Source organism: Pseudomonas sp. YY-1 (assembly GCF_002843095.1).
Classification (GTDB): Bacteria; Pseudomonadota; Gammaproteobacteria; order Pseudomonadales; family Pseudomonadaceae; genus Aquipseudomonas; species Aquipseudomonas sediminis_A.
Genome location: NZ_PJLX01000006.1, coordinates 228,400 through 286,070, shown reverse-complemented (window position 1 = coordinate 286,070; position 57,671 = coordinate 228,400). Strand labels below are relative to the sequence as shown.

At 62.9% G+C, this 57,671-nt stretch carries 49 protein-coding genes (2 of these 49 only partly in view); 32 read left to right on the top strand and 17 right to left on the bottom strand.

Annotated features, from left to right (window positions below):
* From CXP40_RS11370 to glnE, 14 genes are all read right to left on the bottom strand, one after another.
* Positions 1-748, bottom strand: partial view of a glycosyltransferase gene (locus tag CXP40_RS11370; RefSeq protein ID WP_106733786.1) — the 5' portion only. It extends 203 nt beyond the left edge of the window; the window shows 748 of its 951 coding nt (coding positions 1-748); it begins with the start codon at positions 746-748; the stop codon falls past the left edge of the window.
* A 112-nt stretch (positions 749-860) separates the two neighbouring features.
* Complete coding sequence (locus tag CXP40_RS11365; RefSeq protein ID WP_106733785.1) at positions 861-1,895, bottom strand: hypothetical protein; 1,035 nt, start codon at positions 1,893-1,895, stop codon at positions 861-863.
* A complete protein-coding gene (locus CXP40_RS11360) occupies positions 1,892-3,025 on the bottom strand; it encodes a glycosyltransferase (protein WP_106733784.1) in 1,134 nt (377 codons plus the stop codon). Before CXP40_RS11360 ends, CXP40_RS11365 begins: the two co-directional genes overlap by 4 nt.
* On the bottom strand, positions 3,012-4,766 hold the full coding sequence (locus CXP40_RS11355) for a carbamoyltransferase (protein WP_106733783.1): 1,755 nt from the start codon (positions 4,764-4,766) through the stop codon (positions 3,012-3,014). Before CXP40_RS11355 ends, CXP40_RS11360 begins: the two co-directional genes overlap by 14 nt.
* A gap of 11 nt (positions 4,767-4,777) precedes the next feature.
* Positions 4,778-6,223 (bottom strand): lipopolysaccharide kinase InaA family protein, encoded by a 1,446-nt coding sequence (locus CXP40_RS11350; protein ID WP_106733782.1) that lies wholly within the window; start codon positions 6,221-6,223, stop codon positions 4,778-4,780.
* Positions 6,223-6,966 (bottom strand): lipopolysaccharide kinase InaA family protein, encoded by a 744-nt coding sequence (locus CXP40_RS11345; RefSeq protein ID WP_106733781.1) that lies wholly within the window; start codon positions 6,964-6,966, stop codon positions 6,223-6,225. The genes CXP40_RS11350 and CXP40_RS11345 overlap by 1 nt, the downstream gene beginning before the upstream one ends.
* Positions 6,963-7,697: a lipopolysaccharide kinase InaA family protein gene (locus tag CXP40_RS11340; protein ID WP_106733780.1), complete on the bottom strand. Its 735-nt coding sequence runs from the start codon at positions 7,695-7,697 to the stop codon at positions 6,963-6,965. The genes CXP40_RS11345 and CXP40_RS11340 overlap by 4 nt, the downstream gene beginning before the upstream one ends.
* Positions 7,694-8,659 (bottom strand): glycosyltransferase family 9 protein, encoded by a 966-nt coding sequence (locus CXP40_RS11335; RefSeq protein ID WP_106733779.1) that lies wholly within the window; start codon positions 8,657-8,659, stop codon positions 7,694-7,696. Before CXP40_RS11335 ends, CXP40_RS11340 begins: the two co-directional genes overlap by 4 nt.
* Positions 8,660-9,466 (bottom strand): lipopolysaccharide core heptose(I) kinase RfaP, encoded by an 807-nt coding sequence (gene rfaP / locus CXP40_RS11330; RefSeq protein ID WP_106733778.1) that lies wholly within the window; start codon positions 9,464-9,466, stop codon positions 8,660-8,662.
* Complete coding sequence (locus CXP40_RS11325) at positions 9,463-10,587, bottom strand: glycosyltransferase family 4 protein (RefSeq protein ID WP_106733777.1); 1,125 nt, start codon at positions 10,585-10,587, stop codon at positions 9,463-9,465. The genes rfaP and CXP40_RS11325 overlap by 4 nt, the downstream gene beginning before the upstream one ends.
* Positions 10,588-10,596: 9 nt before the next feature.
* Positions 10,597-11,601 carry a lipopolysaccharide heptosyltransferase RfaC gene (gene rfaC, locus CXP40_RS11320; protein ID WP_106733776.1) on the bottom strand — a complete coding sequence of 335 codons (1,005 nt, stop codon included), beginning with the start codon at positions 11,599-11,601 and terminating at the stop codon, positions 10,597-10,599.
* A 1-nt stretch (position 11,602) separates the two neighbouring features.
* The gene (gene waaF, locus CXP40_RS11315) at positions 11,603-12,646 is read right to left on the bottom strand and encodes a lipopolysaccharide heptosyltransferase II (protein ID WP_106733775.1); all 1,044 of its coding nucleotides are present in this window, start codon (positions 12,644-12,646) and stop codon (positions 11,603-11,605) included.
* Between the two features lie 60 nt (positions 12,647-12,706).
* Positions 12,707-13,630: a branched-chain amino acid transaminase gene (locus CXP40_RS11310; protein ID WP_106733774.1), complete on the bottom strand. Its 924-nt coding sequence runs from the start codon at positions 13,628-13,630 to the stop codon at positions 12,707-12,709.
* A 64-nt stretch (positions 13,631-13,694) separates the two neighbouring features.
* Positions 13,695-16,637, bottom strand: coding sequence for a bifunctional [glutamate--ammonia ligase]-adenylyl-L-tyrosine phosphorylase/[glutamate--ammonia-ligase] adenylyltransferase (gene glnE, locus CXP40_RS11305; RefSeq protein WP_106733773.1), 2,943 nt, complete (start codon positions 16,635-16,637; stop codon positions 13,695-13,697).
* Positions 16,638-16,908: 271 nt separating this feature from the next.
* On the opposite strand from glnE, the gene aceE reads away from it, so the two are divergent.
* The 3 genes from aceE (at position 16,909) to aceF (ending at position 21,919) form a co-directional block, all read left to right on the top strand.
* Positions 16,909-19,554, top strand: coding sequence for a pyruvate dehydrogenase (acetyl-transferring), homodimeric type (aceE, locus tag CXP40_RS11300; protein ID WP_106733772.1), 2,646 nt, complete (start codon positions 16,909-16,911; stop codon positions 19,552-19,554).
* 11 nt (positions 19,555-19,565) lie between these two features.
* Positions 19,566-20,048, top strand: a complete 483-nt coding sequence (locus tag CXP40_RS11295) for a biotin/lipoyl-containing protein (protein WP_371916948.1) — start codon at positions 19,566-19,568, stop codon at positions 20,046-20,048.
* The gene (aceF, locus tag CXP40_RS11290; RefSeq protein ID WP_256579280.1) at positions 19,955-21,919 is read left to right on the top strand and encodes a pyruvate dehydrogenase complex dihydrolipoyllysine-residue acetyltransferase; all 1,965 of its coding nucleotides are present in this window, start codon (positions 19,955-19,957) and stop codon (positions 21,917-21,919) included. The genes CXP40_RS11295 and aceF overlap by 94 nt, the downstream gene beginning before the upstream one ends.
* Before the next feature lie 125 nt (positions 21,920-22,044).
* On the opposite strand, the gene CXP40_RS11285 is transcribed toward aceF, so the two are convergent.
* The gene (locus CXP40_RS11285) at positions 22,045-22,551 is read right to left on the bottom strand and encodes a hypothetical protein (RefSeq protein ID WP_106733770.1); all 507 of its coding nucleotides are present in this window, start codon (positions 22,549-22,551) and stop codon (positions 22,045-22,047) included.
* Between the two features lie 165 nt (positions 22,552-22,716).
* On the opposite strand from CXP40_RS11285, the gene CXP40_RS11280 reads away from it, so the two are divergent.
* The 4 genes from CXP40_RS11280 to CXP40_RS11265 all read left to right on the top strand — a co-directional run bounded on the left by CXP40_RS11280 (position 22,717) and on the right by CXP40_RS11265 (position 27,679).
* The gene (locus CXP40_RS11280) at positions 22,717-25,437 is read left to right on the top strand and encodes a bifunctional diguanylate cyclase/phosphodiesterase (RefSeq protein ID WP_106733805.1); all 2,721 of its coding nucleotides are present in this window, start codon (positions 22,717-22,719) and stop codon (positions 25,435-25,437) included.
* A gap of 50 nt (positions 25,438-25,487) precedes the next feature.
* Positions 25,488-26,141, top strand: a complete 654-nt coding sequence (msrA, locus tag CXP40_RS11275) for a peptide-methionine (S)-S-oxide reductase MsrA (protein ID WP_106733769.1) — start codon at positions 25,488-25,490, stop codon at positions 26,139-26,141.
* Positions 26,142-26,157: 16 nt separating this feature from the next.
* The gene (locus tag CXP40_RS11270; protein WP_061238377.1) at positions 26,158-26,355 is read left to right on the top strand and encodes a putative motility protein; all 198 of its coding nucleotides are present in this window, start codon (positions 26,158-26,160) and stop codon (positions 26,353-26,355) included.
* A gap of 70 nt (positions 26,356-26,425) precedes the next feature.
* Positions 26,426-27,679, top strand: a complete 1,254-nt coding sequence (locus CXP40_RS11265) for an HD-GYP domain-containing protein (protein ID WP_106733768.1) — start codon at positions 26,426-26,428, stop codon at positions 27,677-27,679.
* A gap of 78 nt (positions 27,680-27,757) precedes the next feature.
* Here the strand turns inward: CXP40_RS11265 and CXP40_RS11260 are convergent, their stop codons facing one another.
* Positions 27,758-28,606: a 23S rRNA (adenine(2030)-N(6))-methyltransferase RlmJ gene (locus CXP40_RS11260; RefSeq protein ID WP_106733767.1), complete on the bottom strand. Its 849-nt coding sequence runs from the start codon at positions 28,604-28,606 to the stop codon at positions 27,758-27,760.
* Positions 28,607-28,728: 122 nt separating this feature from the next.
* On the opposite strand from CXP40_RS11260, the gene CXP40_RS11255 reads away from it, so the two are divergent.
* From CXP40_RS11255 to CXP40_RS11215, 9 genes are all read left to right on the top strand, one after another.
* Positions 28,729-29,769: a nitronate monooxygenase family protein gene (locus CXP40_RS11255; RefSeq protein ID WP_106733804.1), complete on the top strand. Its 1,041-nt coding sequence runs from the start codon at positions 28,729-28,731 to the stop codon at positions 29,767-29,769.
* A 184-nt stretch (positions 29,770-29,953) separates the two neighbouring features.
* Positions 29,954-31,759, top strand: coding sequence for an acyl-CoA dehydrogenase (locus CXP40_RS11250; RefSeq protein ID WP_106733803.1), 1,806 nt, complete (start codon positions 29,954-29,956; stop codon positions 31,757-31,759).
* Between the two features lie 161 nt (positions 31,760-31,920).
* On the top strand, positions 31,921-33,666 hold the full coding sequence (locus CXP40_RS11245; protein ID WP_099522771.1) for a potassium/proton antiporter: 1,746 nt from the start codon (positions 31,921-31,923) through the stop codon (positions 33,664-33,666).
* A 127-nt stretch (positions 33,667-33,793) separates the two neighbouring features.
* Positions 33,794-37,144 (top strand): mechanosensitive channel MscK, encoded by a 3,351-nt coding sequence (gene mscK, locus CXP40_RS11240; RefSeq protein WP_106733766.1) that lies wholly within the window; start codon positions 33,794-33,796, stop codon positions 37,142-37,144.
* A 16-nt stretch (positions 37,145-37,160) separates the two neighbouring features.
* Positions 37,161-38,624 carry a protein adenylyltransferase SelO gene (gene selO / locus CXP40_RS11235; protein WP_106733765.1) on the top strand — a complete coding sequence of 488 codons (1,464 nt, stop codon included), beginning with the start codon at positions 37,161-37,163 and terminating at the stop codon, positions 38,622-38,624.
* Between the two features lie 282 nt (positions 38,625-38,906).
* Positions 38,907-40,697, top strand: a complete 1,791-nt coding sequence (locus CXP40_RS11230) for an SLC13 family permease (protein WP_099522978.1) — start codon at positions 38,907-38,909, stop codon at positions 40,695-40,697.
* Positions 40,698-40,755: 58 nt separating this feature from the next.
* Positions 40,756-41,190, top strand: a complete 435-nt coding sequence (gene trxC / locus CXP40_RS11225; RefSeq protein WP_106733764.1) for a thioredoxin TrxC — start codon at positions 40,756-40,758, stop codon at positions 41,188-41,190.
* Positions 41,191-41,282: 92 nt separating this feature from the next.
* Positions 41,283-41,726, top strand: a complete 444-nt coding sequence (locus tag CXP40_RS11220) for a YiiD C-terminal domain-containing protein (RefSeq protein WP_106733763.1) — start codon at positions 41,283-41,285, stop codon at positions 41,724-41,726.
* A gap of 122 nt (positions 41,727-41,848) precedes the next feature.
* Positions 41,849-42,646 (top strand): universal stress protein, encoded by a 798-nt coding sequence (locus CXP40_RS11215; RefSeq protein ID WP_106733762.1) that lies wholly within the window; start codon positions 41,849-41,851, stop codon positions 42,644-42,646.
* Positions 42,647-42,689: 43 nt separating this feature from the next.
* Here the strand turns inward: CXP40_RS11215 and CXP40_RS11210 are convergent, their stop codons facing one another.
* The gene (locus tag CXP40_RS11210) at positions 42,690-43,460 is read right to left on the bottom strand and encodes a ParA family protein (protein ID WP_106733761.1); all 771 of its coding nucleotides are present in this window, start codon (positions 43,458-43,460) and stop codon (positions 42,690-42,692) included.
* A 249-nt stretch (positions 43,461-43,709) separates the two neighbouring features.
* On the opposite strand from CXP40_RS11210, the gene CXP40_RS11205 reads away from it, so the two are divergent.
* The 16 genes in view from CXP40_RS11205 to CXP40_RS11130 are tightly spaced (at most 44 nt apart) and all read left to right on the top strand, a layout consistent with a single transcriptional unit that may run on beyond the window.
* Positions 43,710-44,426 carry a beta-ketoacyl synthase chain length factor gene (locus tag CXP40_RS11205; RefSeq protein WP_106733760.1) on the top strand — a complete coding sequence of 239 codons (717 nt, stop codon included), beginning with the start codon at positions 43,710-43,712 and terminating at the stop codon, positions 44,424-44,426.
* A 44-nt stretch (positions 44,427-44,470) separates the two neighbouring features.
* Positions 44,471-45,208 carry a 1-acyl-sn-glycerol-3-phosphate acyltransferase gene (locus tag CXP40_RS11200; RefSeq protein WP_013713774.1) on the top strand — a complete coding sequence of 246 codons (738 nt, stop codon included), beginning with the start codon at positions 44,471-44,473 and terminating at the stop codon, positions 45,206-45,208.
* Positions 45,189-45,449 (top strand): phosphopantetheine-binding protein, encoded by a 261-nt coding sequence (locus CXP40_RS11195; protein WP_013713773.1) that lies wholly within the window; start codon positions 45,189-45,191, stop codon positions 45,447-45,449. Before CXP40_RS11200 ends, CXP40_RS11195 begins: the two co-directional genes overlap by 20 nt.
* Positions 45,450-45,461: 12 nt before the next feature.
* Entirely contained in the window at positions 45,462-45,728 is a 267-nt protein-coding gene (locus CXP40_RS11190) for an acyl carrier protein (protein WP_017363360.1), read from the top strand.
* Between the two features lie 4 nt (positions 45,729-45,732).
* Positions 45,733-46,278 carry a hypothetical protein gene (locus tag CXP40_RS11185; protein ID WP_106733759.1) on the top strand — a complete coding sequence of 182 codons (546 nt, stop codon included), beginning with the start codon at positions 45,733-45,735 and terminating at the stop codon, positions 46,276-46,278.
* A complete protein-coding gene (locus tag CXP40_RS11180) occupies positions 46,275-47,939 on the top strand; it encodes an acyl-CoA synthetase family protein (RefSeq protein ID WP_106733758.1) in 1,665 nt (554 codons plus the stop codon). The genes CXP40_RS11185 and CXP40_RS11180 overlap by 4 nt, the downstream gene beginning before the upstream one ends.
* On the top strand, positions 47,932-48,678 hold the full coding sequence (locus tag CXP40_RS11175; protein ID WP_106733757.1) for a glycosyltransferase family 2 protein: 747 nt from the start codon (positions 47,932-47,934) through the stop codon (positions 48,676-48,678). Before CXP40_RS11180 ends, CXP40_RS11175 begins: the two co-directional genes overlap by 8 nt.
* Complete coding sequence (locus tag CXP40_RS11170; protein ID WP_371916947.1) at positions 48,675-49,622, top strand: glycosyl transferase; 948 nt, start codon at positions 48,675-48,677, stop codon at positions 49,620-49,622. The genes CXP40_RS11175 and CXP40_RS11170 overlap by 4 nt, the downstream gene beginning before the upstream one ends.
* Positions 49,603-51,144, top strand: a complete 1,542-nt coding sequence (gene hutH / locus CXP40_RS11165) for a histidine ammonia-lyase (protein WP_106733755.1) — start codon at positions 49,603-49,605, stop codon at positions 51,142-51,144. The genes CXP40_RS11170 and hutH overlap by 20 nt, the downstream gene beginning before the upstream one ends.
* On the top strand, positions 51,137-51,562 hold the full coding sequence (locus tag CXP40_RS11160) for a thioesterase family protein (protein WP_013713766.1): 426 nt from the start codon (positions 51,137-51,139) through the stop codon (positions 51,560-51,562). The genes hutH and CXP40_RS11160 overlap by 8 nt, the downstream gene beginning before the upstream one ends.
* Positions 51,559-52,161, top strand: a complete 603-nt coding sequence (locus CXP40_RS11155; protein WP_106733754.1) for an outer membrane lipoprotein carrier protein LolA — start codon at positions 51,559-51,561, stop codon at positions 52,159-52,161. Before CXP40_RS11160 ends, CXP40_RS11155 begins: the two co-directional genes overlap by 4 nt.
* On the top strand, positions 52,145-54,472 hold the full coding sequence (locus CXP40_RS11150; RefSeq protein ID WP_106733753.1) for an MMPL family transporter: 2,328 nt from the start codon (positions 52,145-52,147) through the stop codon (positions 54,470-54,472). The genes CXP40_RS11155 and CXP40_RS11150 overlap by 17 nt, the downstream gene beginning before the upstream one ends.
* On the top strand, positions 54,469-55,617 hold the full coding sequence (locus tag CXP40_RS11145) for a sodium:proton antiporter (protein WP_106733752.1): 1,149 nt from the start codon (positions 54,469-54,471) through the stop codon (positions 55,615-55,617). Before CXP40_RS11150 ends, CXP40_RS11145 begins: the two co-directional genes overlap by 4 nt.
* Positions 55,604-56,851, top strand: coding sequence for an NAD(P)/FAD-dependent oxidoreductase (locus tag CXP40_RS11140; protein ID WP_106733751.1), 1,248 nt, complete (start codon positions 55,604-55,606; stop codon positions 56,849-56,851). The genes CXP40_RS11145 and CXP40_RS11140 overlap by 14 nt, the downstream gene beginning before the upstream one ends.
* Before the next feature lie 12 nt (positions 56,852-56,863).
* On the top strand, positions 56,864-57,583 hold the full coding sequence (locus CXP40_RS11135; protein WP_177429653.1) for a class I SAM-dependent methyltransferase: 720 nt from the start codon (positions 56,864-56,866) through the stop codon (positions 57,581-57,583).
* Positions 57,583-57,671, top strand: the 5' portion of a protein-coding gene (locus CXP40_RS11130; RefSeq protein WP_106733750.1) for a hypothetical protein. Its footprint extends 406 nt past the window's final position; 89 of the gene's 495 nt are visible here — the first part of the coding sequence; its start codon is at positions 57,583-57,585; its stop codon lies beyond the right edge, outside the window. Before CXP40_RS11135 ends, CXP40_RS11130 begins: the two co-directional genes overlap by 1 nt.

Genomic DNA, 57,671 nt, shown 5'->3' with positions numbered 1-57,671 from the left:
GAAACAGCACGACGTTCTGCATGTCGACGAATCCGATGGCCGAGCTCTCCAGTTCACCGTGATCATAGGCAAGCAGCACGCAGCCACAGGCCATGGCCTCGAAGTTCTTGATCATGTATTCGCCCATCCCTACATCCGCACTCACGAAGAAGCGAATACGGTTCAGGGTGTCGCAATATTCCTCGCCGGACTTAGTCTTGGTCACGAGCAGATCCTCGTGCCGACCCAGCTCCTCGAGCAGTTCCTTGCGACCGCTGTACGCCACGCTCTTGGTACTACCGACGAAGCCCAGCTCAATGTCGCGCGTTCGGCCTTGATAAGAGAGCAAGGCCTGGTCGTATCCCTTGGGCACGAAACAGGCATCGAAGCCTTCATCTCGCAGGCGCTTGCTGACCTGGGCGCCCGAGCTGATGATGCGAACCCACGGCATACGCCGATAGTGAATGCTGAACTTCCCTGTGTACTTGCAAGGGATGTAGTTCTGGTAGGCATCGTGCTCCAGAATCACCACATTGGGCAGGGTACGAATGAAGCGCCATTGACGCATTTCTTTCTTGAACCGCAGAAAGAAAAGGATCCGGTCATACCTCGAAACATCAACATGCTCGCGGAAGTAACACTTCAGGTTGGCCTGCTCATCGCTGCTCAGCCAACGAGTGTCGCAACTACTGCACGCATCAGCGATACCGTCATACAGCCGATCCAGTATCGCTCGCTGCTCAGCCTGGACCAGGAAAAGAACGTTCACTGACACACCTCGAAAAAAGCTGCTAACAACCTTGATGAGGCCAACGGCTCATGCGGCCTCCCCCTTTAACACATCCGGTCCATCAGCCACTCGGCAAAGAACCTCTAAGTACCTATTCCGAGATATCCAGCAGTTGGGCCAGATGCTGTCTATGTTGCTTGCTCAATACTCGGCTCCACGGCTGCGCACTTATACTTGCGCCTTGAGGAATAGCTTTGCGTCGCAACTCTTCTGCATATCCACGACCACAAGCCTCCGCATAGACGTCGGCATGCATAACCGACGCGTAATACGCCAGCTTGGCATGGGAACGAACCCGAGAAGGTAGAAACAGGCTTCGCACCCTGAAGTTCAGGCGATGCCACCAAGCAGGCCTGGGCTTGCTCTGCGGAACCTCATGAGAGGCCTGAACCAACTCGTCCGAAAACTTTTCTCCGTGCTGCATGAAAAATGCGCCGATGATATGGCGCCAGTAGTTCTTGCCAGAGAAATAGTGCTTGAGCACACCGACAGACTCAGCCGGTCTCCCCAGATGCCTGGCCGCGACGCCCACGGCGAACTGCTCGATGATATGAATGTCAGGAGCCATCGGATGCATTTCGTCGATCAACGCCAGTGTCTTATCCATGATCTTAGAAGCATCCGCCTGGAATCCCAGAACTCCGGAATTGATCAGCAACATGTTCTGATCCACACAATGGCGATCCGCCAGATGAGGCGCCAGCACATCATGCAGCACCTTGCCTTTGTGCTCTTTCCACACACCTTCGATCTCATCCACTAGCCAAGGAGCGTTCGCCAGGCGTTCGAATAGCGTCAACGGCGAGGACGTGAAGAAGGTATCGGTATCGATGAATATGCTCTGATCGGCATACGCCAAAGCATCGCGAATGGCCGCTGCCTTGCGCCGGTGCAGGTATGACGCTGGCCCGGTCCACTCCTTCAATGTGACCGCATCGAGTTCGATCACCTCCACCGGCCAGTCAGTGAACTGGGCTGGCTCGTCGGTGTAAAGCAGAATCCGGGGACACTTTCCCTGCGCGTGATAGTAAGCCGAGAGAATGCTGTATTTGGCCTCCCGGTGATACTCAGGCTTCCCGCCATAGACTAGATAAACCAACTGCCTGGGTGCACGACCGGGCATCATGCCATCTCCTGAATGAGATGGCGCACACTGGGAAGCGACCAGAAATGCACACACGCAATCGCGTCCGTGAAAAAGCGTTGAACCTGGGTCACGCCATCCTGAGCAAAGCCGGACCGGGATGCCTCGATCAGACGAGCGCTCAGCACTGCATCATCCCCAAGGGGGAACAGGGCCTCGGCAACCCCCAACACCTCCGGAGCACCACCAGACTCCGTTGCCAGCACAGCGACCCCTGCCACCATCGCCTCCAGCAGTACCATGCCAAACGGCTCGTGATCGGACGTCAGGGCGAATACATCGAATGCCTTGAAGTAGCGCCGTCCGCTCGGCACCTGGCCGAGAAAACGCACCGACTCGCTGATGCCCAACTCAGCCGCCAAGACCTTGAGCTGCGCCTCCAGGCGGCCACTGCCCATGATCGCCAGTAGGCTATCAATTGGCAGTTGCGGCAACGCCTGGGCGAAACCGCGAATCAGCGTGGCCTGATCCTTGTCCGGATGCAGACGGCCGACGTTGCCAACCACCCAGGCCTCCTGCGGCAGCCTCAGGTGCTCACGGGCAGCCTCGCGGGATACCTGCTCGGCCTGCACGGCCTCGACATCGATACGGTTGTACAGCGTCTCGATACGCTCGGCCGGCCAGTCAGGCAGACAGGCGCGCATGTCGTCACGCACGGCATTGGAGACGCCGAGCAGCGCCAGGCGCTTGCGAAAGAAGTTGGCAAATAGCTGGCGAGAGCGGCGCTTGTAGTCGCCAAAGGCGTGGTGCACGCCAATCACCGGCAGGTTGCTGCCCAGCAGCGCTACGTAGATCGGCTTGAAACGGTGCGCGATGCACAGGGCGAAGTCGCGCGAGGCGGCGATCCGGCGGAAATCGCGGATGGCACCCAGTTTCAGGCCGCGCACCTGGGCGCTGGAGTAATCGAGGAAGATCACCTCATCCGAGGCCGAACCACGCTCGACCTCGGCACTTGGTTTACCGGTCAGGTAGACCGTACACACCTTGTAGGGCGTATCCCTGAACAGCACGGCGTACTGCCGTGCACAATCCATAAAGGGGCCGTCATAGCCATGGCAGAACTGCAGAACCCAGCGCTGCGATTGGCTAGTAGCCTGCTCAGACGCCGTCATACCAATCCTTGCCGTCCTTGACCACGAGCACATCTTCCATAATGAGGTACTGCAGATCCGAGCCGTAGAACATGTTAAGCGCGTCGGTCGGCGAGCAGATCATCGGCTCGCCACGGCGGTTGAGCGAGGTGTTCAGCGAAACACCGTTGCCGGTGAGCTTCTCCAACTCCAGCATCAGGTCATACCAGCGCGGATTGTACTGGCGCTCCAGCACCTGGGCACGCGAGGTGCCGTCTTCATGCACCACTTCGCTGACGCGCTCCTTCCACTCCTCGTTCACCTCGAAGGTGAAGGTCATGAACGGGCTCGGGTGATCCACCTTGAGCATCTTCGCTGCCACGGTGTCGAGCATGGACGGGCAGAAGGGTCTCCAGCGCTCACGGAACTTGATCTGCTCGTTGATGCGGTCGGCCACGCCCGGAATACTCGGGCAGCCGATGATCGAGCGGCCACCCAAGGCGCGCGGGCCGAACTCCATGCGGCCCTGGAACCAGGCTACCGGGTTGCCGTCGACCATGATTTTTGCGATGCGCTCAGCCGTGTTGTCGATACGTTTGAACACCGGCTGGTTCGGGTGCTTGGCGCAGGCAGCGATGACGTCTTCGTTGCTGTACGAAGGGCCGAGGTAGACGTGCTCCATCTTCTCCACCGGCACGCCACGCTGGTGCGAAACGTAGGCGGCAGCGCCGACGGCGGTGCCGGCATCGCCAGAAGCCGGCTGGACGAACAGCTCCTTGACGTCATCGCGGGCGATGATCTTCTGGTTCAGTTTGACGTTCAACGCGCAGCCGCCAGCGAAGGCGATCTTGCCAGTTTCCTTGAGGATGTCGCCCAGGTAGTACTCCATCATCTGCAGCGCCAGCTTCTCGAACAGCGCCTGCATGCTGGCAGCGTAATGGATGTAAGGGTCGTCAGCGATGTCGCCCTCACGCTTCGGCCCGAGCCATTCGATCAGCTTGGGCGAGAAGTAGTAGCCCTTGCCGTTTTCCTTGTAGCGACGGAAACCGATGACGTTGGCGTATTCGGTGTTGATGATCAGCTCGCCGTTCTCGAACTTGGCCAGACGCGAGAAATCGTACTTGGCGGCATCGCCATAGGGCGCCATACCCATGACCTTGAACTCGCCATCGAGCATCTCGAAACCCAGGTACTCGGTGATCGCACCATAGAGGCCGCCGAGCGAATCCGGATCGTAGAATTCCTTGATCTTGTGGATCTTGCCGTTCTCGCCATAGCCGAAGAAGGTCGTGGCGTACTCGCCCTTGCCGTCGATGCCGAGGATCGCGGTCTTCTCCTTGAAGCCCGAGCAGTGATAGGCGCTGGAGGCGTGCGCCAGGTGGTGTTCGACCGGCTCGATCTTGACCTTCTTCAGGTCGAAGCCGAGTTGCACCAGGCACCACTCGATACGCTTCTTGTAGCGCTTGTAACGGCGGTTACCGAACAGGATCGCATCAAGAGCGCGATCCGGCGCGTAGGCGTAGCGTTTGGCGTACTGCCAACGGGCCTTCTCGAAGATGCTGATGGGGGCGAAGGGAATCGCTACCACGTCGACATCTGAGGGTTTGATCCCGGCTTGCTCCAGGCAGAATTTGGCCGACTCGTAGGGCATGCGGTTCTTCGCATGCTTGTCGCGTACGAAGCGCTCCTCTTCCACAGCCGCGATCAGCTTGCCGTCGATATACAGCGCGGCGGACGGATCGTGACTGAGGGCGCCGGACAGGCCGAGAATGGTCAGTGCCACAGGTAAAGCCTCTAATTCGGGCAGGTGCCAGGCACCTGCGGTAAACGTTGGTCGAGCAACTGGTGCAGAGCGGAATCCGCCGGCCAGTTGCGCAGAAAACGGGCGCGGTCGCGGGCATAGGCCCGGGCGAAACTGCGCGTACTGTGATGCTGCCTCATGGCATCCAGGTCGATCAGCGACCAGGCGCCTTGCGCGTCATCCCAGAACAGATTGTGCCCCTTGAAATCACCGTGGCTGATGCGTTCACGCAGCATCGCTGCGAACAATCGATCCAGCGCCAGCAGCTCGGTTTCCGGGGGCGTTGCCTGCTGGTATGCCTCGAAACGCGCGATTATATCCTGAGCGCCACAATAGTCGGTAATCAGGTAGGCGCGACCGCGCAGCCAACACCAGCGTCGTTCGATCACCGCCAGCGGCGTCGGCGTGGTCAAACCGAGCAGTAGCAGGCGATTGCCTTCGCGCCAGCTATGCCAGGCGCGGCTGGGCCGCCAGAAGCGTTTGAGCCAGTGCAGCCAGTTCTTGACGTTGTAACGCTTGACGACCAGAGGCCGACCGTCCACCTCGACACGTGCCACGGTGGCGGCGCCGCCAGTCTTGTAGATGTGCCCGGCCTCGATGCGAGTGTCCAGATCGGCCAGCAGCGGCTGTAGCGCGGGCTCGGCCTCGCGACGCACCACGCGCAGACAGAAAGCGCCGATACTCGCCGCGAACAGGCTGCAATCGCGTGCGATTTTCTTCAGGTAATCACGAAGACGCCAACGCCGCACCTTGGCTATTTCGGCCCGGAGTATCTCCAGCGGCAACGCATGCTCACCGTTGGCCAGCAGGTAGTGGATCAGCAGCTCTTCGAGAAAGGGATCCAGCTCGGCCGGCAGTTGAGCGAAGAACACGCCGAGGTTTTCCAGCACGCGCGCGCGTGACAGCGGCTGCCCTGGCGTCTCCCAGCGCACGCCGCCGCCGTCGATCAGATACACGCGACCTTCATGCCGCAGCAGGTTGTCCAGATGCAGGTCGGCCTGCCACAGGCCCTGAGCATGCATTTGCCCAATCGCACCCAGCGCCTCGGCCAATACCGTCTGCTGCGCATCACTCAGCAACGGCTCGCGAGCTGCCTGGCGCCAGGCCTCCCAGAGGCTATGCGCACCGTCCAGATAGTCAAACAGTAGCCAGCCACCCTGCCCGTCAGTAAAACCCTGCACCAACAATTCAGGCGTGACCAGTCCTTGCCGAGCCATCAGTTCGGCACCTTCCAGCTCACGCAGGAAATGCCGCTGCGCCTTGCTGCCTACCAGCAACTTGGCCACTACCGGACGTCCCTGCCAATGGGCCTGTGCGACATAACGCTGCCCAGGCAACACACGCAGCACACGCTCCAGTAGCAGCGGCTCACCGTTAATCTGCAGCGTCAGCGGCAGCTCGGGGCTGCGCCCAGCCTCGGCCAGTTCACTCAAGCGCATCAGCGCGCCTCCTTGTGACGCTGACGAGCACCGAGCAGGTGCCACCAGGCGTCAACCTCGGTCACGGCGCCCAGGTAGGCTGTCAGTAATTCGCGGACTTCGGCTTCGCTCCAGACCCTGGCGCGGCGCAGCAGCGGCTCCAGATCCTTGATCCGATCACGCCGCCCCAGCAGCAGCGGCCGGGTCTTCTCCAGGTCGATCAGTTGCGCCTCGACGCCAGCACCCTGCTCACGCAGGAAGATGTGCTTGGGATAAAAACAACCGTGTATCTGCCCGGCCTGATGCAGACGTCGCGCCAGTTCGCCACAGGCGCGCAGGATGCCACCGCGACGCAGCGCATCGAGTTCGTTCCAGCAAGGCAGCCAACTATCCAGATCCTGCCAGCCGTCCAATGCACGGGTCAGTAGAACGGCACGCCGCTCGCCCGGAACTCGACGCTCAGAAAAAAAAGCAGCCTGCAGCGCCGGTATGTTCAGCTCGGCATAACGGCGGATATTGCGAAACTCGCGGGCGAAGGTCGGCTCACCGAAGGGATGCAGCAGGCTACGCGTCAGATGGTTGCTTTGGCGCTTAAGATAGAACGCGCGATCGTCCAGCTCAAGACGATACACACTGCTCCAGCCGCCACGCTCGGTATTGGGCTCGTCCACCGCCTCCAGCTTCAGCGCCCACAGCGCATCGAAACTGGCCAGACCGTGACGTTCGAGCAGCGCCCGATCCTCCATTGCAACGAAGTCGTTCATTCGCGCCCCTCGAAGAACTTCAGAATTTGCAGAATACGCTGCTTGTCGCCGCGACTCAGTCGACTGCGCTGGCGATATTGCAGGTAAAAACGCAGCCGCTGCGTGCGCGACAGATGGTACTTGGCGACCTTGTCGAGACAGGCCAGATCCTTGACGATCCGATAGCGCAGTAACGGCCCCCACCAGAAACTGCCGGTCGGACAATCAATAAAGAACAGCTCGGCTTTCTCGTTGACCAGCAGATTGCGCCACTTCAAATCATTGTGAGTGAAGTGATGGTCGTGCAGCGCACGGGTTCCGTCGGCTAGCTGCTGACTGATACGCGCAACCCACTTTGCATCAGCCAAACGAGGGTCACGTCGATTTGCCATCTCCGCCAAGTCGAGCGTCCCTTCGAGTTCACGAGTCACCAGCGCACCCCGTACGAACGCGCCCCCCCTTCGCTCGAGACCGTGGGCGACGATGGGCGCAGTGGGGATACCCCACTTGGCAAACAACTTGAGGTTCTGCCATTCGGCCTTGACCCTGGGACGCCCCAGATAACGCCGCAAACCCTTGCCGGCGCCCCAGTAGCGCTTGACGTAATAACGTACGCCCAGAAGCTCGACACGAATCACTTCGGACAATGGGTCCTTGGTCAGGCGCTCCCCCTTGAGGGCGAATACGGCCTCGAGCGTACCGAACGCCGCGATCAACTGCGGATCCTGCAGATCGTGTCTCCAGGCCGTCATGCCTGTTTACCTTTCCAACTTGGCAAGGCTTGCACGATCCGGCGCAGCGGAATAAACGGACGCCACACCGTTTTGCCTAACCACTTGAAGCTCAGCATCGGATTGATGACGCTATTGAGTTCGTTAAAGCCTGGGCGCCAGGTGAAATCGCTACGACGGCGGGTAATGGTGAACGTGCGCAACCCCATGAGCGAACCAAGGTGGCCGCCTCCCGAATCATTACTGATGACGACGGAGCAGGTACTCAGAAAATCGACAAGCCCTTTCAGATCATTGAATGCGTGCACGCTGTAGCCTGGGTATGCAGCACTCAACATCTGCTGCTCAGAGGGAATGCCGACGAACTCGACCAGCCACCCCCTGGCGACCAGGCGACGTGCCAAACGGCGAAATCCAGAGCATGAAAAGTTCTTGCTGGCATGCGGCGTCGTGGGAAAGATAGCGATGCGTCGCTCCGCATCTGCGGGTTGGGCAGGCATCGCCTGCAGACCTACAACAGGCTGAGCCAGGTCAAGCTCCAGTATTTCCTCGGCATACAGATCTATCCACTGCACCATGCTCTTGCCAGCCTTGGGATCGCGACAGATGACATTGTGCGCCCCCGCAATCTTGCGCCCTTGCAATAAAACAGGCTGTTGCTCGGGCTTGAACCCACGCGGAAGTTTCTTGCCAGCCAAGTAGGCTACGTTGCTCAGCGGGACATCGACCTGCCAGTCGATAGCGCAGATCACCAGATCGTTGCACGCTGCCAGAGCAACCACATCGGGCTTGCCACCCACGACCTCCAGACCTGGCAAATACTCGCGTATCGAGGCCAGCGAAGCGGAAGCCAGGGAGACCCGTGCACCGGCAGCCAGCAAGCGCCAGGCAAGGCGTATGAACAAAGTGGTGTCTCCGAGCGCCGGGCACGGCACAAGCGCGACCTTCAAACCCGGGGCGATCAGTGTCTTGCTCTCCGACATCTACAGTCGATCTCCATAACGCTGCTTACGCTCATACAGTTTCGCTGCCTTGCGCTCCAGCCAAGTGACCAAGGTCGCTTCCTCGCTCAGCACCTGGCGCAGCGGGCGCTGGAAGTAGGTGCACAGAAAGCGCAGCTTGTCGCGGCGAGTCAGACCGATATCCAGCGCCGAAAAATACAGCGCAGCCAGATCCTTGTCGCGCCAGCGACGAGGCACGGCCGCACGCACCTGCGCACGGTGCAGGTCGATCACCGACAGGCGCAAATCGTTGGCCTGGATCGGCCGGTCGGTATGCAGCAGGAAGTGGCAGATGTAGCAGTCGCGATGATTGACCCCGGCGTGGTGCATGGCGCCGGTCATCCGCGCGACTCGCTCGATCAGCGCCCACTTGAGCGCCGGCTTGGGTGGTTGCTGCGCCCAGTTGAGGCTGAGTTGTTCCAGATCGACGGTAGGAGCCAGCTCTTCGGTGACGATGAACGAGTGCTGGCTCGCCGGGTTACTGCCGCGCTCGCCGTAGGCAACAGCGGTCATGGTCGGCACCCCAGCTTTGGTCAGGCGCTGGATCGCCAGCCACTCCTGCGCAGCACCGAGCACCGGAGCCTTGGCCGTGAGCAGGTTCTTGACGATCTCGCCCCAGCCAATGCCACGGTGGATCTTGACGAAGTAACCGCGCCCATCGACTTCGGTGCGCAGGGTGCGGCGGCCTTCCAGCTCGCGGTAGACCTGGCCCTGCAGCGCTTCGACGGCATCGAAAGCATCGCGACCCGCCCACAGGCTCTTGAAGGGTTCGGCAAGAGTCAGCTTCACGCGCGTCTCTCCGCGAGGATCACATCAGCGGCCTTCTTCGGCATCGAGTACAGGTCAGCGCTGTCGGCATAGGCCAGGCCGTTACGACCCCAGAAGCCGCGCTGCTTCGGATCGGCCAGCATGTCGGCCAAGGTACGATTGAGCTGTTCCTGCTCGAAGGGGCTGGGCAGCACACGACCGCAGTCGGCCTCGGCGATGTAATGCGCGTAGCCGCAGACATCGGTGACCAGCACGGGCAGGCCGGACACCAGAGCCTCCAGCAGCACGGTGCCGGTGTTCTCGTTGTAGGCCGGATGGATCAGCAGGTCAGCGCCGAGCAGAAAACGCGGGATGTCGCTGCGGCCCTTGAGGATCTGCACCTGATCGGACAAACCCAGCGCCTTGATCTGCAGCAGGAAGGGCTTGGGATCGTCCTGGCCGATGGCGATCAGCCGCGTACGCTTGCGCAGCTCGCGTGGCAACGCGGCCAGCGCCTTGAGACTGCGATCCAGACCCTTGGTCTTGAAGCCGGAACCAATCTGCACCAGCAGCAGGTCGTTGTCAGCCAGCTTGAACTCGCGACGGAACTCGGCGCGAATGTCGGCGGCATTGGCCGGGGCACGACGATCCTGGGCGATGCCCGGCGGCAGCAGATGGAAGCGCTGCAGCGGGGTTTTGTAGTGTTTGACGAACAGCGGCTGCTGCACCTCGGAGATCATCAGGATCTCGGTCTTCGACTCCGGCGCGAACACAGCGCGCTCGTACTCGGCGAAGTGCTTGTAGCGGCCCCAGCGACGATAGATCGGGTTACGCAGGGTCTGCGCCTTGTCCTCGAAACAGCCGTCGGCAGCGTAATAAACATCCAGGCCCGGCATCTTGTTGAAGCCGATCACCCGGTCGACCGGGTCGCGCTTCAGGTCAGCCTGCAGCCAGGCGCTGAATTTCTCGTTGCGGCGATGGTTGAACAGCGCACGCACCGGTGCCACGCGCACATCGAAGCCGCCGGGGTTTTCCCCTTCCCAGATTGGCGTGTAGACGCGAATGGCATGGCCACGTGCCTGGCATTCCAGGGCAATACGCAGGAAGTCGCGCTGCAGCCCGCCGAAGGGGAAATATTTGTAGAGAACGAAGGCCAGTTGCATAGCCGCTCCTTAAAGGGTGCCGGGAGGCACGAGCAGCAGCGCCTCCAGTTCCAGGCCAACGCGCTCGGCGCCGAGGCCATCGAAGCAAGGCTTGTCACGGTCACCGCTGCCGGCGCCCGGACCACTGGCGCACAGGTGAATCTGGCTACGGCCATAGGCGCCCACCTTGCCGGGCAACGTCGGGCCATACAGCGAAATATTGGGCACATCCAGCGCAGCGGCCAGGTGGCCGAGGCCGGTGTCGACGGAGACGCAGGCGCTGGCACCGGCGATCACCTTGGCCACGCCGGCAAGATTCAGCTTAGGTAGCACGGCGGCATGCGTGAGACCGGCGGCGATGCGTTCGGCACGCGCCTTCTCCGTCTCGTTGCCCCAGGGCAGGCGCACGGCCCAGCCCAGCTCGTCCATGCGCTCGGCCAGCGCACGCCAATCGGCTTCGGGCCAGTGCTTACTGGCCCAGGTGGTGCCATGCAGGAACACCAAGTACGGCTGCGCGGCGGCATCCATCATCGCCGCACGGTTAAGACCGTAGTCACCGGTGCCGGACGGCAGCGTGTAACCGAGCGCCTTGGCGAACAGCTGGCGCACACGCTCCAGCGCATGCTGATCCTTGGCTACCGCGTAACGGCGGTCGTAGAAACGACTGGCCAGCGGCTCACGTGCCGAATCACGATCCAGCCCCGCCACCGGAGCCGACACATAACGCGTCAGCCAGGCACTCTTGAGCAGGCCCTGGGCATCGATCACCAGATCGTAGCGGGTTTCCCGTAGGCGCTGCTTGAAACGCGCCCATTCACCGCTACTCCAGGTGCGCAGCGGATGCTTGCGCCAGCGGCGAATGGCCACCGGAATCACCTGGGACACCGCCGGATGCCAGGCCGGAATTTCGGCGAAGCCTTCTTCCACCACCCAATCGAAACGAATGCCGGGAATAGCACGCGCCGCGTCGGTCAATGCCGGCAGGGTATGCACCACGTCGCCCAGCGATGAGGTCTTGATGATCAGAACCCGCAAATCAGTCGCCCTCGACCAAGGTCGAGGTTTCGCCGACCAGCCGATCCAGCGCCTCGATCACCGGGCGCGGCTTGAGTTCACGCAGGCAGTTGTAGTGACCAAAACGACAGGTTCGATCAAAGCAGGGACTGCACTCCAACCCCAGGCGAACGATCTCGACGCGATCGGCCAGCGGCGGGGTGAAACCTGGCGAGGTGGAGCCGTAGACCGCCACCAGCGGGCGGTTCAGCGCCGCCGCCACATGCATCAGGCCGGAGTCGTTGGACACCACGGCAGTGGCGGCCGACATCAGGTCGATGGCCTCGGCCAGGCTGGTTTGTCCGGACAGGTTGCTGACTTCCTCGCGCAGGCCGGGAATCAGCCGCATGCGAATGTCTTCGCCGCCGGCATGATCATTCTTCGAGCCAAACAGCCAGACCTGCCAACCCTCGCGGATCTTGATCTCGGCCACCTTGGCGTAATGTTCGGCCGGCCAACGCTTGGCCTCACCGAACTCCGCACCTGGGCACAGCGCCAGCACTGGGCGGTCCAACTGCAGACCGAACTTGCTCAGGGCCGCTGCACGGCTGGACTCATCGATCTGCAAACGCGGCTGTGGATAAGGTTGCGGCAACGCAGCACCTGGCTCATAGGCCAGCGCCATGAAGCGCTCGATCATCAACGGATAGCGGTCTTTATCCAGCGTGCGGATATCGTTGAGCAGACCATAACGCATCTCGCCCTTCCAGCCGGTGCGCTTGGGGATGCCGGCGAACCAGGGCACCAAGGCGGACTTGAGCGAGTTAGGCAAGAGGATCGCCTGGTCGTACTGACCGACCAGCGACTTGCCTATGCGCCGACGCGTGGCCAGGTCGAGCACGCCGTGGCCCAGCGGCAGGCTCAGCGCGGCGCGCACCTCGGGCATACGCTCGAGGATCGGCCGGCTCCAGTCCGGCGCCAGCACGTCGATCTCGCACTCGGGGTGACGCTGTTTCAGACACTGGAACAGCGTCTGCGCCATCACCATGTCGCCTACCCAGCTAGGCCCAACGATAAGTATCTTCATATTCTTTCCAGAAACGACCGGGGAGGCTTTCGCCTCCCCGTCGAGCCTTCGAGGAATCGCTTATTTGACCAGCGTACGCCATTCGGAGTGGCCACTGGTCTTGCCGGTGACCAGATCGAAGTAAGCTTTCTGCAGCTTCTCGGTAACCGGGCCACGGCGGCCGGCACCAATCTTGCGACCATCGACTTCACGAATCGGCGTGACTTCAGCGGCAGTACCGGTGAAGAAAGCCTCGTCGGCGATGTACACCTCATCGCGGGTGATGCGCTTCTCGACCACCTTGATGCCATGCTCTTCAGCCAGGGTCAGGATGGTGCTGCGGGTGATGCCGTTGAGGCAGGAGGTCACTTCCGGGGTGTACACCACGCCGTCCTTGACCAGGAAGATGTTCTCGCCCGAACCTTCGGCCACGTAGCCTTCCGGATCCAGCAGCATTGCTTCGTCGGCGCCACCGGATATGGCTTCCTGCAGGGCCAGCATCGAGTTGATGTAGTTGCCGTTGGCCTTGGCACGGGTCATGGCGATGTTGACGTGGTGGCGGGTGTAGGAGCTGGTGCGCACCTTGATGCCGGCCTCCAGCGCTTCCTCGCCCATGTACGCGCCCCAATGCCAGGCAGCGACGATCACGTGCACTTTCAGGCCTGCGGCGCGCAGGCCCATGCCTTCGCTACCGAAGAACACCATCGGGCGCAGGTAGGCGCTTTCCAGGCCGTTCTCACGCACGGCGGCGCGCTGGGCTTCGTTGATCTCTTCCTTGGTGAAAGGGATCTGCATGTTAAAGATGTGCGCGGAGTCGAACAGACGGTCGGTGTGCGCCTGCAGACGGAAGATCGCAGTGCCGTCCGGGGTGTTGTAGGCGCGTACGCCTTCGAACACGCCCATGCCGTAGTGCAGGGTGTGGGTCAGCACATGGGTGTTGGCTTCGCGCCACGGCACCAGTTTGCCGTCGTACCAGATCACGCCATCACGGTCGGACATCGACATCTTGCCTGCTCCTCAAATTCGCTTCACGGTTCGAACAATTAGGTGGGGCCGCAGCCCCCGTCATTCAACTCAGCCCCAGTTCACGCCACAGGCGCATCACAGCGCGGCGCTCATCCTGGAACTGATCCCCCGGCACCACTCCAGGCTGCTTCTGCAGCGCCTGGCGATGAGCGGCCGAGCGATAGATCTTGTAGACCTCGCGCAGCAAGGCGGCATCCTCGGCGCCCATCAAACCCACCCGCTCCAGACCTTCCAGAATGCGGATGTTATCGGTGAACTCGAGTAGCTGCGGGTGTTGCCACGACCAGGCCAGAGCCGCGTATTGCACCATAAATTCGATATCGACGATACCACCGGCATCCTGCTTCAGATCGAAGGAGGACGTGGCCTCGAAGGCATTCGGCGCCGTACCGGCTGCGGTATTTTTGTTGCCAAGGTTGTCACGCATCTTCGCGCGCATCTCGCTGACCTCGACACGCAGCGCCTCGATATCGCGCTGGCGACCGAGCACCTCGGCGCGCACGCGAGCGAATTCGCCAGCCAGGCGCGAACACCCCACCAGCACCCGCGCACGCACCAGTGCCTGATGTTCCCAGGTCCAGGCCTCGGTTTCCTGATAGCGCTTAAAGGCGCCCAGCGAGCTGACCAGCAGCCCGGCTGCGCCCGATGGTCGCAGGCGCATGTCGACCTCATACAACGCACCAGAGGTGGTCTGGGTGGTCAGCAGGTGAATGATGCGCTGGCCCAGGCGGGTAAAGAACTGCGCACCGTCGATGGGCTTGGCACCATCGGTTTCGGCCTGCGGGTCACCGTCATGGATGAACACCAGATCCAGGTCCGAGCCATGGCCGAACTCCAGGCCGCCTACCTTGCCGTAACCGACAATGATGAAATCCGGATCGCACGGCGTGCCATCGGCACGATAAGGACGGCCATGGCGCTGCACCGTATGCTGCCAGGCCAGCGCCAGCACCTGATCGAGAATCGCCTCGGCCAGCCAGGTCAGATAGTCCGACACCTTCATCAAGGGCAGCGTGCCGGCGATTTCTGATGCGGCCACGCGCAGGCTGTGAGCCAGCTTGAAGTGACGCAGCGCCTCCATCTGCTGCTCCAGGTCTTCCTCGGGAATACGGATCAGCCGCTCGCGCAGCTCGACCGCCAGCTCCGGCGCCAGCGGCGGCGAATATAGCCGCCCCTCGTTGAGCAGCTCGTCGAGCAACAGTGGATAGCGGGCAATCTGCTCGGCGATCCACGGGCTACCTGCGCAAAGACTGATCAGCCGCTCCAGCGCCCCCGGGTTTTCGCTCAAAAGCACCAGATAGGCCGAACGCCGTGCGACCTTTTCCACCAGCGGCAGTACCCGCTCCAGCACCAGATCCGGCTTGTCGTGCTCGACGGTCTGCGCCAGCAGGCGCGGAATAAACGCATCCAGACGCTCACGCCCCAGACGCTGCATGGCGCGCACCTGTGGGCCGTTGCGCAAATCGGCGAGCCGCCGACAAGCCGCCACGGCGTCTACGAAGCCGGCCTCCAGCAGTTGCTGCGCAGCCGCCTCTTCGTCCAGCGCACCCTGCCACAGCGGCAGCCACTCGGCGCCGACGCTGGCCTCGCCAGCATCCGATTCGTCTTCATCAGGATCGGCGATCACTTGCTGGAAGTGCCATTCGATGCGGCCACGCCAATGCATCAGGCGCTCGTGAAAGCTCGCCCAATCGGCGAAGCCCATGATCACCGCCACCCGCGCCTGATCCTGCGCATCGGCCGGCAGCATCTGCGTCTGCCGGTCACCGATGCCTTGCAGGGCATGCTCGGTATAACGCAGAAACTCATAACCTTCCTTCATCTCCGCAACCACTGCCGGAGGCAGGTAGCCCTGCCCCTCCAGCGTACCCAGCACCTTGAGCAGCGGGCGCTGCTGCAGACTGAGGTCGCGCCCACCGTGGATCAGCTGGAAGGCCTGAGCGATGAACTCGATCTCACGGATACCGCCGGCACCGAGCTTGATGTTCTCGCTCATGCCCTTGCGCCGCACCTCCTGCTGGATCAGCAGCTTCATCGCGCGCAGCGCTTCGATGGCGGAAAAGTCCAGATAACGGCGATAGACGAAGGGCCGCAGCATTTCCAGCAACTCGGAACCCGCCTTCTGATCGCCCCCCACTACGCGCGCCTTGATCATCGCGTAGCGCTCCCAGTCGCGCCCTTGGTCCTGGTAGTACTGCTCCAGTGCATTGAAGCTGAATACCAGCGCACCGCTGGAGCCATAGGGGCGCAAGCGCATGTCGGTGCGAAAGACGAAACCGTCGACGGTGATCGCATCCAGCGCCTTGATCAGCTTCTGCCCCAGACGAATGAAGAATTCCTGGTTATCCAGCGGGCGCTTGACGCCCTCGGTCTCACCGCCTTCGGGATAGCCGAAGATCAGGTCGATATCCGAAGACAGGTTGAGCTCATGCGCGCCGAGCTTGCCCATGCCGAGGATGACCATGTGCTGCGCCTGACCGGTGCGTCGCCCGACCGGCGTGCCGAACTGCGTGCAGTGGCGCGGATAGAGCCAGTGATAGGCAAGATCGATGCAGGCATCGGCAAGATCGGAGAGGTCGCGGCAGGTCTCCGCCAGCGCCGCCTGGCGACTGAAATCGCGCCAGATGATGCGCAACTGCTGGCGATTACGAAAACGCCGCAGACAACGCCCCAGCGCATCTTCGTCGCCACATTCGGCCAATTGCGCCTCCAACTGCTGACGCAGTTCGCCTGGCGCCAGGCTGCGCTCCAACTCACCTGATTCGGCCAACGCCACGAACATCTGCGGGTCACGCTGAGCCTGCTCGGCAACGAAGTCGCTCAAGGCCGACACCTGCCGCCAGGCATCGCGTCGCTCCTGCGGCCAAGCTGCAACGCGAGCAGCCAGCCCCTCATGCTCGGTAAACGCAGCGTGCAGCGACTGCTCGGCTCGCTCGGCCAGGGGGATCAGAGAAGGGGGCAACTCGACCAGCAACGGCAGGCTCATGGTCTATCCTTTTGGCGGACTGCCGGACGCACGGCGCGAACGCCCGGAGCCCCGCTCCTGCGGGGCACATGCGGCCGGCAGTGCCGCGGATTGTAGTTTTACTACGAAAGAATTGTATCCAGAGGGCTGAATCCGTCGTCGAAATGTAGTAAAACTACATACAGCCGGTCCTACCCCCGGTAAATCCAAGAATTTCAACTCGCCCGCCCAAAAAGCCGGCGAGACTCAACTGGCCTCCGATTCTGGAAGCCTTTCCGCCCTGGAGCAAGCCATGCAAGACCTCGATCCGATCGAAACCCAGGAATGGCTGGACGCCCTTGAATCCGTCCTCGACCGTGAGGGTGAAGACCGTGCCCATTACCTGATGACCCGTCTGGGCGAGCTGGCCACCCGTAGCGGTGCGCAACTGCCCTACGCGATCACCACGCCTTACCGCAACAGCATCCCGGTAACCCATGAAGCTCGCATGCCCGGCGACCTGTTCATGGAACGCCGTATCCGCTCGCTGGTGCGCTGGAACGCCCTGGCCATGGTGATGCGCACCAACCTGGACGACCCGGATCTGGGCGGCCACATTTCCAGCTTCGCCTCCTCCGCGACGCTGTACGACATCGGTTTCAACTACTTCTTCCAGGCCCCGACCGAAGAACACGGCGGCGACCTGGTGTTCTATCAGGGCCACGCCAGCCCCGGCGTCTACGCCCGCGCCTTCATGGAAGGTCGCATCAGCGAAGACCAGATGAAGAACTTCCGCCGCGAAGTGGACGGCAAAGGTCTGTCGTCCTACCCGCACCCCTGGCTGATGCCGGACTTCTGGCAGTTCCCCACCGTTTCCATGGGGCTGGGCCCGATCCAGGCGATCTACCAGGCGCGCTTCATGAAGTACCTGGAAGCGCGCGGCTTCATCCCGGCCGGCAAGCAGAAAGTCTGGTGCTTCATGGGCGACGGCGAGTGCGACGAGCCGGAATCCCTCGGTGCCATCTCCCTGGCCGGCCGCGAGAAGCTGGACAACCTGATCTTCGTCATCAACTGCAACCTGCAGCGCCTCGACGGCCCGGTACGCGGTAACGGCAAGATCATCCAGGAACTCGAAGGCGTATTCCGCGGTGCCCAGTGGAACGTCAACAAAGTGGTCTGGGGTCGCTTCTGGGATCCACTGTTCGCCAAGGACAAGGACGGTGCCCTGCAGCGCCGCATGGACGAAGTGGTCGACGGTGAATACCAGAACTACAAGGCCAAAGACGGCGCCTACGTTCGCGAAAACTTCTTCAACACCCCGGAGCTCAAGGAGATGGTCAAGGATCTCTCCGACGACGAGATCTGGAAGCTCAACCGTGGCGGCCACGACCCGTACAAGGTCTACGCGGCCTACCACCAGGCCGTGAACCACAGCGGCCAGCCGACCGTGATCCTGGCCAAGACAATCAAGGGCTACGGTACCGGCGCCGGTGAAGCGAAGAACACCGCGCACAACACCAAGAAGGTCGATGTCGACAGCCTGCGTCAGTTCCGCGACCGCTTCGATATCCCGGTCAAGGACGAGGAGCTGGAAAACCTGCCCTTCGTCAAGCCGGAGCCAGGCAGCCCCGAGTACAAGTACCTGCACGAGCGCCGCAACGCGCTGGGTGGCTTCGTACCGCAGCGTCGCCAGCAGAGCTTCAGCATCCCGACCCCGCCGCTGGATACCCTCAAGGCCATCCTCGACGGCTCGGGCGACCGCGAAATCTCCACCACCATGGCTTTCGTGCGCATCCTCGCGCAGCTGGTCAAGGACAAGGAACTCGGCCAGCGCATCGTCCCGATCATCCCGGACGAAGCCCGTACCTTCGGTATGGAAGGCATGTTCCGTCAGCTCGGCATCTACTCCTCGGTCGGCCAGCTGTACGAGCCGGTCGATAAAGACCAAGTGATGTTCTACAAAGAGGACAAGAAAGGTCAGATCCTCGAGGAAGGCATCAACGAAGCCGGCGCCATGAGCTCCTTCATCGCCGCTGGTACTTCGTACTCCTGCCACAACCAGCCGATGCTGCCGTTCTACATCTTCTACTCGATGTTCGGCTTCCAGCGTATCGGTGACCTGGCCTGGGCCGCTGGCGACAGCCGCACCCGTGGTTTCCTGATCGGCGGTACCGCCGGCCGTACCACCCTCAACGGTGAAGGCCTGCAGCACGAAGACGGTCACAGCCACATGCTGGCAGCGACCATCCCCAACTGCCGCACCTACGACCCGACCTACGGCTACGAGCTCGCGGTGATCATCCGCGAAGGCATTCGCCAGATGGCCGAAGAGCAGCAGGACATCTTCTACTACATCACCGTGATGAACGAGTCGTACCAGCAGCCGGCCATGCCGCAAGGCGTGGAAGACGGCATCATCAAGGGTATGTACCTGCTCGAGGAAGACAAGAAGGAAGCCGCGCACCACGTGCAACTGCTGGGTTCCGGCACCATCCTGCGTGAAGTCGTCGAGGCGGCGAAGATCCTGCGCGACGAGTTCAACATCGGCGCCGATGTGTGGAGCGTCACCAGCTTCAACGAACTGCGTCGCGACGGCCTGGCCGTGGAGCGCAGCAACCGCCTGCACCCGGGCCAGAAGCCCAAGCAGACCTACATCGAGCAGTGCCTGGGCGGCCGCAAGGGCCCGGTCATCGCTTCTACCGACTACATGAAGCTGTTCGCCGAGCAGGTTCGTCAGTGGGTTCCGAGCAAGGAATACAAGGTCCTGGGCACCGACGGCTTCGGCCGCAGCGACAGCCGCAAGCAGCTGCGCCACTTCTTCGAAGTGGATCGCAACTGGGTCGTGCTGGCCGCCCTGGAAGCCCTGGTAGACCGTGGCGAGATCGAAGCCAAGGTGCTGGCTGACGCCATCGCCAAGTTCGGCATCGATGCCGACAAAGCCAACCCCCTGGACTGCTGAGGAGCGTAGCGATGAGTGAATTGATTCGCGTACCCGACCTCGGCGGTGAAGGCGAGGTGATTGAACTGCTGGTGAAGGTCGGCGACCGTGTCGAAGCCGACCAGAGCGTACTGACCCTGGAGTCCGACAAGGCCTCCATGGAAGTACCCTCGCCCAAAGCCGGCGTGATCAAGGAAATCAAGGTCAAGATCGGTGACCGCCTGAAAGAAGGCGACGAGCTGCTGGTGCTGGAAGTCGAAGGGGCCGCCGAAGCGGCGCCTGCGCCGAAAGCCGAAGCCGCACCTGCCGAAGCGCCGAAAGCCGCCGCTCCGGCGGCGGCTCCTGCCGCTGCCGCGACCAGCAGCAGCGTGCAGGATNGGCGGCTCCTGCCGCTGCCGCGACCAGCAGCAGCGTGCAGGATGTGCACGTGCCGGATATCGGCACCGACGGCAAGGTCAAGGTCATCGAAGTCATGGTCAAGGTGGGTGACACCATCGAAGCCGACCAGTCGCTGATTACCCTGGAGTCCGACAAGGCCTCCATGGAAATCCCTTCGCCGGCTGCCGGCGTGGTGGAAGAAGTGCTGGTCAAGCTGGACGCCGAAGTCGGCACCGGCGACCTGATCCTCAAGCTGCGCACCGCCGGTGGTGCAACCGCCAGCGCTGCACCGGCTCAAGCGGCTGCCCCTGCTGCTGCGCCAGCCGCCGCACCTGCTCCTGCTGCCGCAGCCCCGGCTGCTGCTTCGGTGCAGGACGTGCACGTGCCGGATATCGGCACCGACGGCAAGGTCAAGGTCATCGAAGTCATGGTCAAGGCCGGTGACAGCATCGAAGCCGACCAGTCGCTGATCACCCTGGAGTCCGACAAGGCCTCCATGGAAATCCCTTCGCCGGCTGCCGGCGTGGTGGAAGAAGTGCTGGTCAAGCTGGACGCCGAAGTCGGCACCGGCGACCTGATCCTCAAGCTGCGCACCGCCGGTGGTGCAACCGCCAGCGCTGCACCGGCTCAAGCGGCTGCCCCTGCTGCTGCGCCAGCCGCCGCACCTGCTCCTGCTGCCGCAGCCCCGGCTGCTGCTTCGGTGCAGGACGTGCACGTGCCGGATATCGGCACCGACGGCAAGGTCAAGGTCATCGAAGTCATGGTCAAGGCCGGTGACAGCATCGAAGCCGACCAGTCGCTGATCACCCTGGAGTCCGACAAGGCCTCCATGGAAATCCCCTCGCCGGCTGCCGGCGTGGTGGAAGAAGTGCTGGTCAAGCTGGACGCCGAAGTCGGCACCGGTGATCTGATTCTCAAGCTCAAGGTAGCGGGTGCTGCACCGGCCGCCGTGCCAGCGCAAGCCAGTCAGCAAGTGCACCGCGTACCGGAAGGTGCCGCACCGGAAGTGGCCGCTGAAGTACGCGCCATCGCCTCACTGTCGGCTGCTGCTGCCGAAGTCGCCAACGCACCCAAGCGCGATGGTGCCAAGGTGCATGCCGGCCCTGCCGTGCGTCAGCTGGCCCGTGACTTCGGTGTGGAACTGGCGGATATCGCCGGTACCGGCCCGAAAGGTCGTATCCTCAAGGAAGACGTGCAGGTGTACGTCAAGGCGATGATGCACAAAGCCAAGGCCGCACCGCAGGCGACTGCAGCCGCTGCCACTGGCGGCGCCGGCATCCCGCCGATCCCGACCGTGGACTTCAGCAAGTTCGGCGAAATCGAAGAAGTGGCGATGACCCGCCTGATGCAGGTCGGCGCTGCCAACCTGCACCGCAGCTGGCTCAACGTGCCGCACGTGACCCAGTTCGATTCGGCCGACATCACCGACCTGGAAGCCTTCCGCGTCGCGCAGAAGGCCGTGGCCGAGAAGGCTGGCGTCAAGCTGACCGTACTGCCGCTGCTGCTCAAGGCCTGCGCTCACCTGCTCAAGGAACTGCCGGACTTCAACAGTTCGCTGGCCCCGAGCGGCAAGGCGATCATCCGCAAGAAGTACGTGCATGTCGGCTTCGCCGTCGATACGCCGGACGGCCTGCTGGTGCCGGTGATCAAGAACGTCGATCAGAAGAGCCTGCTACAACTGGCCGCTGAAGCCGCCGCTCTGGCGGAGAAAGCGCGCAGCAAGAAACTGTCGGCTGACGACATGCAGGGCGCTTGCTTCACCATCTCCAGCCTCGGCCACATCGGCGGCACCGGCTTCACGCCGATCGTCAATGCGCCGGAAGTGGCAATTCTCGGTGTCAGCAAAGCCACCATCCAGCCGGTCTGGGATGGCAAGGCCTTCCAGCCCAAGCTGATGCTGCCGCTGTCGCTGTCCTACGACCACCGGGTGATCAACGGCGCGGCTGCCGCACGCTTCACTCAGCGTCTGTCGCAGCTGCTGGCCGATATCCGCACCATCCTGCTGTAAATCGTTTCGAGCACGCCACGCTCGCATCCTCAACCCCGTCTGCTTAGGCGGGGTTTTTTTTGCCTGTCTTCTGCCTGAAACGTCCGCTCGCGCCGAGGACGCCGAGAGCTGCTGTGCGCGCTTCTTCAGCCCTTCTGCACGTTGCGAATCAGAAAGCTCAGCGCCTTGGCCAACTCACCGGCGCCCTGATGATCACGCACGATGCTCAGCAGCGGGCTGCCGTCGGCTGGGTTGAACAGCACGCAACGGATACCACCGGTCGGACATTCGTAGCGGATGAACGGATCGATACCGAATACCGGAACACGCTGATTGCGCACCGAGATGGCAGTGCCCTGCGCACCACGACTCTCCTCACGCAGGACAAGCTCACCGGCGTTACCGACATTGAAGCGATACAGCAGATCCTGCCGTTGCGCCTGGCCAACCTGATAACCAGCTCGCAGGGCGTAGGTTTCCAGCAATGCGTTGCTGTGCGCGAGCAAAGCATTGCGCTCGTTATCGGCCAGATAAAGACGCTTGAGCCCGTCCAGATAAGCCGCCTGCTCGTCGCCCCGCAATGTCGCCGCGTCCTCAGCGCCGGCAACCGCGGGTATGGCCGTAAAAAGTGCTCCGCCAAGCACCAGGGCCATGAGTTTTCTTGTCAGTCTCGCTTGCATGATGCACCCTTGCCGAACGCTATAGTGAAGTAGGCCTGAGCCCTAGCCTCCGTCCACGCCAATGCGTCTTCTGACGCAGCGGCCTTGTACCGAGAACGGATGCCTCGCCTGGTCAGCATACTGGAAGCCCAACGCCCAATGAAAAGCCATCCCGATGCCAGCATACGCTCGGCAGCCGAGGTTGTGACGCAGTTGCCAGTGCCCTCGCGGCTCGGCATGTTGCGTTTCGAGCGCTTGAACGAGCCGAGCTGGGCCCTGCTGTTTCTCGACCCGGCCTGTGAACGCCGGCTGGGTATTAGTGCCAGCGACCTCTGCGCGCTGGTAGATGCCCCCTACGCCAGTCTGATGGAGCCCGAGGCGCGCTACCGTCTGCACGACGCCATCCAGCAGCAACTGCTGCAAGGCCCGCATTATCTGGTGCGCTACACCCTGCACACACCGCACGGTGCGCTGACTCTGCTTGAGATGGGCGAAGCCTTCAAACAGCGCAACCGCCAGTTGCTGCGCGGCTATCTGCTGGTAGCCGATGAAAGCCTCGACCACTACGCCCCTGCCGAACAGGAGCTGCACACGCAGAATCAGCAGCTGCGTAGCTCGCTGCAGCAATATCAGCGTACCCAGAACGACCACCTGCAGCATCTGGCACGCTCGCATACCCAGCAGCAACTGATCGTGCGCCTGGCGCGCCAACGCTATGTCTCCAGCGATCCGCGCCAGGAAGCCGCCGAACTCATCACCCAGGCGGCCTGCGAGGTTTACGGTGTGGCCCGGGCCGGAATCTGGCATCTGGGCGGCAATAGCCTCGATTCGGTGTCGCTGTACCGCCGCGACCTGAACCGACACGAGCAACTGCCCTCGATCGATGCGCATCATTTCCCGCACTACCTGGAGGCCCTGCAAAGCGGCCGAGCGATCGACGCCCACGATGCCCAACATGACCTGCGCACCCGCGAGCTGGCCCCCGGTTACCTGCAACCGCTGGGCATCACCTCGATGCTGGATGCCAGTATTCGCATCGAAGGTGAAGTGGTGGGCGTGCTCTGCCTCGAACATATCGGTCCCAAACGCTTCTGGCAGGCCGACGAGATTGCCTTCGCCGGCGAGTTGGCCGACCAGTTCGCCCAGGTGTTGGTCAATCAGGAGAAGCGCTCCGCCACCCACGCGCTGTATCTGTTCCAGCGCGCCGTCGAGCAGAGCGCCAGCGCATTTCTTCTGGTCGACCGCGACGGCCGGGTGGAATACGTCAACCCCAGCTTCACCGCCATCACCCTCTACAGCAGCGACGAAGTCTGCGGTCACCGCCTGTCCGAGCTACCGGCCATGGCCAACCTTAGCGACCTGTTGTTCGACGCCCAGTCCAGCCTGGCCGAGCACAGCAGCTGGCAAGGCGAATTCCGCAGTCGGCGCAAGAATCAGGAGCCGTACTGGGGCCATCTGTCGATCTCCAAGGTGTATGGCGACGATGGCGAACTGACCCACTACATCGGCATCTACGAAGACATTACCGAGGCCAAGCTGGCGCAGCAGCGCATCGAACGCCTGGCCTATACCGACAACCTGACCAATCTGGGCAATCGCCCGTCGTTCATCCGCAGCCTTGAAGAGCGCTTCGCCCGCAATGTTCAGTCGCTCGGGCTGCTGCTGGTGGACATCGACAACTTCAAGCGGATCAACGACAGCCTCGGCCACCAGACCGGCGACAAGCTGCTCTCGGCCCTAGCTCGGCGCCTGCGCAACAGTCTTGGCGCCAAGGGCACCCTGGCACGCTTCGCCAGCAATGAATTCGCCATCCTGCTCGACGGTTGCGATCAGGAGGCGGGCCTGCGCGTCGCTCATCAGGTACTGCAAACCCTGGACAAGCCGCTGTTCGTCGACAACCAGTTGATCAGCATCACCGGCTCGGTGGGCCTGGCCATCGCCCCGGAACACGGTGACGACCCGCAGACCCTGATGAAGCACGCCGGTCTCGCCCTGCACAAGGCCAAGGCCAACGGCAAACATCAGGTGCAGTTGTTCACCGAAGCACTGAACGCCGAGGCCAACTACAAGCTGTTCGTCGAGAACAACCTGCGCCGCGCACTGACTCAGAACGAGCTGGAAGTCTTCTACCAACCCAAACTCTGCCTCAAGAGCGGACAACTGCTGGGCATGGAGGCGCTGCTGCGCTGGCAGCATCCGGAGAAGGGCATGATCCGCCCGGATCAGTTCATCGGCGTTGCCGAGGAAACCGGCCTGATCATCCCCATCGGCAAGTGGGTGGTGCGCCAGGCCTGCCGCATGAGCAAGCAGATCGCCGCTATTGGCCTGGGTCAACTGCAGGTGGCGATCAATCTGTCGCCCAAACAGTTCTCCGACCCGGATCTGGTCGGCTCCATCGCCGCCATCCTGCATGAAGAACAGCTCGACCCCAGGTTGCTGGAACTGGAACTCACCGAAAGCCTGCTGCTGGAGGCCACCGACGACACCCGCCACCAACTGGGTCGTCTCAAGAGCCTGGGCCTGACCCTGGCCATGGACGACTTCGGCACGGGCTATTCGTCGCTCAGCTACCTGAAGAAATTCCCCATCGACGTGATCAAGATCGATCGCAGCTTCATCAAAGACATCCCGGACAACCAGGACGACATGGAGATCACCTCGGCGGTGATCGCCATGGCCCACAACCTCAAGCTCAAGGTCGTGGCCGAAGGCATCGAGACCGGCGCCCAGCTCGCGTTCCTGCGCCGCCAGCAATGCGACGTCGGCCAGGGCTACCTGTTCGACAAACCGATTTCCGGCCGCGAGCTGATCGTCAGCCTGCGCCGCTACCCCTGCCGGCCACAGACCGACGCCAGTCGCCAGGCCGACCAACGGACGTAATACGCCGCGTCGCGCGTAGTCCACCATTGACCCATTTCGAGGAGACCGCCATGGTTCTGCGTTCACAGATTCTCGTCAACAAGAATGTCCTGCCGACTGCCGAGCAGGCGCTGCCCGGTCGCGCCGAGCCGCTACCGGTGGCCGACACCCACTATGTCAACGGCAATCCGATCAAGGCGCCCTTCCCTGCCGGCCTGCAGCAGGCGGTATTCGGTCTGGGCTGTTTCTGGGGTGCAGAACGCCGCTTCTGGCAGCAACCCGGTGTGTTCAGCACTGCGGTCGGCTATGCCGGCGGCCTCACGCCCAACCCCACCTACGAGGAGGTCTGCTCCGGCCTGACCGGACACACCGAAGTGGTGCTGGTGGTGTTCGACCCGCAGCAAACCAGCTTCGAAGCGCTGCTCAAAGTGTTCTGGGAAGTGCACAACCCGACCCAGGGCATGCGCCAGGGCAACGACCAGGGCACCCAGTACCGCTCGGCGATCTACTGCCAGGACGAGGCTCAACTGAGCGCCGCCAAAACCAGTCAGGCACGCTTCCAGGCCGAGCTGGACAAGGCCGGAATGGGCCGCATCACCACGGAAATCGCCGAGGCGCCAACCTTCTATTACGCCGAGACCTATCATCAGCAATACCTCGCGAAGAATCCGAGCGGCTATTGCGGCCTTGGCGGAACAGGCGTATGTCTACCCCCTGAGTCTTGAGCACGGGTAACGGGTCGTGGAGCTGAGCAGCATTTCCAGTCAGGTATCGAGCCAGGCATCGGCGCAGATCTCCGCGCAGATGTCGCTTCTACTGCTGCGCAAGACGCTGGAGCTGCAGGCTGCCAACATCACCGGGCTGGTGCAGTCGGCTGCACCGGCCAGCGCCCCCAGCAATCCACCCAACCTGGGCAACAGCATCGACGTGATGGCCTGAACAACTGATATCGTCAAGCCATCAGCCGGACTAAACTGCGGGCAATTAGCCATCGATCGACGAGCTCGGCATGCCCGCCACTCTGCCCACCATCACGCCTGATCAGCTCTGCGTCGGCCTCTACGTTCATCTGGACCTGAGCTGGTGGGAGCATGATTTCGCCTTCAGCAATTTCAAGATCAAGGACGAAGCACAGATTCGCGCCTTGCATGCCCTCAATCTGAAGCAACTGCGCTATGACCCGGCACGCAGCGACTGCCCGCCCCTGGAGCTCGTCGCAGACATACCGGCGCCCGCTCCCATCGCAGCGCCCGTCGACCCGCAAGCCCAGGAGCGTCAGGAGCGCGCACAGAAGCTGCGCCACCTGCGCAGCCGTCTGGCCGAGGTGGACCGCCGCTTCATCGAAGCCAGCCAACGCATCAAGACGCTCAACCAGACCCTGCGCAGCCGCCCGGAAGATGCCATGCGGCAGGCCGGCGCCATCGTCGGCGAGATGGTCGAAACGCTGCTCGGCGCCCCCGGCGTCGTACTCCACAGCATCACCGGCAAGGCCGCCGAGGACAGCTACTTCCACGCCCTCAACGTCACCGTGCTGTCTCTGCTGCTCGGGCGCCAGCTCGGCCTCGACAGCGAGGCCTGCCATAGCATCGGGCTCGGCGCGCTGCTGCACGACATCGGCAAGCTGGAAGTGCCGAGCAAGGTGCTACTCAAGCCAGAACCCTTGAGCCGCCCGGAACAGCAACTACTACAGATGCACACCGACTTCGGCCTGCGCATGGGTCAGAAGCTGATGCTCGATGACGAGGTGCTGCGCATCATCCATGAACATCACGAGCACTGTGACGGCAGCGGCTATCCGCGTGGCCTGCGCGAAGCAGCGATCGGCCGCCTGAGTCGCCTGGTGGCCATCACCAATCACTTCGACGGCCTGTGCAACCCGCTGGACCCACGCCAGGCGCTGAGTCCGCACGAGGCCCTGGCGCTGATGTTCAAGCAGCAGCGCGAGCACTTCGACGACGTGATGCTGAAGGCCTTCGTTCGCGTGATGGGCATCTACCCGCCGGGCAGCCTGGTGCAACTGGACGATGAACGTTATGCGCTGGTGCTGGGCATGAACCCGACGCAGGCACTGAAACCGACGCTGATTATTTACGACGCCGACATTCCCAAGCAGGAAGTATTGATCGTGGACCTCGCCCAGGAGCCGAAGCTCGCCATCGCCCGCAGCCTGCGCCCCTCGCAACTACCGCTGGAGGTGCTGGAATACCTCAGCCCGCGGCGCAACCTGAGCTATCACATCGAGCCCAATCACAAGCCGGGTTGAGCAGCCGTCAGCGACGACTTTGTCTCCAGGTTACAGCTGCGTAGCCGTAGGGTGCGCCATGCGCACCGCCCCGCTCGCTCAACCGGCCGACTTCTCCTCGATCAGCCAATCCAGGCGCCAGCCGCCCTGGCTCTGGCCAAGTGCGCCTGCCAGCCAGGGCAGCAGTTGCTTGAGTTCATCCTCCAGCCCCCATGGCGGATTGCTGATAACCAGACCTGAACCACTCAGGCGCGTAGCATCGTCCGGCGCGTGCACGTAAAGCTCGGCACGCAGCAGCTTGGGCGCGGCGCTCTTGCTCAGATCGCGATAGAAACGCGCCAACTGGCGCTCGTCCTTGATCGGGTACCAGATCGCGACGATGGCCTGGCGCATGCGTCCGTGCGCTTCGTTCAAGGCCTCGACACAGCGCTGCAGCTCATCAGCCTTCTCGAACGGCGGATCGATCAGCAGCAGCACGCGTTTTTCGCGGGTCGGCATCAGCGCCCGTGGTACGTGCCAACCTTCGCCCAGGTGCACGGCAACGCGGCGGTCGCCACGCATGTTGTCCTTGAGCAGGCGGCCGTCCTCGGGATGTTTTTCGTTGAGTTGCAGGTGATCCTGCTCACGGCTGAGCAGCCGCGCCAGCTCGGGCGAGCCAGGGTAATAGCGCAGCTCGCCATCCAGGTTCATCGCCCGCACCACCTCCAGGTAGGCCTCCACCGCATCCGGTAACTGGGTGGCCTGCCAAAGACGACCGATGCCCTCCAGGTACTCGCCGGTGCGGCTGGCCTGATCACCTTGCAGGTCGTAAAGGCCGAGTCCTGCGTGGCTGTCGAGGTAGGCGAACGGTGCCTCTTTCTTCGACAGCAGGCCGATCAGGCGAGTCAGCACCAAGTGCTTGAGTACGTCGGCGTGGTTGCCGGCATGGAAGGCGTGGCGGTAGTTCATGGATCAGTCCTCGAATCAGGCGCGCAGTTTAACAGGCCGCTGACCACTCGCATCGTGGCTTGCTCCACTGCACCTTCACGGCCTAGGCTGCCCGCTCTTCCATGGACAGCGAGAACCCCGCCATGCCCCTGCAAAAGCTGCTCGGTAGCGAACTTCCCCTGATCCAGGCGCCGATGACCGGCTCGCAGGATCATCGCCTGGCCGCCGCCGTGTGCCAGGCCGGCGGCCTTGGCTCGATTCCTTGCGCGATGCTCACACCTGCCGCCCTGCGCCAGGAGCTGCAAGCGATGCGCGGCCTGACCGACCGCCCGTTTAACCTCAACTTCTTCAGCCATGTGCCGCCCGAGCCAGACGCGGCCCGCGAGGCTGGCTGGCGCGAAGCACTGGCGCCCTACTACCGCGTGCTGGGCGTGGACCCGGCAAGCATCGCCAGCGGGCCGGGCCGCCTGCCCTTCAACGATGAAGCGGCCGCACTGGTGGAAGAGTTCCGCCCTGCGGTTGTGAGCTTCCACTTCGGCCTGCCACAACCGGACCTGCTAGAGCGCGTCCGCCGCAGCGGGGCGAAGATTCTCTCCAGCGCTACCACGCTGGACGAAGCGCTGTGGCTACAGGAACGGGGCGTCGATGCAGTGATCGCTCAGGGCCTGGAAGCAGGTGGCCATCGCGGGCACTTTCTGGACTTCGATCTGAGCCGCCAGCTTGGCACCTTCGCCCTACTACCCCAACTGGTCGACGCATTGTCGATACCGGTGATCGCTGCCGGTGGTATCAGCGACGCCCGTGGGGTGGCCGCGGCCATGGCCCTCGGCGCCGCCGGCGTGCAGGTTGGTAGTGCGTATTTGCTATGCCCGGAAGCCACCACCAGCGCCCTGCACCGTGCTGCGCTACGGAGCCCGGCGGCGCGCCACACGGCGCTGACCAATCTGTTCAGCGGCCGGCCAGCACGTGGCATCGTCAATCGCCTGATGCGCGAGCTGGGGCCACTGAGTACGCAGGCACCAGCCTTCCCGCTGGCCACAGCAGCCATCGCACCCTTGCGCGCAGCGGCCGAGGCGCAGGGCAGCGGCGACTTTTCACCGCTGTGGGCCGGGCAGAACATCGTCAACTGCAAGCCGATGCCGGCTGCTGAGCTAACCCGCGAGCTGGCGCGAGGTTTCGCCTGACAGCCTGGTATGCCCTGGTAAGGCGGGTGCAACCCGCCATTCTAGAGGCTGAATCGCGGCTGAAGCCGCTCCTACGGGACCGGTACTGGCGAGACGATGTAGCGCTTTATCACGGCCAATGATGATGCTGGGCAGTCAGGCGGCAGACTGCCTAGACTCGGACGATCATCTGGAGGCCCGTTCCATGTCCGAGACACTGCTCAGCTCACGCAACCTGGCGTTCGAACTCTATGAAGTGCTCGACGCCGAAGCCCTGACCCAGCGTCCGCGCTTCGCCGATCACAACCGCGAGACCTTCGACGCGGCCATCAGCACCGCGCGCGGCATTGCCGAAGAGCTGTTCGCCCCGCACAACCGCAAGAACGACGAACACGAGCCGCAGTACGTCGACGGCGGCGCGGTGCTGATTCCCGAGATCGAGCCGGCGCTGCGTGCTTTCCACGAAGCAGGCTTCCTCAACGCCACCCGCGACTTCGAGCATGGCGGCATGCAGTTGCCCAACCTGCTGTCACAGGCCTGCTTCGCGCATTTCCAGTCGGCCAATATCGCCACCAGCTCCTACTCGATGCTGACCATGGGGGTGGCCAACCTGATCGAAGCCTTCGGCAACGAGGAGCAGAAATCCCGCTACCTGCAGCCGATCATCGACGGCCGCTTCTTCGGCACCATGGCGCTGACCGAGCCGCACGCCGGCTCGTCGCTATCGGACATCAGAACCCGCGCCGAACCGCATGCCGACGGCAGCTATCGGATCAAAGGCAACAAGATCTTTATCTCCGGCGGCGACCAGCCGATCTCCGAAAACATCGTGCACATGGTGCTGGCCAAGCTGCCGGACGCACCGCCCGGGGTGAAAGGCATCAGCCTGTTCCTGGTGCCCAAGTTCCACGTTAACGACGACGGAAGCCTCGGCGCACGCAACGACGTGACCCTGGCTGGCCTGTTCCACAAGATGGGCTGGCGCGGCACCACGTCCACGGCGCTGAACTTCGGCGACAACGGCGAGTGCGTCGGCTATCTGGTGGGCAAACCGCATGCGGGCCTGTCCTACATGTTCCAGATGATGAACGAGGCGCGCATTGGCGTCGGCATGGGCGCAATCATGCTTGGCTACGCCGGCTACCTGTATTCGCTGGACTACGCGCGTAACCGCCCGCAAGGCCGCCAGCCGGACGGCAAGGACCCGAGCAGCCCGCAGATTTCCATCGTTGAACACGCTGACGTGCGACGCATGCTGCTGACCCAGAAAGCCTACGTCGAAGGTGCCTTCGACCTCGGCCTGTACGCCGCACGGCTGTTCGATGACACCCATACCCTGGAAACCGCCGAAGAGCGCAGCCGCGCACTGGAACTGCTCGACCTGCTCACGCCCATCGTCAAATCCTGGCCATCGGAGTTCTGCCTCAAGGCCAACGAGCTGGCGATCCAGATTCTCGGCGGCCACGGTTATACCCGCGAATACCCGGTGGAGCAGTACTACCGCGATAACCGCCTCAATCCGATCCACGAAGGCACGCATGGCATCCAGTCGCTTGACCTGCTCGGGCGCAAGGTCTCGCAGAACGGCGGCGCCGCACTCAAGCAATTGCTCAAGCTGATTAATGACTGCTGCCAGCGTGCCAGCGAGCATGAGTCGCTCACTGCCCTGCGCCAGCCGCTGGAACAACTGCTGGCGCGCCTGCAGGCGGTGACCCTGGCCCTGCTCGGCGATCTGATGAGCGGCAAGGTCAACCAGGGGCTGGCCAACTCGGCGCTGTACCTGAAGGTGTTCGGTCATACGGTGATCGGCTGGCGCTGGCTGGAACAGGCGATTCGTGCCGAGCAGGGCCTGGCCCGCAGCAACAATGCCGAGGAACAGGATTTCTATCGCGGCAAGCTGCAGGCGGCGCGTTACTTCCTGACCTGGGAGGTGCCGAGCTGCCACCACGACCTGAGTATTCTCGAGGCCCGCGACGACACCTGCCTGGGCATGCAGGACGCCTGGTTCTGAGGTTGCATGAAGGACTCTGAGGCGCCCAGCAACAGGGCGCCCAGGGGCGCGTTAGAAAAATGTAATAACCTTTTTGACAGCGGTACGAGGGCTACGGTTAGAATCCCTGGCACGCGCCATGCATAGCGGCGCCCCGATGACCCAGCCAGGAGTACGCGCAGTTGGATGCCAGCGCCATCAATAATCTGTTCTTGATCGGCGCAATGCTGGTAGCAGCCAGCATCCTGGTCAGCGCGTTCGGGTCGCGCTTTGGCATTCCCATCCTGGTGATCTTCCTTGGCGTCGGCATGCTTGCCGGCACCGACGGCCCCGGCGGCATCATCTTCAACAATTACCCCCTCGCCTATCTGGTCGGTAACCTGGCGCTGGCGATCATCCTGCTCGACGGCGGCATGCGCACACGGGTCTCCAGTTTCCGCGTGGCTTTGTGGCCATCCCTGTCATTGGCGACGGTGGGTGTGGTGATCACCGCGGGCCTGACCGGCCTGGCTGCTACCTGGCTGTTCAACCTGACGCTGCTGGAAGGCTTGCTGATCGGCGCCATCGTCGGCTCCACCGATGCGGCGGCAGTATTCTCCCTGCTCGGTGGACGCGGCCTCAACGAGCGGGTCAGCTCTACGCTGGAAATCGAGTCCGGTAGCAACGACCCGATGGCGGTATTCCTCACCGTTACCCTGATCGCCATGCTCGCCAGCGGCCAAACCGGCTTCAGTTGGGACCTGCCGATTCAATTGGTACAGCAGTTTGGCCTCGGCGCGCTGCTGGGCTTGGGTGGCGGCTGGCTGCTGCTCAAACTGATTAACCGCATGGAACTGGCCACCGGCCTTTATCCGCTGCTGGTGGTCAGCGGCGGCCTGATCATCTTCGCTATCACCACCGCCGTCGGCGGCAGCGGCATCCTGGCCATCTACCTGTGCGGCCTGCTGCTGGGTAACCGGCCAATCCGCTCGCGCCACGGCATCCTGCATATGCTCGACGGTCTGACCTGGCTGGCACAGATCGGCATGTTCCTGGTTCTCGGCTTGCTGGTCACACCGCACGAGCTGCTGCCCATCGCACTGCCGGCGCTGGCCCTGGCACTGTGGATGATTCTCTTCGCGCGGCCGCTGTCGATCTTCCTCGGCCTGCTGCCGTTTCGTGCCTTCCACGACCGCGAGCGGATCTTCATCGCCTGGGTTGGCCTGCGCGGTGCCGTGCCCATCATCCTCGCGGTGTTCCCGCTGATGGCCGGCCTGCCCAACGCGCAGCTGTTCTTCAACGTGGCGTTCTTCATCGTGATCATCTCTCTGCTGCTGCAGGGCACCAGCCTGCCGCTGGCCGCCAAGCTGATGCGCGTGACCGTACCGCCAGAGCCTGCACCGGTGTCACGCGCCGGCCTGGAAGTGCACCCGACCAGCCAGTGGGAGCTGTTCGTCTACCGCCTGGGCGCAGAAAAATGGTGCATCGGCGCCGCCCTGCGTGAGCTGAACATGCCAGAAGGCACCCGTATCGCCGCACTGTTCCGAGGCCGCGAGCTGCTCCACCCGTCGGGTAGTACGCGCCTGCAAGCAGGTGACCTGCTCTGCGTGATCGGTCACGAACACGATCTGCCTGCCCTCGGCAAGCTGTTCAGCCAGGCGCCGAAACGAGGTCAGGACCTGCGCTTCTTCGGTGATTTCGTGCTGGAGGGCGACGCCGAGCTAAGCGCAGTCGCCGCACTCTACGGCCTGAAGCTCGACGAACTGGAGGGCAATCAACCGTTGGGCCGCTTCATCGCCCACGAAATCGGCGGCGAGCCGGTAGTCGGCGACCAGGTGGAGTGGCAGGGCCTGACCTGGACGGTTGCCGCCATGGAAGGGAACAAGGTGCGCAAAGTCGGCGTCAGATTCCCCGAGGGCACACGCCCTGGCCCAGGGCTGCACTTCTAGCAGGCTGTTGAAAACGACCTGCTGATACTCTGCTAGCATCAGCTTCGCGCGCGGGCCTCAAGGCCCGCGCGTGCGTTGCGCCTCCGGTATTTTAATCGCCACCGCTCACTCAGTAGATCAATCGACCATGCATCTGTTGCGCCTCTCCCTCACTGCCGTTGTGTTAACCCTGTGTCTCGGTGCCGCGCAGGTATTTGCCGAGGAGCCACCAAAAGCCGAAAGTGTGCAGCAGAGTCTTGACGGCCTGGCAGATCGCAAACTGCCGGAAGCAGAACAACTGGCACTGAAACAGACCCTTGAGCAGACCTTGCGCATGCTGCAGGACCGCCAGAGCGCTGATCAGCGTCTCAGCGATTTGCGCAAGCAACTGGATGAAGCGCCGCGCCTGATCAACGAGGCCCAGCGCGAGCTGAGCCGACTCAAGTCCAGCCCGGAAGTACCGATCGCCGAGCGTCACGCGCGCACCAGCCTATCTCAACTGGAACAACTGCTCACCGACCGTTCCACCCAGCTCACCGAGTGGAACAAGGCAATCATCGAAGCCAACAGCCTGGTCATCACTGCACAGACACGCCCCGAGCGTGCGCAAGCCGAGATCAGCCAGAATCAGGCGCGTAGCCAGATCATCAATGATGCGCTCAAGACTGGCCGCTATGACGGCAAGCTCCTGAGCCCGGAGCGCCGTGACCAGTTCAATGCTGAGCTGGCATTACTCGCAGCGCAGACGCAAGTACGGCGTCAGGAGCTGGCAGGCAACAGCCTGCTGCAGGACCTGGGCGGCGCCCAACGCGCCCTGCTTGAGGAACGCATCAGCCGCGCCGAACAGGAGCGTCAGGCACTGCAGAGCCTGATCAATGATCGACGCCGCGCCGAGTCGGAGCAGACCGTGGCCGAGCAGTCCCTGGAGGCTGAACGCGCCAGTTCGGACAAGCTGCTGGCCAAGGAGAGCACCCTCAACCTAAAGCTCTCCGACTACCTACTACGCGCAACCGACCGCCTCAATAGCCTGACCGAGCAGAACCTGCAAACACGTCAGCAGTTGGACAACCTGGCTCAGGCTGATCAGGCACTGGATGAGCAGATTCGGGTGCTGCAAGGCAGTCTGCTGCTTTCGAAGATTCTCTACCAGCAGAAACAGGCCCTACCGAAACTGAAGCTCGAAGACGGCTCACTGGCCGACGAGATCGCCGACATTCGCCTCTATCAGTTCGAGCTGAACAAGCAGCGCGAAGAAATCAGCGACCCTGCCCGCTATGTGGACAACCTGCTCAGCGGTCAGCCGAGCGAGGAGGTCACCCCGGAACTGCGCAGTGCACTGCGCGAGCAGCTCAACACCCGGCGTGAATTACTCGACCGCCTCAATCGCTCGCTGAATGCGCTGCTCAATGAATCGATCACCCTGCAGCTCAATCAAAAGGAGCTGCAAAGCACCGCCAGTAGCCTGCGCGCGACTATCGATGAGCAGATGTTCTGGATTCCCAGTAACAAACCCCTGGATCTCGAGTGGCTCAAGTCAGCGCCTCGCTACCTCAAGCAGCAACTGGCCGACATGCCCTGGGGTATGGCCATCAGTGAACTGGGGGCCGGACTGATCGAACGCCCCCTTGTATTTCTGCCGCTGATTCTGCTCTGCGCGCTGATCCTCTGGCGACGCCAGTATCTGTTCGACAAGCTCAGCGCGCTGCATGGCGACATCGGCCATTACAAGCATGACAGCCAGCTGCATACACCAATGGCGCTGGGGCTAAACGTCATCCTCGCGCTGCCGGTTACTTTATTCCTGGCGCTTTGCGGCTATGCCCTGCTGCATGATGCCCGCGGGCAGAACCTCTACTTGGGCGCTGCACTCTACGAGATGGCAGAAGCCTGGCTGGTGTTCTACACCCTTCACCGGATTCTGTCTCCGGATGGCGTAGCCATCATGCACTTCCATTGGCCACCGGCCAACGTCGCCTTCTTCCGTCAGCACCTGCGTCGCCTGGGCCTGGTGGTGATGGCGCTGGTGGCCGTAGTGAGCATTGCCGAACACCAGCCAGCGAGCCTGGCCAACGACGTCATCGGCATCGCCGTGGTCCTCAGCTGCTACGCCCTGATGGCCTGGCTGCTGTTCCACCTGCTGTTCAGCGCTCCGCTGCGCGAGAACACCTCCGCCTTGCGCACCAGTGTCGGCGTGCTGTTCAACCTGCTGCCGCTGGCGCTGATCGGTGCGGTTGCGTTCGGCTATTACTACACGGCGCTCAAGCTCACCGACCGCTTGATCGATACCCTGTACCTACTGATCATCCTGCTTATCGTCGAGGCTACGCTGGTGCGCGGCCTGAGCGTCGCAGCACGACGCCTAGCCTATCAGCGTGCCCTGGCCAAACGCCAGGCGCAGGCCAAGGACGGCGCAGAAGGCGAGGCAGTGATCGAGGAGCCGACGCTCGATATCGAGCAGGTCAACCAGCAGTCCCTGCGCCTGATTCGCCTGGCTCTGCTCGGCGGTTTCCTGCTCTGCCTGTACTGGGTCTGGGCCGACCTGATCGGCGTCTTCACCTACCTCGATACGATCAATCTCTACGAGTACAGCAGCGGTACCGGGGACAACGCAACGCTGGTGCCGATCAGCCTGATGGACGTGATCGGCGCGCTGATCATCGTCGCTATCACCGTAGCCCTGGCGCGCAACCTGCCGGGCCTGCTCGAGGTACTGGTGCTCTCGCGCATGCGTCTGGCACAGGGCAGCGCCTATGCGACCACCACCCTGCTGTCCTATGCACTGGTGGCCATTGGTATCGTCACCACGCTGTCGACACTCGGCGTCAGCTGGGACAAGCTGCAGTGGCTGGTGGCGGCATTGTCGGTCGGCCTGGGTTTCGGCCTGCAGGAAATCTTCGCCAATTTCATTTCTGGCCTGATCATCCTGTTCGAGCGCCCGGTGCGTATCGGTGACGTCGTGACCATCGGCAACCTGTCCGGCACGGTGAGCAAGATTCGTATCCGCGCTACCACCATTACGGATTTCGACCACAAGGAAATCATCGTTCCGAACAAGACCTTCATCACCGGCCAATTGATCAACTGGTCGCTGAGCGACACGGTCACCCGCGTCACCCTCAAGGTCGGCGTGGGCTATGGCTCGGATCTCGACCTGGTGCGCAAGCTGTTGCTACAAGCGGCGCAGGAAAACCCCAGGGTGCTCAAGGAGCCGTCGCCGCTGGTGTACTTCCTCAACTTTGGCGAGAGCACGCTGGACCATGAGCTGCGCATCCACGTGCGCGACCTCGGCGACCGCAACCCGGCCACCGACGAGATCAACCGCTTCATCGACCGCGAGTTCCCGAAGAACGGCATCAATATCGCCTTCCGTCAGGTCGAGGTGTATGTGAAGAACCTTGAACACGGTGAGCAAAAACTCGATCAAAAGGATCTGACCAAGGCCGCAGCTGCCGGCGCAGCCAGCCTGCAGCAACCACCCAAGCCGCCCGCGGCGCCCTGAGCAGTTAGGAACCCTGGTGAAAAGTCTCGATACACTGAGCTTCGACAACCGCTTCGCCCGCCTCGGTGATGCGTTCTCAACCGAAATACTGCCCGAGCCGATCGAGCAGCCAAGGTTGGTGGTAGCGAGCGAGTCAGCCTTGGCTCTGCTCGATCTCGCCGCTAGCGAAGCACAGCGCCCCGAGTTCGCCGAGCTATTCGCCGGACACAAGTTGTGGGAGGAGGCCGCTCCACGTGCCATGGTCTATTCCGGGCACCAGTTCGGCGGCTACACCCCGCGCCTGGGCGACGGTCGCGGGCTGCTGCTGGGCGAAGTGGTCAACCAGGCCGGTGAGCATTGGGACCTACATCTGAAAGGTGCCGGCATGACGCCCTACTCGCGCATGGGCGATGGCCGTGCGGTGCTGCGCAGCTCGATCCGCGAGTTTCTCGCCAGCGAACACCTGCACGCCCTCGGCATCCCCAGCTCGCGCGCGCTGTGCGTAACCGGATCGAGCACGCCGGTGTGGCGCGAGAAGCAGGAAAGCGCAGCCATGGTTCTACGCCTGGCGCAGAGCCATGTGCGCTTCGGCCATTTCGAGTACTTCTACTACACGCGCCAGCACGAGCACCTGAAGACCCTCGGCGAACACGTCATGGCCTGCCACTTCCCCGCCTGCCTGGAGCAGGACGAGCCCTGGCTGGCCCTGCTGCGCGAGGTGATCGAACGCACCGCCGCGATGATCGCCCACTGGCAGGCCTACGGCTTCTGCCATGGCGTGATGAACACCGACAACATGTCGATCCTCGGCATCACCTTCGACTACGGCCCCTACGCCTTCCTCGACGACTTCGACGCCAACCACATCTGCAATCACTCCGACGATACCGGCCGCTACAGCTTCAGCAATCAGGTGCCCATCGCCCACTGGAACCTCGCCGCACTGGCTCAGGCCATGACGCCATTCGCCGCGGTCGAACAATTGCGCGAGGCCTTGGAGTTGTTCCTGCCGTTATACCAGGCGCACTACCTCGACCTGATGCGCAAGCGCCTGGGTTTCACCCGCGCCGAGGAAGAGGACGAAGCACTGATCCAACGTCTGCTGCAACTGATGCAGGCCGGTAAATCTACCGACTACACCTTGTTCTTCCGCCACCTCGGCGACCAGGCACCTGCCGAGTCGCTCAAGGTCGTACGCGATGATTTCGTCGACCTCGCCGGCTTCGATGCCTGGAGCCGCGACTATCTGGCCCGCTGCGAACTGGAAGGCGGGCAGCAGAGCGAACGCCAGGCGCGCATGCACACGGTCAATCCCAGGTACATCCTGCGCAACTACCTTGCCCAGCACGCCATCGAAGCGGCAGAGCGAGGCGACTACGCTCCAGTGCGCGAGCTGCATTCGGTACTGTCACGACCGTTTGACGAGCAGCCGGGGTTCGAACGCTATGCAGAGCGTCCGCCGGAGTGGGGCAAGCATCTGGAGATCAGCTGTTCGTCGTGAGTGATAGTGCTGCCGCCCTGTTGTGCAGCAGCTCACTGACGTTGGCCGGCCTTTCGACTGCACTTATCTGTTAAATCGAAAAGGCATATCAATCTGCCCAAACATTCTTAGACTATCTAAAAGAACCCCTCTATCTTGGCGCCCTGCCAGGCCGCCCAGTGCGTGCCCGATACCTCACACGAGATTCGACGCAAAGATTCTGCCCCTGATTTCGTCAGCCAGCGCCGCAAGCCCAAACGCCGCGTCAGCCACCTGAATCACATGCAGGATCTAAGGATGTTCATGTTCTGGGATTCCCTGCCCCTGCTGTTTGTCGGCGCCCTGCTGATCTGGGTGCTGTATGCCTTCGTTCGCGAGAAATGGAGCCCGGACATAGTCGCCGCTATCGCCGTGGCCGCCTTGCTGGTCAGCCAACTGCTAACACCGGGCGAAGTACTCAGCGTGCTGTCCAACTCTGCCCCCGTGACCATCGCCTGCATGTTCGTGCTCTCCGCCGCGCTGGAGCGTACCGGCTGCATCGACGCTCTCGGCAACTGGCTGGGCAATCTGGTCGGCACCAGCCCGATTCGCGTGCTCACTGGCCTCACCGTTACCGCACTGGTGGTCTCCGCCTGCCTCAACAATACGCCAGTCGTGGCCATCCTCACCCCGGTGGCCATCGCTCTGGCGCGTCGCGCCGGCACCTTGCCGTCGAAGCTGTTGATCCCGCTGTCCTACGCCACCATCCTCGGTGGCACCCTGACCATGATCGGCACCTCGACCAACATTCTGGTCGACGGCGTCGCGCGCAAGGCCGGCCTCGCGCCCTTTGGCATCTTCGAGATCACCGGTGTCGGCCTGGTCATGGCGGCCTTTGGCATGTTGTATCTGCTGACCATCGGCCGCCACCTGCTGCCGGAGCGCGAGACCCTGTCACGCCAGCTGCGCCCTGATCTGCCGCGCACCTTCATGACCGAACTGCTGGTACCGCACAACTCGCCGATGATCGGCAAGACCTTGCACGAGGCCAACCTCAATGGCGGCAGCGGCCTGCAGGTGCTCAAGCTGTTCCGTGAAGAGCAGGAGCTGACCGCACCCAGCGCCGAAACCCTGCTGGCCAGTGGCGACCGCCTGGTGCTGCACGGCCAGGTCAAGGATGTGGTAGAGCTGCGCGAAAGCGGCCACCTGAGTTTCAACCGTGGTGACGCCTTCGAGACCATCAGCAGCCACGATGTGATCCTCGCCGAGGCTATCGTCGGGCGTAACTCGCGCTACAGCCACCGCCCAATGCGCGATCTCGACCTCACCGCACGTTACGGCATCGCCGTGCTCGCCGTGCACCGCCAGGACGAGAACGTGCAGGGCAACCTGGATGATTTCGAACTGCAATTCGGCGACGTGATGTTGGTCGAAGGCACACCGGCGCAGATCAAACGCTTCGCCGACAACGGCGAACTGATCAGCCTCAACGCCGTGCAGGAGCGTGCCTTCCGCCGCGACAAGGCGCCCATCGCGATCATCTCGACCCTCGCTGTGATGCTGCTGGCGGCCTTCGGTGTGATGCCTATCGAAGGGCTGGCGATCATCGGCGCAGTGACCGTGTTGGCTACGCGCTGCCTGGACGTGGAGGACGCCTACAAGGCTGTGGACTGGAAGATCCTTAGCCTGATCTTCGGCATGCTGGCCATCAGCATTGCCATGGACAAGGTGGGTCTGGTCAAACTCATGGTGGAGAACGTCATGGGCTGGTTGCCCTGGGCCGGGCCGCTGCTGATGCTGAGCTTCATCTACCTATTCACGTCCATCCTCACCGAGGTGTTGTCGAACAACGCAGTGGCCGTACTGGTGACCCCCATCGCCATTGGCATGGCTCAACATCTGGGCGTCGACCCACGCGCCTTCGTGGTCGCTGTGATGTTCGCCGCCAGCGCCAGCTTCGCTACGCCCATCGGCTACCAGACCAACACCTTCGTTTACAACGCTGGTGGCTACCGCTTTACCGACTTCATGAAGATCGGTATTCCGCTGAACCTGCTGCTGTGGGGCGTCGCGACCGTGGTCATCCCCTGGTTCTTCCCGCTGACCCCGCTCTGACTTGATATCCGCAGGCGCTGGCTCCATTTAATGCACATGCCCCACGGAGCCTCGCCTCATGTCCGATCCGCTGCTGATTCCCTGCCCGCACTGCAACGGGCTCAACCGTATTCCTGCCGAGCGCCTGAACGACGCCCCGCGCTGCGGCCGCTGCAAGAGTGAAGTGCTGCCCGCTGCACCGATTACCCTGACCCAAGCCAACTTCGCCAGTCAGTTGAAGGGCGACCTGCCATTGCTGGTGGATGTCTGGGCCAGTTGGTGCGGCCCCTGCCAGGCCTTCGCGCCAACCTTCCAGCAGGCAGCCACACAACTGCAGGGGCGCTGCCGCCTGGGCAAACTGGACAGCGAGGCCAACCCGAACCTGGCCGGGCAATTGGGTATCCGTTCGATTCCCAGCCTGATCCTGTTCAAGGGCGGCATCGAAGTCGCCCGCCAGAGTGGCGCCATGTCGCTGCCGCAACTGCAGGCATGGCTGCGTCAGCAGGGTATCTGAGCGCTTCGGTCACTCGCCACGGGCTCTGCGGTCAATTGCAGCGCGCCACTGGCCCCTTAGTCTGGCAAAACATCCGCTCAAGGAGTTTCGCCATGCCGCTGCCCGTTGAAATCGCCCGCCAACTCACCGAAGAACAGATCGCCTTCGTCAAACGCAGCGGCCTCAAAGCCGAGGTGCTGGAACCAGGTTTCGTAAGCCTGCGCATGCCCCTGCAAGGCAACCAGAATCATATCGGCAGCATGTACGCCGGCGCCCTCTTCACCCTTGCAGAAATACCCGGCGGCGCGCTGTTTCTGACCAGCTTCGACGCCCAGCGCTTCTACCCCATCATCAAGGAAATGAACCTGCGTTTTCGTCGCCCAGCCACAGGTGACATCCAGGTCGAGGCGCGCCTTTCGCCCGAAGCAATCGCCAGCCTGGAAGAACAGGCCAGCCAGCAGGGCAAGGCCGAGTACCTGCTGGAGCTGCAACTGACCGACGGCAGCGGCGAAGTGGTCGCAGAAAGTCGCGGCTACTACCAATTGCGTTTACGCTGAATGACGCCGCTGCCTGCATTCGCACTCGGTAACAGTCCCTGACCTTGCCATAGGTCAAAAGAGCGGCTATCTGAACAGGCACAATAAAATTGCCGAGGGGTATCGGCAGGAGAGCCGTCACCATGTTCAAGCACATCCTCATTGCCCATGACCTGCGCGACACTGCTGACATGGCGCTGTGCCGCGCCACCCAGTTGGCCCAGCAGCATAACGCCCGCCTGACCATGCTCCATGTGCTCGACCCGAGCCAAAGCAGCGACCAGCACGAGAAAGCGCGCCAGGCGCTGGATTGCAGCCTGACCCAATACGCCCCGCCCGGTACAGAGCTGCGCATGCTCAGCGGCAAGCCTTCCGAGGTGGTGCTGCAACAGGTGCAGGACAGCGGCTGCGACCTGCTGGTCCTGGGCGGGCATCAGAAGCGTCACGATTTCTTCTCCGGCACCAGCCTCGATCGCATCGCCCGACGCTGCACCGTGCCGCTGCTACTGGTAGCGCGCAACGATTTCCAGCCTTACCAGCGGGCGCTGGCCGCCATCGATTTTTCCCTGTGCGCCTGCAGCGCACTCGGCCAGGCCTATCAATTGCTGCCCGGCCATGCCGAGTTGCACGCCCTGCATGTATTCGAACCTGACAAGGGCACGCCGCAACAGGTCGAACTGCAACTGCAGACTCAGCAAGGCCTGATCGATCAGCTACTGCTCGACGAAGCGCAGAAATTTCCAGCGGACGGCCCGAAACTGAGCCATGAAGTGCTGCAAGGCGGCATCCTGCGCAGCCTGCAGGAGCAGATCAAGACGCGTCGAGCAGAACTGCTGGTACTCGGCAGCCACGGCCGTAGCGCCTTCTCTCAAGCTCTATTGGGCAGCCTGGCACAGCACTTCCTGCACAAGGCGCCCTGCGACGTGTTCGTGGTGCGCTAACGAACAAGGCGCCCACGGGCGCCTTGATTTAGCTGACAGACCTTCAAGCCTGATTGAGCAGATCGTGCAGTTCGACGAACTGCTGGGTCAGTTTGTGCCGCGCATCCAGATGGATCAGCGGCGTGCACGCCTGGTGCGACTCACGCATCTTCACCGAGCTCATCAGGTTCACCGGCAACACCGGCAATCCTTCGGCAATCAGCTCATCGAGCAACTGCTGCGGCAAAGTCGCGCGCGGCTGGAACTGGTTGACCACGATGCCTTCCACCTCCAGACCATCGTTATGGTCTTCCTTCAACTCCTCGATCTCGGCCAGCAGGCCGTACAGCGCGTTGCGCGAGAAACTGTCGCAGTCGAAGGGAATCAACACGCGGTCCGCGGCGATCAAGGCTGAAACCGTATAGAAATTCAGTGCCGGCGGAGTATCCAGGTAGATGTGGTCGTAATCTTCGGCCAGCTCGTCGAGCAGTTTGCGCAGCTTGTTGATCTTGTGCTTCTGCTCGAGTTTGGGCTGCAGCTCGGCCAGTTCGGCCGTGGCCGTGACCACATGCAGGTTGTCGAAGGGGGTTTCGTAAATATCGACCTTGCCCTTCTTGGCGAACGGCCCGGACGACAGGGTTTGCTTGAAGAAATCGGCGATGCCCATGGGAATTTCCTCGCCGGTCAGCCCAGTAAGGTAATGGGTCGAGTTGGCCTGAGCATCCAGGTCGATCAGCAGTGTGCGATAGCCCTGCGCCGCACTCACTGCCGCAAGATTGCAGGCGATACTGGACTTGCCTACGCCGCCCTTCTGGTTGAACACCACACGTCGCATCGTCGCTCTCCCTGATTTCGAATACCGCGGATTCTATGCAAAGCCCATGACAGACACGAGAAGCAGACCACAACGCCATCATCCGCCCATCAGAAGATGCTGCACAACATTTGCACAGTGCCGCGCGCATCTAGATAATGCCCGCCCGAACAAGTACCGGCACTATGCCATGGCACTGACTGACTCCATCTCTTTCAGGCGACTCGTCGTGCCGCCCAGTATGCCCGGAGTGGCGAAAAGCCTCGTGCTATGAATTTCCAGATCGAAGGATTGCGCGCCTGGGCCCCCGGCCTGGAGTCAGAGGATGATTGGCGGGCCTGGTGCAACGCCCCCACGGTCGTGCGTGACGACCAGCAGCAGCCGGACGTGAGTTTTCTGCCTGCCATGCAACGCCGCCGCCTCAGCCGACTGGCGCGCATGCTGTTCCATGTCGCCTGGCCCCTGGCCGAAGGGCAAGGCCCACTTCCCCTGGTGTTCGCCTCGCGCCACGGCGAAACGCCGCGCACGCTTGCCATTCTTACCGAACTCGCCAAAGGTGAGCCGCTGTCGCCTACCCAGTTCAGCCTCTCCGTGCACAACGCGATCATCGGCCTGTGGTCGATCCTGCGTGAGGATAGCAGCGAGATGACTGCTATGGCTGCGACAGGAGACGGTTTGGAGCAAGCCATGCTCGAGGCCGGCGGGCTACTTGCCGAGGGTGCCCCCGGCGTCTTGCTGGTCGTCGCAGAGGAATCGCCGCCCGACCTCTACACGCCCTATATAGATGACGTACCCTTTTCCTACGCGCTGGCCCTGCTGTTGAAACCGGGCGAAACCTGGACCTTGAGCCTCGCGCCCGCCGAACCTGGCTTACCTGCCGCCTGGCCACACCCCCTGAATCTGCTGCGTGCCTACCATGGCGGGCAGCGAACGCTGACTCACTACTGGAAAGACCGCCAATGGATCTGGTCACGCAACGAGGACTGAGTCCCTACAGCCCGCCGTATGCATGGAGACTCATCGCGACGGCATTGAGCTTCGCCCTCTTCGGGGTCGGCGGCGTGTTGCTGCGCGTGCTGGTTTTCCCTGTGCTTGGCTTGCTGCCTGGCGATGTCCTGCAGCGCCGCACCCGGGCGCGTGCAGTGGTCAGCTGGACCTTTCGCGTATTCGTGCAGTTCATGTTCCGCACGGGTGTACTCACCTATGAGGTGGAGGGCGCCGAACGCCTGGGCCGTCCCGGCCAGATGGTGATTGCCAATCACCCCTCGCTGATCGACGTAGTGGTGCTGATCGCCTTCATCCGCGACGCCAACTGCGTGGTCAAGCAGAGCCTGTGGGAAAACCCCTGCATGCGTGGCCCGATTCGCGCCGCTCAGTACATCAGCAACAGCGGCAGCATGGACATGCTCGACGAAGCAGCCGGCGCCCTGCAAAGCGGCGAGACCCTGATCATTTTCCCGGAAGGCACCCGCACGGTGCCCGGCACCAACCCGGAGTTTCACCGCGGCGCTGCAGCAATCGCGGTACGCGGCGCCAGCGTGGTCACCCCCGTGGTGATCAGCGTGACACCGACGACCCTGACCAAGGCCGAGCCCTGGTACAGCATTCCGTCGCGTCGTTTTCACTTTCGCCTGCGGGTCGGGGAGGATATCGACCCGCGGCAATTCACCGAGCAGGCCCCATTGCCGATTGCCTCGCGCAAGCTCAACGACCATCTGCATCAACACTTTATGAAGGAGCTCGCCTCAGATGAGCGATCTGCAACGTGAAATCAAGAACCTGATCATCGATGCCCTCGGCCTCGAGGACATGAGCGCCGACGACATTGGCGCGGAACAGACGCTGTTCGGCGAAGGCCTCGGCCTGGACTCGGTGGACGCGCTGGAGCTTGGGCTGGCGATCCAGAAGCGCTTCGGCATCAAGATCGACGCCGAAGCCAAGGACACTCGCAAGCACTTCGCCAATGTCGCGAGCCTGGCTGCGTTCGTTTCCGCCCAGCAAACCGCTTGAGGATTACTCCAGATGCAAAGCCGCGAAGAAATCTTCGTCACCCTGCGCAGCGCCCTGGTGGAGCTGTTCGAACTGGATGCCGAGCGCGTCACCCTGGAAGCCAGCCTGTATGAAGATCTGGAAATCGACAGCATCGACGCCGTCGACCTGATCGACCACATCAAGCGTCAGACCGGCCGCAAGCTCGCCGCCGAGGAATTCAAGAGCGTACGCAGCGTGGGTGACGTGGTCGATGCCGTGTACCGCCTGATCAACGAAGCGCCCCCGGCCCAAGCCTGATCAAATGGCTCGCTTGTTTGGCCTGCTACTGCTGATAGCCGGCGTGCTCTATCCCTTCGCCGTCTATTACGGCATGGAGCACTGGTCGCCACGTTTGTTCGCGGCTCTGCTGGGCGGGCTCTGGCTCGCCCGTGCGCTGACTGCCCGTCGCCGGCCAGGGGGCCTGTGGCTGGCCGCTACGGCCCTGGCGTTCTGCCTGGTGCTCGGCCTGGCGGACGAACCGGCCCTGTTGCGCTGGTACCCGGTACTGCTCAACCTGATGCTGCTGGCACTGTTCGGCCTCAGCCTGAAGTTCGGCCCGCCGCTGGTAGAGCGCCTGGCGCGCCTGCGCGAGCCTGAACTACCTGAAGTCGCAGTGCGCTATACCCGCACCGTCACCAAGGTGTGGGCGCTGTTCTTTCTCGGCAACACCTTCCTGTTGATGGCCCTCGCAGCCTGGGCGCCGCTCTCCTGGTGGACGCTGTACACCGGTTTCATCTCTTATGGCCTGATTGGCCTGCTGTTCGCTGGCGAATGGTTGATCCGCCAGCAGGTAAGGAAACACGAATGATTTGGCTGCCCCTCTCCGATCTGTTGCTGGAGGCTCAGCCCGAGCGCCAGGTGACCCTGGAGCCCGTGTTGTTTCATCCAGAGCTGCGTGAGCGCGCCTTGCGTCTGGCTGCTGCCCTGCAAACGCAAGGCGTACAACGCGTGGCGCTGTATCTGGAAGATGCTGGTGAGCTGGCCATCGCCCTGCTCGGAGCCTGGCGCGCCGGGGTGCAGGTATTGCTGCCGGCCGATGCCCAGGCGCAAACACGTCAGCGCCTGGCGGCCCAGGTCGACCTGTGGCTCGATGACCTGGCGGGGTTGGATGCAGCGCCTCTACCTGGCGCCCGCCTGCTGCCCGAGCAGTGCCGCCTGACCCTGTGCACCTCGGGCTCCAGCGGCGAACCCAAGCTGATCGACAAGAGCCTGGCGCAACTGGCCAACGAGGTCGAAGCCCTGGAGCACTTGTGGGGGCAGCACCTGGGCCAGGCTTGCGTGCTTGGTAGCGTCGCCTGCCAACATATCTATGGCCTGCTGTTCCGCCTGCTCTGGCCGCTATGCGCCGGTCGCCCGGTGCACAGCCGCGCCCTGCCATTCCCTGAAGACCTGCAGCAGGTCAGCCTCAGTCAGCCCCATTTCGTCTGGGTCGCCAGCCCGGCCCTGCTCAAGCGCATGGGCGACAACCTCGACTGGCCGGCACTGAGCCGGGTGAAGCAGGTGTTCTCTTCCGGCGGCGCCCTGCCCGCCGAAGCAGCGCAGGCCCTACATGACCGTCTGGGCCAATGGCCGACGGAAATCTATGGCAGCTCGGAAACCGGCGGTATCGGCTGGCGCCAGGGTGACACGCCTTGGCAACCGTTCACCGGCGTCGAACTGAGCCTGGATGAGGCCGGAGCCCTGCGCATCGCCTCGCCGTATTTGCCAGCCGGGCATGTCGAACAGAGCGCGGATGCCGCCGAGATCGGTGACGACGGTCGTTTCGTCCTGCGCGGACGACTGGATCGCATCGTCAAGCTGGAGGAGAAGCGCATCTCCCTGCCCATGATCGAGCAGGCACTGGTCAATCATGACTGGGTTGCCGATGCCCGCCTGGGTGTCGTTCAGGAGGGTCGCGCCTACCTCGGGGCCTTGCTGGCACTGAGCCCGACCGGCGTACACGCCCTGCGCAACCAGGGCCGTCGCACCGTGACCGATACCCTGCGCCGGCACCTGGCCGATCATTGCGAAGCCATCGCTTTGCCGCGCCGCTGGCGCCTGCTGCTGGAGCTGCCCTACAGCAGCCAGGGCAAGCTTCCGCAAAGCCAGGTCGACAGCCTGCTGAGCGCACCGAGGCCGACGCGGGTGGAGCCCGTCAGCGCCGAAGAGCGCGACGGCGAATGGCTGCTGCAGTTGCAGGTACCGCTTGACCTCGCCCACTTCACCGGCCATTTCCCACAGACCCCAGTGCTGCCTGGAGTGGTGCAGGTGGACTGGGCGCAACAACTGGCACGCCAGTTGATCCCTCATCTGCCGCCACGCTTCGCCGGTATGGAAGTGCTCAAGTTCCAGCAACTGGTGCGCCCCGGCGACACCCTGCAACTGACCCTGCGCTTCGACAGCGAACGCGGCAAACTCTATTTCGCCTATCACAATGGCGAAGCGGCCTGTTCTTCTGGTCGTATCCTGCTGGAGCCGGCCCATGGCTGAGTCAGGCTTCAAGCCCTGCGCGGTGATCCCGGTCTACAACCACGAGCGGCCGTTACCCGGTGTGGTCAGCGAACTGCGCCGCGCCGATCTCCCCTGCGTACTGGTTGACGATGGTTCCAGCGCCAGCTGCGCGGCCGTCATGGACGATCTGGCGCAGCAGCCCGGCGTCCATCTGCTGCGCCTGCCCAGCAATCTGGGCAAGGGCGGCGCGGTGATGGCCGGTCTACGCGAAGCGGCGCGCCTCAGTTACAGCCATGCGCTGCAGGTCGATGCTGACGGCCAGCATGACCTGAGCAGAATCGATGATTTCCTCGACACCGCTCGAGCGCATCCAGAGGCAATGGTCTGCGGCTACCCGCAATACGATGCGAGCGTGCCCAGGTCGCGCCTCTATGCACGCTACCTGACCCACGTGTGGGTCTGGATCAACTGCCTGTCGTTGCAGGTTCGCGACTCGATGTGCGGCTTCCGCGTCTATCCGCTGCCGCCCACCCTGGCACTGCTCGACACGGTGAAACTCGGCCGGCGCATGGATTTCGACACCGAGATTCTGGTACGCATGGCCTGGCGCGAGCAGCCGATGCACTGGCTGCCGACCCGCGTGCATTACCCGGCCGACGGCCTTTCGCACTTTCGCCTGTGGCACGACAACCTGTTGATCTCCGGCATGCATGCGCGATTGTTCTTCGGCATGCTGCTGCGCGCACCGCGAATTCTATGGCGCAGGCTGGCCACATGAGCACTGCCGAGCACCACGACCACTGGGCCCGACAGAAGGAGCGCGGCAGTTTTCTGCTGATGCGCTTCACCATCACGGCTGCGCGCCTGCTCGGCCGTCGCCCCCTGGTGCCACTGTTGTACCTGATCGTCCTGTACTTCTACATCTTCGGCCGCAGCGCACGCACCAGCATCCATCAGTACCAAGACAACCTGGCCGCCTGGAGCGCACGCCCCGACTTGCGCCCGAGCCGAGGCTCGGTGCTGCGACAGTTCTTCGCTTTCGCCGACAGCCTGCTGGACAAGCTCGATGTCTGGAACGGCCGCTTGCCGCTACAGGAACTGCAACTGGTCGATCCCGACAATCTGCGTGAACGCCTGCACGGCGATCGCCGTGGCCGCCTGCTGGTAGGTGCGCACCTGGGTAACCTGGAGGTGTGCCGAGCCTTGGCCGAGCTCGGCGAACAGGTGCGCATGAACGTGCTGGTGCACACCAAGCATGCCGAGCGCTTCAACCGGTTGCTGGGCGAGTCCGGCGCCAGCCATCTGCGCCTGATCCAGGTCAGCGAACTGGACCCGGCGATCATGCTGCAACTGGCCGAACGCCTGGAGCGCGGAGAATGGCTGGCCATCGCCGGTGATCGCGTGCCCCTGCATGGCGGGCGCCGCGTGGTGGTCGACTTTCTCGGCCTACCGGCCGCCTTTCCCCAAGGCCCCTGGCTGCTGGCCGGCCTGCTGCATTGCCCGGTCGAGCTGATCCACTGCCTGAAAATCGATGGCCGCTACCAGGTACGCCTGGAGCACTTCGCCGACGCGGTGACCTGGAAGCGCAACGAGCGCGATCAGGTGATCCGTGATTGGGCACAACGCTATGCGCAACGCCTGGGTGAACACTGCCTGGACGCCCCCCAACAATGGTTCAACTTCTACCCTTTCTGGAAGCGAGATGACGACATACCAGCCTGAGCCGGTGATCTTCGGCGAGCGCCCGCTGAACATCGAGAACATCGTAGCCCTGTCGCAGCGCCAGGCCCGCGCCCAATTGCAGGACGATGCGGCCTATCGTGAAAAAATCGCCAAGGGCGCGCGCTTTCTCGACACCCTGCTGGACAAGGAAGGCGTGATCTATGGAGTCACCACCGGCTACGGCGACTCCTGCGTGGTAGCCGTGCCATTGCATCAGGTCGAGGCGCTGCCCCAACACCTGTTCACCTTCCACGGTTGCGGCCTGGGCAAGCTGCTCGACGCCCCCAGCACCCGTGCGGTGCTCGCCGCCCGCTTGCAGTCCCTGTGCCACGGTGTGTCCGGGGTACGAGTGGAACTGCTGGAGCGTATCCAGGCGTTCATCGACCATGACGTGCTGCCCTTGATCCCGGAAGAAGGCTCGGTCGGCGCCAGCGGCGACCTCACGCCGCTGTCCTACGTCGCCGCCACCCTCAGCGGTGAACGCGAGGTGCTGTACAAGGGTGAACGTCGCAGCGCCGCCGAGGTGCATGAAGAACTCGGCTGGACGCCACTGACCCTGCGCCCGAAGGAAGCCCTGGCGCTGATGAACGGCACCGCGGTGATGACCGCCCTGGCCTGCCTGGCCTACGCCCGCGCCGACTACCTGCTGAAGCTGGCGACGCGCATCACCGCGCTCAACGTGATCGCCCTGGAAGGCAATCCGGAGCACTTCGACGAGCGCCTGTTCGCCGCCAAGCCGCACCCGGGCCAGACCCAGGTCGCCGCCTGGATTCGCCAGGATCTGGCCGTCGAAGCGCCACTGCCGCCGCTACATCGCCTGCAGGATCGCTATTCGATCCGTTGCGCGCCACATGTGCTTGGCGTGCTGGCCGATAGCCTGGGCCTGCTGCGCCAGTTCATCGAGATCGAACTCAACAGCGCCAACGACAATCCGTTGTTCGACGCCGAGACCGAGCGCACCCTGCACGGCGGCCACTTCTACGGCGGGCATATCGCCTTCGCCATGGACAGCCTGAAGAACCTGGTCGGCAACGTCGCCGACCTGCTCGACCGCCAGCTCGCTCTGCTGGTCGACACTCGCTACAACCACGGTCTGCCGAGCAACCTGTCCGGCGCACCGGTCGAGACGGCGATGATCAACCACGGTTTCAAAGCCGTGCAGATCGGCGCCAGCGCCTGGACTGCCGAAGCACTGAAGAACACCCTGCCGGCCAGCGTGTTCTCGCGCTCCACCGAGTGCCACAACCAGGACAAGGTGAGCATGGGCACCATCGCCGCACGCGATGCCCTGCGCAGCCTGGAGCTGACCGAACAGGTCGCCGCTGCCACGCTGCTGGCCGCTAACCAGGGCGTCTGGCTGCGCGAGCAGGCAGGCAAGCAGGACATCCCCGCGCCACTGGCGGCCATGCGCGAGCAACTGGCCAGCGATTTCCCGCCGGTGATCGAAGACCGCGCCCTGGAAGGCGAACTGCGCCTGTGCCTGGAGCGTATCCGCACTCAGCACTGGAGGCTGTATGCGTAGCAAGGGCGTATTGCAGGCGCAGATCGAACTGCAGGTGCAGTTCTATGACGTCGACATGATGGAAATCGTCTGGCACGGCCATTACGTCAAATACTTCGAGCAGGCGCGCTGCGCCCTGCTCGATAAGCTCGACCACAACTACCGGCAGATGCGCGACTCCGGCTACGCCTGGCCGGTGATCGACCTGCAGGTACGCTATGTGCGCGGCGCCCAGTTCGGCCAGCGCATCATCGTGCGCGCCGACCTGGTGGAATGGGAAAGCCGCCTGAAGATCAACTACCTGATCAGCGATGCTGAGACCGGCGAACGCATGACCCGCGGCAGCACCGTGCAGGTCGCCGTGGAGATCGCCACGCGAGAAATGCAGTTCGCCTCGCCCCAGGTGTTCATCGATGCCGTACAGAGGGCCATCGCGTGAAACGCTTTCTCGGTGCGGCTCTTGGCCTGTTTCTGAGCGCCGCAGCCCAGCTGGCGCTGGCCTTCGATCTCGACCAGCTCAGCGAACAGCTCGGCAAACCCGAGGTGGTGCGCGGCAGCTTCATTCAGGAGAAGCACCTGCGCGCCCTGCCGCAACCGTTGACCAGCCGCGGCACCTTCGTGCTGGCCAAGGACTACGGGCTGCTCTGGCTGCTCGAACGGCCTTTGCAGCAGGACTACCGTATCGATGACCAGGGCATTGCCCGGCGTGCCGAGCAGGGCTGGCAGTTCGTCGCCCAGCAGAGCGCCACGGCCCAGCAGAACCGCCTGTTCCTCGCCGTTCTGAAAGGTGACAGCAGCGGCCTGCGTCAGGACTTCGACCTCAGCCTGAGCGGCAGCGCTGACAACTGGCAGCTCGATCTGACGCCCCGCAGTGTGCTGCTCAAGCAGGTATTCAAGGCCATCGTGATCAGCGGCGGCGCGCTGGTGCAGCGTATCGAACTGCAGGAAACCCAGGGCGACAGCACCGTGCTGCGCCTTGAGGACAACCGGGCCGGTCAATCCCTGAGCGACAGGGAGCGACATGACTTCCAGAGTTGAATACTGGGGTTCACGGCTCTTTCCGCTCGCCCTGCTCCTGCTTCTTGCCGTCGCCGCCTGGCAGTGGCGCGGTGGTGCGCCCATCTCGGCCAACCTGCTGGAGCTGGTGCCCAGCGGCAAGCCGGACGCCCTCGAAGAGCTGGCCGTGCAACGCATGCAGGAGCCGCTGAACCGCGAACTGCTGATACTGATCAGCCACCCGCAACGCGAGCAGGCCTTGGCGCTGGCTGCGCAACTGGGCGCACGCTGGCAGCAACAGACGCTGTTCGAGAAGGTGCAGTGGGACCCGCAAGCCGACCTGAACAACATCAGACAGCAATTGCAGGATCAGCGCCTGGCGCTGCTGCCAGCGGCCGATCGCCAGTTGCTGATCGACAATCCTGCGGCGTTCGTGGCCAGGCGCACGCAGGATCTGTTCGACCCGTTCCGCAGCCAGGGCGTGGTCGCCACCAACGACGACCTGCTCGGCCTGAGCATGCTGGCCGAGAAGAACCTCCCGCATCATCACAATATTCAGGTCGATCTCAGCGGCGCGCTGATCGCCGAAAACGATGGAACCACCTGGGCGCTGCTGCGTGCCCGAACTAATGCCGACGCCTTCGATGGCAACCTGGCGCTGGCCGTCGATGATCTGGTCGCTCAGGCACGCGACGAAGTCGAGGCGCACGGCGGCCAGTTGCTTGCCAGCAGCGGCCTGCTCTATTCCGCCCATGGCCAGCGCCAGGCCACTCGCGAGATCAGCCTGATGGGCGGCATCGCCAGTGCCGGCGCCCTGCTGCTGATGCTGCTGGTGTTTCGCCGGGTACGCGTACTGCTGGCGTTCGTTCCCGCCGCCATCGGCGTATTGGCAGGGCTCACGGCGTGCGTGGCGGTATTCGGCCATGTGCACGTGATGACACTGGTGCTCGGCGCCAGCCTGATCGGCGTGGCCATCGACTATCCGCTGCACCTGCTGTCGAAAAGCTGGACTTTGCAGCCCTGGGATAGCTGGCGAGCCCTGCGCGCCACGCTGCTCGGCCTGACCCTCGGCCTGCTGACCAATGTCATCGGTTATCTGGCCCTGGCCTTCACACCCTTCCCGGCGCTCAAGCAGGTGGCGATATTTTCTGCTGCCGGTCTGCTCGGTGCCTATCTGAGTACCCTGTTCCTGCTGCCAACCCTATTGGGCAAGACTGCGATCCGCCCGTGGCACCCACCCCACACCCTGGCGCAGCGTCTGCTCGACTGGCGGGAAGCCTTGCTCCGCCGCCTGTCGACACCCTGGCTGCTGTTGATCTTCGCTTTGTTCTGCGCGGGCGGCCTGCTGCAACTCTCGCACAAGGACGACCTGCGCCAGTGGGCCAGCGTGCCACCACAATTGCTGGAGCAGTCGAAAGCCATCAGCCAGATCGTCGGCGCCCAGCCTACCAGCCAGTTCTTTCTGGTGCGCGGGGACGACGAAGAGCAATTGCTGCAACGCCAGCAACTGCTGAGCCAGCGCATGGACAAGCTGGTTGAACAAGGCCAACTGAAGAGCTATCTGGCGTTGAGCCAAGTGATCGCCCCACTCACACAGCAGGAAAAACTTCGCCAGGCCGTGGCACAGCTGCCGCAACACAGCGCCGCGCTTACCGAGCTGGGCATTCCCCTCGCCGCCATCGAGCAAGAGGCGCGGCAGCTACAAGCGCTGCCGTTGTTGAATATCCAACAGGTGCTCACCGAACCGCTCGGTGAACCCTGGCGACCGCTCTGGCTGGGCCGAACAGCCAACGGTCAGGTCGCCGGCTTGATCAGCTTGCAGGGGCTGAGCAACAGCGACCTGCTCGCGGCGCAGGCCGAAGAACTGGAGGGCGTGAAGCTGGTCGACCGCCTTGGTGAGCTCAACCGCCTGTTCGCTGCTACGCAGGTCAGCGCCGCCGAACTCAAGCTGGCCTCATGCCTGCTGATCTTCGCCGTGCTGTGCATTTCCTTCGGCACACGCGGCGCAGCACGCATATTGGCGGTATCGCTGCTGGCCGCACTGGCAAGCCTGGCCAGCCTCGGCTGGCTCGGCCAGCCGCTGACGCTGTTCAGCCTGTTCGGTCTGCTGCTGGTCACGGCCATCGGCGTGGATTACGCCATTCTGATCCGTGAGCAGGTAGGCGGCGCGGCCACCAGCCTGCTCGGCACACTGCTGTCAGCGCTGACCACCTGGCTGTCGTTCGGCCTGCTGGCCGTATCGAGCACCCCGGCGGTGAGCAACTTCGGCCTGACCATCAGCATCGGCCTGGCCTTCAGCTTTTTGCTCGCGCCCTGGGCAACTGATGCGCAGGCAAGGGAGCAGCAACCGTGACCGTCGCTCTGTTCTGGCTATTGGCCCTGGCCCTCTACGCGATGGTTAGCGTCATCGGCGGGCGGCGCCTGATTCCCATCGTCGGCCAATTGCTGGTGGCCGCACTGGCCATCCCGGCGCTGCTGTTGCTGTGGGCCGAGCCGCACTGGCAATTGAGCGCCACCGACCTGCTCGCACCAGGCTGGCTGGAGCCTGCCTACGGTCTGTGCTTTGCGCTGCTACTCGGCTATATCCTCAGCGACGTGATCGATCTCGACCTCAGCCCGGCGTGCGTGAAGATCGCCCTGCCCAGTTTCCTCGTACCGATGCTCGCAGGCCTGGCCTGTTCGCTCTGGTTACTGCCCGGCGAGCGCGGCTGGCTGAGTGCAGTCGGCATCGGCCTGCTGTTCTCCATTACCGCCATTCCCGTGCTCTACCTGTTTCTGCAGAGCATCGGCTACCCGGCTGCCGACAGCAAACGCCTGCTGCATGCGGCAATCCTGATGGATTTCATGTGCTGGAGTCTGTTCGGCCTGGCCCAGGGCAGCAGCCAGCCAGCAACGCTGCTATGGCCCTTGTTGGCGGCATTGCTGCCCCTGTTGCTGCGTGCCGCCAGGCTGCGTCATCCGTCGTTCTACAGCCTGCCGTTCTTCGCCTTGATGCTGGCGTTGCAGCAGCTTGAACTGAATGCGCTGGTGTTCGGTATCGGCTACATGCTGTGTCTGGGTTACCTGCGCCAGCCCTTCGTCCTGCCACTGGCGGAGCGTCACTGGAAACGCGCGATGAATGGGCTCGCAGTCCCACTGATCCTTACCTATGGCGTGCTGCGCGTCGATTTCCATGGCCTGGATCAACACCTGTCCTGGTTGGTACTGGGTACCCTGCTGGCGCTGCCGGTCATCAGCAAGGTGCTTGGCAGCTGGCTGGGCCTACATTGGGCAGACCCGGCCGCGTCGGCACGGATCAAGTGGCGCGAAAGCCTGCTGCTGAACATCCGTGGCCTGACCGAAATCGTGTTCCTCAACCTGCTCCTGCAGCTCCAGCTGATTGATTCAACGGTGTACTTCGGCCTGCTGCTGATGAGTCTATTCTCTACTCTGCTGCCTGCCCTGCTGGGCCGGCATGCGGCCAATCATGAAGCGAAAGCCCGCTATGAAATCTCCTGAACTCGAACAACGCCAGATCGTCGTCATCGGTGCCGGCCCGTCCGGCGCCATCGCAGCCGCCATCCTCAAACGCAAGGGTCATGACGTACTGGTGCTGGAGCGCCAGCGCTTCCCACGCTTTTCCATCGGCGAGAGTCTGCTGTCGCACTGCCTGGACTTCGTCGAAGAAGCCGGCATGCTTGAGGCCGTGCAGGCCGCTGGTTTCCAGACCAAGCACGGTGCTGCGTTCGCCTGGGGTGAGCGTTACACCAGCTTCGACTTCCGCGACAAATTCACCGAGGGCAAGGGTTCGACCTATCAGGTCATCCGCGCCGACTTCGACAAGTTGCTGGCCGACGAAGCCGAGCGCCAGGGTGTGGAGATCCGCTACGAGGAAGAAATCTTCGCCGCCGACTTCAGTGGTGATTGTCCGCGCCTGTCGGTACGCCGCCTGGCCGATGGTTTCGAATACCAGGTCGAGTGCGCCTTCGTCCTCGACGGCAGTGGTTATGGCCGCGTGCTGCCGCGCCTGCTCGATCTCGACACGCCGTCGGCCTTCCCGGTCCGCCGTGCTGTGTTCACCCATATCGAGGATCGCATCGACCCGGCCTCGGGCTTCAACCGCGAGATGATCCTCATCACCACTCACCCGACTCTGCGCGACGTGTGGTTCTGGACCATTCCATTCAGCAACGGCCGTTGCTCGCTGGGCGTGGTCGCCGCGGCCGAGCACTACGAGAACTCCCCGAAGGATCTCGATGCCTGTCTCAAGCAGTTCGTTGCCGAAACACCATCGCTGAGCAAGGTGCTCGGCAATGCCGTGTGGGATACCCCGGCGCGCGAGATCAACGGTTACTCGGCCAACGTCAAGAGCCTGCACGGCCCAGGCTTCGCCCTGCTGGGCAACGCTGCCGAATTCCTCGACCCGGTATTCAGCTCGGGCGTGACCATCGCCATGCGTTCGGCGAGCATGGCCGCCGGGCTGTTGCATCGCCAGCTGGGTGGCGAAACGGTGGACTGGGAAAACGAGTTCGCCATCCCGCTCAAGCGTGGCGTGGATACCTTCCGCGTTTACGTCGAAGGCTGGTACGAGGGTTCCTTCCAGGACGTGATCTACTACGAGAACGCCTCGCCGGAGATTCGCCGCATGATCAGCTCGATCCTTGCCGGCTACGCCTGGGACGGTAAGAATCCCTACGTGTCCGAACCACGCCGCCGCCTGCGAGTTCTCGCAGAGCTCTGTTCCCAAGCCTGACAAGGATCGTCGATGAGCAGCCTGCGCCCCGTCTCGCCCACCTACGTCGAAGAAACCCGCTTCGGCTTCTGGTTCCTGCAGAGCCATGTCTGGCAACACCATGTACTGCGGGTCGCGATCAACGACCTGGTGCGCCTGATCGGCGAACCATTGCCGCACGCGCCCGTGCTGCTGGATGCGGGTTGTGGCCAGGGGCGCTCCTTCGGCCTGCTCGACGCAGCCTTCGCACCGGTGCGGATGATCGGCCTTGACGCTGACCCACACAGCCTCGAATGCTCGCGCCGCGAGGCCGAGCGCCTGGGCCTCGACGTCGAGCTGATCGCCAGCGACTGCGCCGCCATCGACCTGCCCGACGCCAGCGTCGACCTGTTGTTCTGCCACCAGACGCTGCATCACCTGGTGGAACAGGAGAAAGCCCTCGCCGAGTTCTGGCGCGTGCTGAAACCGGGTGGCCGATTGCTGCTGGCCGAGTCGACCAAGTACTACATCGACACCTGGGTGATCCGCTGGCTGTTCCGTCACCCGATGCACGTACAACGCAGCGCCGAGCAGTACCTGCAAATGCTCAGCGCGCAGGGTTTCCAGTTCGAAGAGAGCAGTGTTTCGTACCCCTATCTGTGGTGGAGCCGCTCCAAGGACTTCGGCCTGCTGGAGCGCTGGGGACTGATGCGACCAAAGCCGGTCGGCCAACGCGACGAAACGCTGCTAAACGTAGTGGCGCGCAAACCGTGATGCCACGCATACTCCTGATCGTCGCCAGCCTGTTGCTGGGCGCCTGCGCCGCACATACTCCCGTGCCGCAGACGCCACCAGCACTGGT

Coding starts and splice junctions, on each gene's coding strand:
- CXP40_RS11255 (WP_106733804.1), top strand. CDS start 28,729: ATGCCCCTGCAAAAGCTGCTCGGTAGCGAACTTCCCCTGATCCAGGCG.
- CXP40_RS11135 (WP_177429653.1), top strand. CDS start 56,864: ATGAGCAGCCTGCGCCCCGTCTCGCCCACCTACGTCGAAGAAACCCGC.
- CXP40_RS11170 (WP_371916947.1), top strand. CDS start 48,675: ATGAGCACTGCCGAGCACCACGACCACTGGGCCCGACAGAAGGAGCGC.
- CXP40_RS11215 (WP_106733762.1), top strand. CDS start 41,849: ATGTTCAAGCACATCCTCATTGCCCATGACCTGCGCGACACTGCTGAC.
- CXP40_RS11210 (WP_106733761.1), bottom strand. CDS start 43,460: ATGCGACGTGTGGTGTTCAACCAGAAGGGCGGCGTAGGCAAGTCCAGT.
- CXP40_RS11220 (WP_106733763.1), top strand. CDS start 41,283: ATGCCGCTGCCCGTTGAAATCGCCCGCCAACTCACCGAAGAACAGATC.
- CXP40_RS11195 (WP_013713773.1), top strand. CDS start 45,189: ATGAGCGATCTGCAACGTGAAATCAAGAACCTGATCATCGATGCCCTC.
- CXP40_RS11350 (WP_106733782.1), bottom strand. CDS start 6,223: ATGCGCTTGAGTGAACTGGCCGAGGCTGGGCGCAGCCCCGAGCTGCCG.
- CXP40_RS11310 (WP_106733774.1), bottom strand. CDS start 13,630: ATGTCGATGTCCGACCGTGATGGCGTGATCTGGTACGACGGCAAACTG.
- CXP40_RS11160 (WP_013713766.1), top strand. CDS start 51,137: ATGCGTAGCAAGGGCGTATTGCAGGCGCAGATCGAACTGCAGGTGCAG.
- CXP40_RS11345 (WP_106733781.1), bottom strand. CDS start 6,966: ATGAACGACTTCGTTGCAATGGAGGATCGGGCGCTGCTCGAACGTCAC.
- mscK (WP_106733766.1), top strand. CDS start 33,794: ATGCATCTGTTGCGCCTCTCCCTCACTGCCGTTGTGTTAACCCTGTGT.
- trxC (WP_106733764.1), top strand. CDS start 40,756: ATGTCCGATCCGCTGCTGATTCCCTGCCCGCACTGCAACGGGCTCAAC.
- CXP40_RS11180 (WP_106733758.1), top strand. CDS start 46,275: ATGATTTGGCTGCCCCTCTCCGATCTGTTGCTGGAGGCTCAGCCCGAG.
- CXP40_RS11360 (WP_106733784.1), bottom strand. CDS start 3,025: ATGACGGCGTCTGAGCAGGCTACTAGCCAATCGCAGCGCTGGGTTCTG.
- CXP40_RS11280 (WP_106733805.1), top strand. CDS start 22,717: ATGAAAAGCCATCCCGATGCCAGCATACGCTCGGCAGCCGAGGTTGTG.
- aceE (WP_106733772.1), top strand. CDS start 16,909: ATGCAAGACCTCGATCCGATCGAAACCCAGGAATGGCTGGACGCCCTT.
- CXP40_RS11340 (WP_106733780.1), bottom strand. CDS start 7,697: ATGACGGCCTGGAGACACGATCTGCAGGATCCGCAGTTGATCGCGGCG.
- CXP40_RS11175 (WP_106733757.1), top strand. CDS start 47,932: ATGGCTGAGTCAGGCTTCAAGCCCTGCGCGGTGATCCCGGTCTACAAC.
- CXP40_RS11335 (WP_106733779.1), bottom strand. CDS start 8,659: ATGTCGGAGAGCAAGACACTGATCGCCCCGGGTTTGAAGGTCGCGCTT.
- hutH (WP_106733755.1), top strand. CDS start 49,603: ATGACGACATACCAGCCTGAGCCGGTGATCTTCGGCGAGCGCCCGCTG.
- CXP40_RS11185 (WP_106733759.1), top strand. CDS start 45,733: ATGGCTCGCTTGTTTGGCCTGCTACTGCTGATAGCCGGCGTGCTCTAT.
- waaF (WP_106733775.1), bottom strand. CDS start 12,646: ATGAAGATACTTATCGTTGGGCCTAGCTGGGTAGGCGACATGGTGATG.
- msrA (WP_106733769.1), top strand. CDS start 25,488: ATGGTTCTGCGTTCACAGATTCTCGTCAACAAGAATGTCCTGCCGACT.
- CXP40_RS11365 (WP_106733785.1), bottom strand. CDS start 1,895: ATGATGCCCGGTCGTGCACCCAGGCAGTTGGTTTATCTAGTCTATGGC.
- CXP40_RS11230 (WP_099522978.1), top strand. CDS start 38,907: ATGTTCTGGGATTCCCTGCCCCTGCTGTTTGTCGGCGCCCTGCTGATC.
- glnE (WP_106733773.1), bottom strand. CDS start 16,637: ATGAGCCTGCCGTTGCTGGTCGAGTTGCCCCCTTCTCTGATCCCCCTG.
- CXP40_RS11265 (WP_106733768.1), top strand. CDS start 26,426: ATGCCCGCCACTCTGCCCACCATCACGCCTGATCAGCTCTGCGTCGGC.
- CXP40_RS11205 (WP_106733760.1), top strand. CDS start 43,710: ATGAATTTCCAGATCGAAGGATTGCGCGCCTGGGCCCCCGGCCTGGAG.
- CXP40_RS11150 (WP_106733753.1), top strand. CDS start 52,145: ATGACTTCCAGAGTTGAATACTGGGGTTCACGGCTCTTTCCGCTCGCC.
- CXP40_RS11260 (WP_106733767.1), bottom strand. CDS start 28,606: ATGAACTACCGCCACGCCTTCCATGCCGGCAACCACGCCGACGTACTC.
- CXP40_RS11325 (WP_106733777.1), bottom strand. CDS start 10,587: ATGCAACTGGCCTTCGTTCTCTACAAATATTTCCCCTTCGGCGGGCTG.
- CXP40_RS11285 (WP_106733770.1), bottom strand. CDS start 22,551: ATGGCCCTGGTGCTTGGCGGAGCACTTTTTACGGCCATACCCGCGGTT.
- CXP40_RS11250 (WP_106733803.1), top strand. CDS start 29,954: ATGTCCGAGACACTGCTCAGCTCACGCAACCTGGCGTTCGAACTCTAT.
- CXP40_RS11140 (WP_106733751.1), top strand. CDS start 55,604: ATGAAATCTCCTGAACTCGAACAACGCCAGATCGTCGTCATCGGTGCC.
- CXP40_RS11190 (WP_017363360.1), top strand. CDS start 45,462: ATGCAAAGCCGCGAAGAAATCTTCGTCACCCTGCGCAGCGCCCTGGTG.